Consider the following 44330-nt stretch of genomic DNA (forward strand, 5'->3'; position numbering starts at 1 on the left):
ACAGGGCTAGATGCCTATCCGCTGGGCGAGCTGTTCGCGGTGGTAGGCGGGGTCACCGAGCAGGAGCTGCGAGGTCTTGGCCCGCTTGAAGTAGAGATGGGCGGGATGTTCCCAGGTGAAGCCGATCCCACCGTGCACCTGGATGTTCTCGGCGGCGCAGTGGAAGAACGCGTCCGAGCAGTAGGACTTGGCCACGCTGGCCACGACCGGTAGTTCGTCGTTGCCCTCAGCGGCTGCCCACAGGCCGTAGTACGCAGCGGACTTGGCCGACTCCACGTCCAGCAGCATGTCCGCGCACTTGTGCTTGATCGCTTGGAACGAACCGATGGGCCGGCCGAACTGTACCCGGATCTTGGCGTACTCGACGGCCATCTCCAGCACCTTCTGGGCACCGCCGACCTGCTCGGCGGCCAGGCCGATGGCCGCGGTGTCGAGAACCCGCAGGAGAACGCCCTCGCCCTCGCCGTCGACACCGATCAGCCGGGCGGGGGCGTCGTCGAAGTCGAGCCGGGCCTGCTTGCGGGTGAGGTCCATGGTCGGCAGCGCGGTGCGGGTGAGGCCGGGCGCGTCGCCGGGGATGGCGAAGAGGCTGACTCCGGCTGCGGTCCGAGCCGCGACCACGACGAGGTCGGCGGTGTGACCGTCAAGCACGTAGCTCTTGGATCCGTTCAGCCGCCACTCGTTGCCGTGCCGGGTCGCGGGGAGCGTGATCCCGTCGGTATCCCATCGGCCGGACTCCTCGGTGAACGCGAGCGTCGCTCGGGTGTCGCCGCCAGCGATGCCGGGCAGATAGTCCTTCTGAGCCGCGTCGTCGCCGCTGGCGACAAGCGCCGTCGTCGCGAGGACGACCGTGGAGAAGTAGGGCGCGCACAGCAGCGCGCGGCCAGCTTCCTCCAGGACGATGCCCACCTCGACGAACCCGTAGCCGGCACCACCGTGCTCTTCGGGGATCGCGAGACCCGTCAGGCCGAGTTCGCCGGCCAGTTTCGCCCAGACGTTCGCATCATAACCCTCGGTGGTCTCCATGAGACGCCGAACTTCGGATTCCGGAGAAAGATCCTCCAGGAAGTCGCGCACGGCGCGGCGTAGCTCTTCCTGCTCCTCGCTGAAGGCGAAGTTCACGGCAGCTCCCGGCTACAGGCAATATTCTGAACGAGGGTACAATTAGTAATCTAATTCGGCAAGATGTACTCTGAGTAACAAGATGGCGTGACGTCGAATCGGACGACACGACGTCGTTGAGCATGTCATCCCGTGGCTCAGGCCATTGTCAGTCCACCGCTTACCGACAGTGTCTGCCCGGTGATGTAGCCCGCCGCGGGGGAAGCGAGGAAGACGACGGCCGGGGCGATGTCGGTCGGCTGCCCGATCCGCTTCATCGGGACGGCCCGCGCGAGCGAGTCGTAGAGGCGCTGGCTGACGTCCGCGACCTGGTCGAGCAGTGCGGTGTCGGTCGGACCGGGGCAGACGGCGTTGACGGTGATCCCGGCGGCGGCGGTCTCTCGGGCGAGTGCCTTGGCGAACGCGATGACCCCACCCTTGGTGGCCGAGTAGACCACCTCGCCGGACGATCCGACCCGTCCCGCGTCCGAGGCGATGTTGATGATGCGGCCCGACCCCCGTGCCAGCATGCTGTCAAGGACCGCACGGCTGGCGCGGATCGTGCCGAGCAGGTTGACATCCACCAGGCGCCGCCAGGTTGCCTCGTCGCTGTCGACGAACGGGCCGATCACGTCGACCCCGGCGTTGTTCACGAGGATGTCGACCTCGCCGAGCTCCGCCCGCACCCGCTCGACAGCGGCGAGCACGCTTGCGTTGTCGGTCACGTCGACGGTGACGCCAAGGGCGCGGCCGGCCAGTTTGTCCGCGGTCACCGCGGCGCCGTCGCCGTCGCGGTCGGCCACGGCTACAGCCGCCCCCGCCTGCGCCAGGGCGGCCGCGATGGCGGCTCCGATCCCGCGGGCGGCGCCGGTCACGATCGCAACCTTGCCCTCAAGTGCCTCGGTCATGCGCCGCGCTCCTCTCTACATCGCTGGCGGGTCCCGGTCGGTGCATCCGTGGTCCCGTATTGGCGTCATATCATATAACTATTTTGGATGTCATGATCGGACCTTCGGGTTGCCTCCCGAGACTGCCGGCCGGCCCCGTGACTGGTTGCCCGACACCACAAATCGTGCAAGCATCTAACTTGTTACATGTCCTCTGCCGTCACGCGGAAGTGCCGGGCTCCGCCCACGTCCGTCACGACAGAGCGGTCAGCTCCGCCACACTGCGTCGGGAGAACGATGTCGGGTCTACTTGCCTACGGTGCCTATCTGCCCTACCACCGGCTCCAGCGCAAGGCCGTGGCCGCCGCGCTCGGCGGCCGTGGTGGTTCCGGTGCGCGCACGGTGGCCTCCTTCGATGAGGACACCACATCCCTGGGTGTGGAAGCGGCGCGGATCACCCTGCGGGGTCACGCGGCCGCGTCCGGGCCTCGGCAGGTCTATTTCGCCACGACGGCGCCGGCCTATCTGGACAAGACCAACGCCACGGCCATCCACGCCGCACTCGGGCTGGACGAATCCGTGCTCGCGGTCGACATGGTCGGCTCGGTGCGGTCCGGTGTCGGGGCCCTGCTGGCCGCGAGCGCGGCGACCGAGCCGACGCTGGTCGTGCTCTCCGACATCCGCACCGGCCTGCCCGGTGGCGCGGACGAGCGTGACGGCGGTGACGGCGCGGCGGCACTGCTGGTCGGGCCGGGCACGCCGGCGGCACCCGTGCTCGCGGAGATCCTCGCGAACGCCTCGGCCACCGAGGAGTTCCTCGACCGGTGGCGCGTGCCGGGCGACGACCACTCGCGGGTCTGGGAGGAGCGCTTCGGCGAGTCGGTCTACGTACCGCTCGCCGACCGGGCATTCGCCGACCTGCTCAAGCAGATCGACCTGACGCCGGACCAGATCGACCATCTCATCGTGGCCGGTCTGCACGCGCGGTCGGTGGCCTCCTTCACCCGGCGCGCGGGCGTACGGCCCGACGCCGTCGTCGACGGCCTGGCGAAGACCGTCGGCAACACCGGGACCGCCCATGCCGGCCTGCTGCTCGCCGACACCCTCGACAGGGCCGGGGCGGGTAAGACGATCGTGGTCGTCGTCCTCGCGGACGGCGTGACCGCGGTGGCGCTGCGTACCACCGAAGCCCTGCCCGAGCACCGCGCCGCCGTCTCGGTGGCGGCCCAGATCGCCGGCGGGCGGGACACCCTGCGGTATGCCGACTTCCTCAACTGGCGGGGCCGGCTCGCGACCGAACCGCCCCGGCGGCCCGATCCCGACGCCTACGCTGCTCCGCCGGCCGGCCGCAACGCCGACTGGAAGTTCGGCTTCACCGGCTCCCGTTGCAACAACTGTGCTACCCGGCACCTGCCGCCGGCGCGGGTCTGCCGTTCGTGCGGCGCCGTGGACGACATGGCGCCGGAACGTCTCGCGGACACCTACGGCACGGTGGCGACGTTCACGATCGACCGACTTGCCTTCACCCCGAGCCCGCCGCTGGTCGCCGTGGTCATCGACATCGACGGCGGTGGCCGCTTCAAGTGCGAGCTGACCGATGTCGACCCGGACAGCGTCGCCATCGGCGACCGGGTCGAGATGACCTTCCGCAAGGTGAACACCGCGCGGGGCATCCACAACTACTTCTGGAAGGCCCGCCCCGTGCGGGCCGCGGGCAGCACCGAAGGGCTGGAGGCCTGAGATGGCGTCACGCGGGATCAGGGACAAGGTTGCCATTGTCGGCATGGGCTGCACGTCGTTCGGGGAGCGCTGGGAATCCTCCGTCGACGACCTGCTGATCGAGTCCTCCCAGGCGGCGTACGCTTCGGCCGGGCTGTCCCGGGACGATGTCGACGCCTACTGGCTCGGCACGATGGGTTCGGGTAACTCCGGGTTGACGCTGTCGCGTCCGCTGCGGCTGCCCTACAAGCCGGTCTCCCGGCTGGAGAACTACTGCGCCACCGGTTCGGAGGCGCTGCGTAACGCCTGCTACGCGGTGGCCAGCGGTGCCTACGACATCGCCATGGCGATCGGGGTGGAGAAGCTCAAGGACTCCGGGTTCTCCGGCCTGGCCGGGGCGACGCCGCCGGGCGACGGGACCGGGTCGGAGACCACCGCACCGGCGAACTTCAGTCTGCTCGCGCCCGCCTACGCCAAGAAGTACGGCGTGGACACCGACGAGATGAAGGACGTCCTGACCCGCATCGCGTGGAAGAACCACGTCAACGGCGCGCAGAACCCGCGGGCGCAGTTCCGCAAGGAGGTGGCCAAGGACGTCATCTGCAACGCGCCGCTGGTCGCCGGGCCGCTGGGCATCTTCGACTGTTCCGGTGTCAGCGACGGGTCGGCGGCGGCGATCGTGGTCCGGGCCGAGGACGCCCACCGCTACACCGACAAGCCGATCTACATCAAGGCGCTGTCGTTCATCGCGGGACCGGCCACGGGTAACTCCGACCCCGACTACGACTACACGACCTTTCCCGAGGTCGTCGCATCAGCGAAGGACGCCTACGCCCAGGCCGGTGTGACCGACCCGCGGGCAGAGCTCGCTCTCGCCGAGGTGCACGACTGCTTCACCCCCACCGAGCTCGTCCTGATGGAGGACCTCGGTTTCGCCGACCGTGGGTTCGGCTGGAAGGAAGTCCTCGCCGGGACCTTCGATCGTGACGGTGACCTCCCGGTCAACCCGGACGGCGGTCTGAAGGCGTTCGGGCACCCGATCGGGGCGTCCGGCCTTCGGATGATGTTCGAGTGCTGGCTGCAGCTGCGCGGTGAGGCTCCGGCGGAGCGCACGATCTCCACGATCGCCGCGGGCAAGAAGCTCGGCATGACCCACAACCTGGGCGGCGGGCCGGGCGAGTGCGTGTCGTTCGTGTCGATCGTCGGTTCCGAACCGTCAGCCTGACCGCCATCGGCGGTTAAAGCCCGGAGCACCAGGCCGGCCGGATACCCATCCGGCCGGCTACCCATCCGGCCGGCTATGTGCGGTAGAAGTCCTGTCGGTGTCTCACCATCTCGACCGTGACGAGACGCTTGTCCTCGTCGATGCTGTAGACCACTCGGTAGGTCGCCCGGCGGGCGGACCACAGCCCGGCGAACGGCGCGTGCAGTGGTTTGCCCATCCGGCCTGGCTCTGCGCGCATCGGTCCTGTTACCAGTTTCAGGACGGCCGCCGCCACCGGCTCCGGTAGCTCTTCGGCGACCGCCCGCCGGGCGGAGCGGGACCAGCGGACCTCGTACGGGTCGTTCACCCAGCCTGCCGTTTCCTCTGGTGGAAGGCGTCGAGCACCTCGTCGGTCGGGTAGACCTCGCCGCGGGCGACCTCTTGGCGTGCCTGGAGGATCGCCGCAACCGTGTCGGTGTCTGCGAGGATTTCCAGGGTTTCGTGCAGGCTCTCCCACTCGTCCACGGAGACCACCACGGCGGCGGGACGTCCGTTGCGGGTCACTGTGACCTGGTCGTGCTGCTGCTGTACCCGAGTGACCAGTTCGGACAGCCGGGTCTTGACCTCCGCGAGCGGCAGCGTTTCCATGGTCAGAATTATAGTCATCAAATTGTCGCCACTGCACAGACCAGCGCCGTCCGCGAGGCCAGCGACGGGAGCACGAGAGGATCGGGAGAGGTACAGCCGTGCGGCTGCTCGTTGCAGAACGCGCTCAGGCGATGCAATCTCTTGGTCTGTAGGGGTACTCGGCGCTCGGCGCGCCGTCGCAGATGTCACATCGTTCAGTGGCTCGTGCTGCTCATCGGGCCGCGCTGTTCAGCTGTTACGCGCTGTTCAGCTGTTACGCGGTGGTCAGGTTCGCGGCGCGGGGTGCGCACCAGACCCTCCTGTGCGATCGAGGCCACCAGGTATCCGTCGGCGTCGTAGACGTGGGCCCGGACCAGAGCATGACCGCCGGCTGCCACCGGGCTCTCCCTGTCGTGCAGCAGCCACCCGTCGGCCCGGAACGGCCGGTGGAACCAGACCGCGTGGTCAAGACTGGCCATACCGGCGTCCCTGGTGGTTCTGCCGTGCGGCAGCAACGCTGTGCTAATAAGATCGAGATCGGACGCGTAGGTGAGCGCGCAGACGTGCACGAGCGGATCGTCGGGCAGCGGCTCGGCCGACCGGAACCAGACCCGCTGACGGGCGGGCCTCGGCCCGCGCTCCGCCGCCAGCGCCGGTGGCTCGTCCACGCAGCGTACTTCCGTCCTGAACTGCCCGGCGCGGAACCACTGCATCCAGGGCGCTGATGCGGCGCCCGCGTCGGCGTACCAGTCCTCCAGCGTGCGCACCTGGTCCGGCGGCGGCACCAGCGGCATCGGCTCGGCGTGCGTCGGACCCTGCGCCGGGAGGTGGAACGAGGCGCTCAGCTGGAAAATCGTTTCTCCGAGCTGGACACCGACCACGCGTCGGGTGCTGTAAGAGCCGCCGTCACGGATTCGATCGACCAGGTATATGACCGGCACGGCCGGGTCACCCGGCCGCAGAAAGTAGGCATGGAGCGAGTGGACGGAGCGGGCCGGTTCGACGGTGCGGCCTGCCGCGATGAGTGCCTGGCCGGCGACCTGACCACCGAAGAGGCGGACCGGCAGTTCTCCGTGGCTGCTCCACCCGCGGAAGATGTCCACGTCGAGCCGCTCAAGGTCGAGGACACCGACCAGGGTGGTGGGGCGCTGGTGTCGAGTGCTGATCACATCCTCCTCCGTGTCGTCAAGTATGAAATTAAATGATTTATCTTTAGTGAAGGAGGATGGGCGAGTTCATGGGTCCGGAGTCACATCCGGCCCCGGCGGTGCGCCTGCGAGGTCTCTGCCCGCTGGCGACTCGCACGGTCCGTGCCTGCTCAGGCGGTCTGGGTCGTCCTGTCCGGAAGTCGTCGCGGAGTTGGCGGTCTGGCCCTATAGTGCAACTCATTAAGCGTATTGTTGCCTGTGTTGATCTGGTTGTGGTTGCGGTGTGTCGAATAGGCCGGCCTGACCTGGAGGTGTCGTGACGACGCACGACGCGGGGTTGCTCGCGCGGCTGGAGCAGGTGGAGGCGCGGCTCGCGCTCGGGCAGCTGCCGATCCGGTACGCGCTCGCGGTCGACGGCCGTGACCTCGACGCCTGGATATCGCTGTTCGTGCCGGATGTCAACTGCGGCCGGCACGGCCGCGGCCGGGAGGCGCTGCGTGGATACATCGCGCCCAGCCTGCGGTGGTTCTACCGGTCGGTGCACCAGATCTGCGGTCATCGCGTGGAGTTGCTCGATGCCGACAACGCCCGCGGGCAGGTGTACTGCCGGGCCGAGCACGAGGTCGGCGACCGCTGGATCGTCATGGCCATCTGCTACTTCGACACCTACCAGCGGATCGACGGCGAGTGGCTGTTCGCCCGGCGGGACGAGCGGCACTGGTACGCAGCCGATGTCACCGAGCACCCGCAGGCCGTGGGATTCGACAGTTGGGGCACGTCGCCGACGCCACCGGGCCTGCCGCAGTCCTTCCCGACGTGGGCAGGCTTCTGGGACGGCGTCGACACCACCGGACTGACCGCGTCTGGGACCACTTCGTCCGGGACCACTTCGTCCGGACTGACCGCATCCGGGGCGACCGCCGCCCGGACGACCCGGGCATGACCGCCGCGGCCGGGACGACATGGATGGCCCAGCTCACCGGAGTCTGGTCGGGCCCGGGTGCGGGTCAGACGGCTGTGATCAGTGGTGCCACCCGCTGGACCGGCGCCGACCTGCTGGGGCACGCCGCGGGCGCGGCCGACTGGCTCGACAGCCTTGCCGTGCCCGTGGGAACCCCGTTGCCGGCTCTGGTCTCGACCACGCTGGAAGCTCTTGCGCTGACGATCGCGGGCGCCGCCACCCGGCGTCCCCTCGCGCCGATCAGCACCAGACTCACCCCCCGGGAACTCACCGCCTGTCTGGCCGGCCTCGCCGGCGATCTGCTCCTGGCCGAGCCGGACGCGGCGGACCTCGGCCGGGAACTGGCGACGGCAACGGGCCGCCGGCTTGTCGTTCATCCACCGGCCGCGGCGTCCGACCGGCTGTTGACCGACCGGCTGTCGGCGGACCAGCCGGGTCCGGATGAGACCGCGCTGATCCTGCACACGTCCGGGACCTCCGGGGTGCCCAAGGCGGTGTATGTGGCCGAGGGCAAGCTCGCAGTACGGGGCAGGGTCAACGCCGCGATCGTCGACCTTGCGCCGGGCAGCGTGTACGCATCTGGTTCGCCCTACCATCACATCGCCGGCCTCGGCATGATCGCGGTTGCGTTGGGCGCCGGAGCCACGGTTGTCTGTGCGCCACCGTTCTCGCCGCGTAACTGGCAGGACCTGGCCGACTACGGCACGACACATGCTCTGCTGGTACCGACGATGATCGACCGACTGCTCGCTGAGGGCGCGCTGGCATTGCCGACGCTGCGCGTGCTGCAGTACGGCGCGTCCCCGATCCATCCGGACACGCTCCGCGAGGCGATGGCAGTTCTTCCGGGCGTTGCCTTCGTTCAGATCTTCGGGCAGACGGAGGGTTCTCCGGTCACCTGTCTGAACTTCGACGATCATCGACTTGCGGCCACGACCCGGCCCGAGCTGCTGCGCACGGTCGGCCGCGCGGCGCAGGGTGTGGAGCTGCGGGTGGTCGATCCGGGTCCGGACGGCAGCGGCGAAATCCGGGCCCGCGGCGAGCACCTCTTCCAGCCCGAGGCCGACGGTTGGCTGCACACCGGAGACCTCGGTCATATCGATTCCGACGGCTATGTCACGCTGCTGGGCCGCCGTGGTGACCGCATTGTGCGTGGCGGGGAAAACGTGGATCCACTAGAGGTTGAACAGGTCCTCAGTCTCCATCCCGCGATCCGCGAGGTTGCCGTCGTCGGCCGGGCGGACCGGCGCTGGGGTCAGGTCGTGAAGGCGTTCGTCGTCCCCGCCGACCCGCGGGATCCACCGGACGTCGAGGAGCTGCGCCTGTTCGCGCGGGAGTCCCTGAGCGGGTTCAAGGTGCCCGCCGAGTGGGAGATGATCGAAATTCTGCCGAGAAGCGCCGCCGGCAAGGTGTTGCGTAGAGTGCTGCAATCGTGACCACGGTTGACGTCGACCCGGTCGGGCCGGGATCAGCCGGGTCGGGATCGGCCGGGCTGCGGATCGGGGTTCGGCCACCCTTCGCGCTGCTGCGAGGCGGCACCGAGCGCCTGTACGAGGCCGCTGCGCAGATCCGGGACCTCGGATTCGACCATGCCGTCATCGGTGACCACGTGAGTTTTCGCGGCGGCTACGGTTCCGACGGGCTCATCCAGGCCACGGCGTTGCTGGTCGCCGCGCCCGACATCGAGGTTCACACCGGGGTCTTCCTGCTACCGCTGCGTCACCCCGTCCCGGTTGCGCGTCAGGTTGCCACGCTCGCGGCCATGGCACCCGGGCGGTTCGTCTTCGGCGTGGGCATCGGCGGTGAGGACCGCGCCGAGGTCGAGGCATGCGGTGTCGACCCCGCCACCCGTGGCCGCCGGATGGACGAGGCTCTGGTCGTGCTGCGGGCACTGCTGGCCGGTGATGCGGTGACGGTCGACGGTGAGCATTTCCAGCTCCGCGATGTGCGGGTGTCACCGCCGCCGGCCGTGCCCGTACCGATAGTGATCGGCGGCCGGTCGGCCGCGGCGGTTCGGCGGGCGGGTCGTCACGGTGACGGCTGGCTCGGTGTGTGGGTCTCGCCCGAGCGTTACGCCTCCGTCATCGCCGAGATCGATGACGTCGCGGTCGCGTCCGGTCGGTCCGCGGTGGCCTGGCGGCACGCGCTGCTGGTCTGGTGCGGCTTCGGCGGGTCGGTCCAGGACGCCGGTTTGTCGGTCTCGCGGGCGATGGAGAGCTTCTACGGCGTGCCCTTCGACCGTTTCTCGCGGTACGTGCCCCGGGGGACCCCGCAGGATGTGGCGCAGGCGCTGGTGCCCTATCTTGATGCCGGCTGCCGCGATGTGCACCTGCTGCCGGTCGCCGGTGACGAGGATGAGGCACTTGAGTCGGCGGCGCAGGTACGCAGCCTGCTCCTGCGGCGCGGGTGAGCGACCCCGGTTCTCCCGGTCGGGAGAACCCGGTCGGGAGAACCCGGTCGGGAGAAACAACGGAGACGAACAGCAGTCAACGCTTCATCGGATGGCTGGGATCCTCTGCCATCCGCCTTCAATGACGAGGAGTAATTCGTGGGGCAGTTCACGTTCCCGGTGGAGGCCGGTCAGATCATGCTCTTCGCGCGCTCGGTCGCGGATCCCAACCCCGTCTACCACGACGCGGAGCGGGCCGGGGAGGCTGAGACGGCGGGGATCATCGCTCCGCCGACGTTTGTCCAGTCCTCCGCCCAGTACGACCCTGACTATCCGCTGCGACCGCGTACCGGCGAGGCATGGTTCGGCTCCGGCCGGGAACCCAGCGGAGTCACCGATGCGGTCTCCGGCGGCGGCCGGCTGCACGCCGAGCAGCATTTCGAGTATTTCCGGCAGGTCCGGCCGGGCGACCTGCTCACGGTGACCAACGTGCCGGGAAACACCTGGGAGAAGACGGGTCGGCGGGGCGGCAAGCTGCTGTTCGAAGAACAGGTCACCGAGTACCGGGACGCAGCCGGCGAGCTGGTTGTCCGGGCCCGTGGCGTGAGCGTGCGACCCGAGAAGCCGGTTGAGCAGGGGGCGAACTGATGGCATTGCGCGGCGCTGAGGTGAAAGTCGGCGAGATTCACGAGCAGGTGCTCGTCGAGGACCTCACCCGGACCCAGATTGTGCAGTACGCCGGTGCATCCGGGGACTACAACCCGTTGCATACCGATGTGGTGTACGCGCGCGATGCCGCGGGCTACCCGGGTGTGTTCGCGCACGGGATGCTGGCGATGGGTATGACCGCCCGCGCCGTCACCGACCTGGTGGGCGACGGGCGTCTCACCCGCTACGGCGTCCGGTTCAAGAGCCAGGTCTGGCCGGGTGACCGCCTCACCGCCCGCGTCACCGTGGCCGGCCTGCGTGAGGCCGACGGCGTAAGCCTGGTCGACCTCGACGTGGTCACGGTCAACGCGCGGGGCGAGGAAGTCATCGCCGGCTACGCCACGGCCCGCGTCGACTGACGAACCGGTCGGGCACTGTTGCAGGTGTGCCCGGTGACTAGCGGGCCAAAGGGCGCGCGACGATCGTCAGATCGCGCGCCCGGAGGCCGCACTTCCCGGAGAACTGCGGGGACTCCACGTCGGGTCCCGCAGTCACCCAGCACAGTGTCAGTGGCCGATCACGACGGGCTTGCGGCCGAGCTCGTCCAGTAGCGACTGGCTGTAGACGATCCGTCCGGTGATATCTGACTCGGCCAGGGCCAGCGCGGCCTCGGCCAGCACCGAGGGGTCCTCGATCGGGAAGTCCGCGACGAGGTCATGCGCACCCGCTCCGGGCGTCGCGACGTTGTCGAGCGGGGCGAGCGCGTTGGCTCGTATCCCGTAACGGTAGCCCTCGGCCGCAACCGCGGTCGTGAAACGTTCCAGCGCCGCCTTGCACAGGCCGTACGCGGCGAAGCCACGCTCGTGCACCGGTTCGAACGGTGGGCCCTGCGGGTGCTGTGCGGCCCGGGAGGAGATGTTGATCACCCATCCGGCCCCCCGCTCGCGCATACCCGGGAGCACCAGCTGGGTCAGCTCGAAGGGCGCCCACACCTGAACTTCGATCATGAGGCGAAAACGCTTCTCGGTGAACTCCTCGACCGGCGCGAGAAAGGTGACAGCCGCGTTGTTCACGAGGATGTCGACCGGCCCGAACGCCTCGACGGTCTCGGCGACGATGCGCCGCCTGTCCTCGGCCGAGGACAGGTCCCCGCGCACGGCCACGGCTTCGTGGCCGGCGGCCTGGATAGCCTCGACGGTCTCCCGCAGGCTTCCCGGGTACCGGGGGTCGGGCTCGAGGGTGCGGGCCATGGCCGCGACCCTGGCTCCTTCGCGCGCGAGCCGGAGCGCCACCGCTGCTCCGAGGCCGCGGCTCGCCCCGGTGACAAGCGCCACCCTTCCGTCCAGCGTTCCCACGGATCCTCCTCGACCGGTGGGTGGAATCACCCCACCATATGGTCTAAATAGTCATATATTTAAGTAACGTCTGCCCGGCCTGGCGATCAGTGGCCGGCGCCGTCGACCTCGACGAAGTCGCGCCCGCGGATCATGCGGGTCGGGGTGAAGACCAGGACGTCCTTGCCGTGTTGGTTACGTACTGTCACGCGGCTGGCCACGATGCCGCGTCCGGGCTTGCTGGTCGGGCGGGCCGACAGGGTCTCGACGATCGCGTGCAGTGTGTCGCCGACGTAGGTGGGGCCCTTGACCGTCAGTTCCATCGACAAGAATGCCAGGCCGGTGCCGTGCAGCGCGTTGGTCTGGAGTACCAGGCCCTCGGCGATGCAGTAGACGAAGGCTCCCGGTACCAGCCGGCCCGCGTAGCCGCCGGCGGCGGCGTGGGTGGCATCGACGAACAGCGGCTCGTTGAAGCCGCCCCACTGGATGAACGTCATGAGGTCGGATTCGGTGATGGTCCGGGCCGAGGTGCGAAACGCCGATCCCGGGACCATCTCCTCCCAGGTCATCCCAGGCGCCAGCAGCGGCACCTCGCTGCTCTTCGGCGTGGGGGCGGCGGTGTCGGTCGCTGCGGTTTCGGTCACTGCTGAACTCCTCGTCGGACGGCCGGCGGTGGGTCAGATTTCAGCACGGTGTTGTGCTTCGACGGCGATGAAGTCCGGCTTGCGCTTCTCCCGGATCGCGGCGATGCCCTCCTGGGCGGAGGGGCTCGCGAAGCCGTAGAACTCGTGCGCGAGCGAGGCTTCGAACGCCGGCAGCTGCACCCGGTACCAGTGGTTGAGCGAGGACTTGGTCGCGCGCAGCGCGTCGGACGAGCCGGTGGCCAGCGCGCTCGCCACTTCGAGGCCGCGTGCGTGTACCTGGTCGTCGTCCACCGCGAGCGAGACCAGCCCGATACGCTCGGCTTCCTCACCGGTGAGGCGCTCGCAGGTGAGCAGGTAGTACTTGGCCTTGGCCATCCCGCACAGCAGCGGCCAGCACAGCACGGCGTGGTCGCCGGCCGCGACACCGAGCCGGGTGTGGCCGTCGACGATGGTCGCACGCTTCCCGACCACCGAGATGTCGGCCATCATGCCGACGGCGAGACCCGCGCCGACGGCGGGGCCGTGCATGGCCGAGACCACCGGCTTGGACAGGTCCAGGACGCCGAGCACCATGGCGCGCGCCTCGTGCAGAACCCTGGTGCGGACTCCGGGGTTGTCGGCCATCTCCTGGAGCAGGTCGAAGGTACCGCCGGCGGAGAACGCCTTGCCCTCGCCCTGGATGAGTACGACCCGGGTCTGCGGGTCGCGGTCGATGACCGGCCAGACCTCGGCGAGGTCGCGGTGCATCCGCGGGTTGACCGCGTTGAGGTTGGGTGCGTCAAGCACGATGCGCAGAACGCCGAGCGCGGGTCGCTCGAAACGTAGCGTCGGAAAGTCGTCGTACCGGTCGCTCACACGTGACTCCAGCGTCGTCGCGCCGCGGACCGCGGCAGGGGGATCAGATCCGGTCGCATCTCGAAACAGGCTCTCAGGGGACGGTTGGCTCCGAAGCACGCTACTCGACGAATCGATTAATACGCTTACTGATTGAGTGTCGCATGCGAGGGGCGGCGGTGGCTAGATCGACAGCGTCCGCAGCGTCCGGTTCGTATATCGCATCCGGGTGCAACTCGTGACATCGTCTAGATAAATAGTCGAATATTACTGGAGGTTTGCTGTGAGTGAGGCGTGGATCATCGACGGCGTGCGGTCGCCGCGTGGCCGGGGCAAGGCCACCGGGTCGCTGCACCCGCTGCACCCGCAGGAGGTGCTGGCCCAGATACTCAACGCGCTGCGTGACCGGGTCGGTTTCGACCCGCTCGAGGTCGAGGACGTGGTCGCGGGCAACGGTATGCAGACCGGAGAGCACGGCGCCGACATCGGGCGGCTCGCGCTGCTGGCGGCCGGCTGGCCGGTGCAGACACCCGGGTCGAGTCTCAACCGGTACTGCGGCTCCGGCCAGCAGGCGGTCAGCTGGGCGGCGATGGGCATCCTGTCCGGTCATCAGGACCTGGTTGTCGGCTGCGGCGTGGAGTCGATGTCACGGTGGCCGGTGGCTGAGGGCGTGGTGACGCTCGATGCCGGCAACGCTCATCTGCGGGAGCTCTACCCGATGGTTCCGCAGGGCGTCAGCGCCGACCTCATCGCGACGCTGGAGGGCTTCACCCGCGAGGACGTCGACGCCTTCGCCGCCCAGAGCCAGGAGCGGTGCGCGAAGGCCGTGGCCGAGGGCCGGTTCGACGGTTCGGTCGTGCCGGTCAGCCATCTCGACGGCACGCTCGCCCTCGACCACGACGAGTTCCCCCGCCCCGGTACGACCGTGGCCACGCTCGCGAAGCTGCCGGCGTCGTTCGAGCAGCTGGCGACCCAGGTGCAGGCGGGCTTCGACCGGTCCTTCGACGACATGTGCCGCGAGGTCTACCCCCAGGCCGGCGAGATCCGCCACGTCCACCACGCGGGTAACTCCAGCGGCGTCGTCGACGGTGCGTCCGCGATCCTGCTCGCCTCGCCGGACTACGCCCGGGCCCACGGGATGACCCCGCGTGCGCGCGTCCGGATGACCGCGGTGGCGGGTGCCGATCCTGTGATCATGTTGACCGCGCCCGGCCCGGCCAGCCTGCGTTGCCTGGCCAAGGCGGGCATGACCGTGGCCGACATCGATCTCTGGGAGATCAACGAGGCGTTTGCCGCGGTCCCGCTGAAGACCATCCGCGACCTTGATCTCGACCCGGACCGGGTCAACGTCAACGGTGGGGCGATTGCGCTGGGTCACCCCATCGGAGCGTCCGGCCCGATGCTCATCCAGACCGTGCTGGACGAGCTCGAGCGGCGTGACGCCAACGTCGGCCTGGTGACGATGTGCACCGGCGGCGGCATGGGTACGGCGACGATCATCGAGCGGATCTGACACCTTCCCGGGACGCGTCCCCCGCAGCGGCCGTGGTGTCCGTTGGGATCCCACGGCCGCCCGGCGGCTCTGGAGACCCGGGGACTGCGGCCTGCGGGCGCGCGATCTGACGATCGTCGCGCGCCCTTTGGCCCTTTGGGGCCTTTAGCCCGCCGGCGCGTCCAGGAAAATCGTCTTGTGCTCGAGGTACTCCGCCACGCCCTCCGGGCCGTACTCGCGCCCGTAGCCGGACGACCCGAACCCGCCGAAGGGCAGCGCGAAATCGATCGCGGCACCCTTGTTGATCGCGACAGTGCCGCTGCGGATACGGTCGGCGAGTGCCCGTGCCTGGCCGGGATCCCGCGCGAAGACGGCGCCGGACAGGCCGAAAGGGGTGCCGTTGGCGATGGCGACAGCCTCGTCGAGGTCGGTGTAGGTGAGCACGGTGAGCACCGGACCGAAGATCTCTTCCTGGGCGATGCGCGACATCGGTGACACGCCGGTGACGAGAGTGGGGGCGACAAACCAGCCCCGGGTGGTGTGCGGCGGCGGGCCACCGCCCGTGACCACCCGTCCACCCTCCTTCGCGGCGTCGGCTACGTAGCCGAGCACCCGGTCCCGGTGGCGCCGGCTGACCAGCGGACCTACCTGGGTGGCGGGATCACGGGGGTCACCGACGACCAGGGCCTCGAAGCCGGCCCGCAGTGCGTCGAGGAGTTCGTCGTGCCGCCGCCGGCTGACCAGGATGCGGCTCAGAGCGATACAGGCCTGCCCGTTGACCAGGGTGGCCGCGGCGACGACCGCGGCGACGACCTCGTCGAGCGGGGCGTCATCGCACACGATGCCGGCGGATTTGCCGCCCAGTTCGAGACTGACCCGGGCCAGGTGGCTGGCGGCGGCGGCGGCCACCGCGCGACCGGTCGCCGTGCTGCCGGTGAATGCGATCTTGTCAACGCCCGGATGCCGGGTGAGGTGGTCACCCCCGGCGCCGTCGCTGGCCACCAGGTTCAGCACGCCGTCGGGGATACCGGCGGCACGCGCGGCCTCGGCCACCGGATAGGTGTCCAGGCACGTCTCCGGCGCGGGTTTGCAGACCACCGTGCAGCCGGCGAGCATGGCCGGGGCGAACTTGTTGGCCGCCAGGACGAGCGGGCTGTTCCAGGCGGGAATGGCGGCGACGACCCCGACGGGTTCCCGGGTGACGTCCGCGCAGGCGCCGAACAGACCCGTCCGGCGCTCACTCATGGTCATCTTCTCGGCCAGCCCGGCGTGATAGCGAAGCAGGGCGATCATGCTGGCAGGTTCGGAATGGGCTGCCCGCCGTGGCAGGCCGAGTTCGTCGAGGACGAGTTCGCCCATCTCCTTGCGGCGCGCCGCGAGTTCGTCGGCGAACCTGGTCAGGTGCTCGGCTCGTTCCTTGATCGCCATCCGCGGCCACGGGCCGGTGTCGAAGGCCTCCCGGGCAGCGGCGACAGCCGCGTCGACATCGGCTGGCTCGCCGCACGGCGCGCTGCCGACGATGCCCTCCGTCGCCGGGTTCACGACCGTGAAACGCCGGTCACCGGCTGCCGGGCGGAAGCGTCCACCGATGAAGAACGTGTCCTGCTTGACGGCTTCCATCAGCGGCCCAACTCGATGATTCCGCGGATGTTTCGCCCGTCGGTCATGTCCTGGTATCCCTCGTTGATCTCGTCCAGCGAATAGCGGCGGGTCACCATCTCGTCGAGTTTCAACTGGCCGTTGCGGTAGAGCTCCAGCAGCATCGGGATGTCCTGGTGCGGATTGCAGAAACCGAACAGGCACCCGACGACCTTCTTCGCGAAGGACGTGAGCATCCCGCCGGGCAGTTTGACCGTGATCTCTTCGTAGCGGTCCGCTATTCCGGTGAGGACGAGGGTGCCACCTTTGCGGGTCATCTCGTAGCACTGGTGGATGACTTCCGGGTTGGCCACGCCCACACACTGGATCACGCTGTCAGCCAGGACACCCTGGGTGAGATCGCGAACGTGGTCGAAGGCTTCGGAATGATCCGTGAAACCGGCCTGTGCCCCGAGCTGTTTGGCGAACTCGTTCTTGAAGGGCACCGGATCCACCGTCACGACCGTTGCCGCGCCGGCCAGCAGCGCACCCTGCACCGCGGCCGCTCCGATACCGCCGATGCCGTAGACGACAACGACGTCACCTGGGCGGACGTTCGCCGCGTTGACCGCCGATCCCCAGCCGGTGGGCACACCGCACCCCATGAGGCAGGCGACGTCCAACGGCGTGTCGTCCGGGACCTTCACAAGTGAATTCTGGTGCGCGACGAAGTGTTCGGAGAAGGTCCCGAGGGTGCAGAAGGCACCCAGATCGGTCTGGCCCAGATGGAACCGGTAGCTGCCGTCGGCGAATGCTCCGGTGAGGGTGGTGGCGCCGGCATCACACAGATAGGAGTGACCCGACGTGCACCAGCGGCAGTAGCCACACACGGGGAGAAACGAGGTGACCACCTTGTCGCCCGGCCGCAGCCGGGAGACCCCGGCGCCGACCTCCCGCACCACGCCACCGCCTTCATGGCCGCCCACCATCGGGAAGTGGAATCCAGCGCCTTTTCCGAGGTGGTCGTCGGAATGGCACAGCCCGGCGAAGAGATTCTCCACCAGGACTTCGCCGTCGCCTGGGCCGTCGAGGGAGAGTTCCTCCACGGTCCAGGGTTGGCCTCTACCGTGCAGGACCGCGGCGCGTGTCTTCATGGTCGTACCCTTCCGGTTACCGTGCCGTCAGTCCAGAAATTCTGTCAGTTCAGGGACGGGGTTTCGGTGTCCCGGCCGGAGCGCAGAATCTTCCCCGGGAAGTCCCCGGTGAACGTGCCGTGATGGGCGATCTCGACACCGTTGACCAGGACGCGCTCGACGCCGTCGGCCTCACCGTAGAGGCGGCCCGCGCCGGCGGGCAGGTCGAAGCGCGTCTCGGTGGGCTGGCGGGCGATGCGCGCCTCGTCGAAGATGACGACATCGGCGGCGCCGCCGACCCGGAGACGACCACGATCACGCAGGCCGTACAGGCGGGCCGGGACGTCGGTGATGAGGCGGACGGCTTCCTCAAGGGCCACCACCTGCTGTTCGCGGACCCCATGTTGCAGCAACATCGTCGAATAACCGAAGAACTCCACCATGTCGAGGTGGGCCCCGGCGTCGGACGCTCCGATGACAGCCCGGGGATCGCGCCAGACCTGGGCACGGGCCTGCCAGTCCTCCGGCCGCGCCGCACGGGAGGGGTTACTGAACGTCGTCTTCAGCTCATCCGTGACGACGATGTCCATCAGGACGTCGAACGGGTCCCGGCCCTCCTCGGCGGCGATGTCGCCGACGATCCGCCCGGCATACGGCTTGGTCTGCGGGCTGAACGTCTCGATGATGTACCGGGAGCCCCAGTCGACGAGGTGACTGAAGGCGGACGGCTCCTCGGCGGCGCGGCGCAGCTCACGCCGACGCTCGGGATCGCGCAGGATCGCCAGCCGCTCGTCCAGCGGCAGGAAGAGGAAGTCGTGCAGCCCCGGGACCATGTCGAGGACGAAGCCGGCGCGGAAGGAAAACCGGGCCGGCGGGGTGTCCGGCATCGTCAGCGCGACGACCTTCCCGCCGCGCGCCCGGGCGATGTCGCCGACTTCGAGCCTGGCGAGCGCGTCGGGCAGGGTCTTCGCGCTGACGGTGAGGATGTTCCAGTTCAGCGGCCGGCGGGCCGCCACCGACATCCCGACCATGACGTCGGTGATCTCCTGGCTGAAACCACCTCGCTGCGGGAGGACGGGGAGGAACTCCAGGGATGTGCCGTCGAACTCGCCGGCCACCGCTGCCAGGGCGAACAACTCCTGCGCGGGTGCGGCGCGGGACGGGACCGGACGCCCGTCGGCATCGCTGTGGCTCTCCGACCAGGTGGAGGAGAAGCCGAGACCGCCGGCCGCGATCCCGGCGCGCAGCAGCCGCTTCATCGTGGCGAGCTCGTCGTCGGTCGCGTGCCGTTCAGTGGCCGCAGGCCCCATGGCCACCCGCCGAATGGCCGAATGCCCGACCATGAAACCGGCGTTGACAGCGAGCGTCCCGTCCAGACGGTCGAGGAACTCCGCGGTGGTGCGCCAGTCCCACGGCACGCCGGTCCGCAGCGACTCCAGCGGCATGCCCTCGACCCGGGACAGCATGCGCATCAGGTAGTCACCGGCCGTGTCGTCCAGGGGGGCGACGGTGAACCCGCAGTTACCGCCCAGGACGGTGGTGACTCCGTGCAGCGGAGACGGGGAAAGCGTGGGGTCCCAGAAGCCCTGGACGTCGAGATGGGTGTGGATGTCGACGAAACCGGGGCTCACGATGAGCCCGTCCGCGTCGATCGTCCGGCGCCCGCCGTCGGGCACGGTGCCGATCGCGACGACGCGTCCACCGTCGATCGCGACGTCCGCTTGCTGGCGCGGGGCGCCGGTGCCGTCGACGACCTGACCCCCGCGGATGACGATGTCGTGCACGATTCCTCCTGGACTTCTGGGGCGACCGCTTTACGTGGGGCCGCCGAGCGCGCGAGACGAGCAATGATCGCGCGCTCTTTGGCCGGACCGGTTTACCTGGGGCCGCCGAGCGCGCAAGTACTCACGCGATCTGTTGCCCACCCGAGCGGTGCCTATGCGGTGATGCCGTATCGGTCGAGCCGGAAGCAGCGGATGGCGTTGCCACGGGCGAGCAGGTATGCCTCGTCCGCGCTGAGTCCCGCCTCCGTGACCATCTTCTCGAAGACCGCTTTCGAGTTCGGCCAGGTCGAGTCACCGTGCGGATAGTCGGTCTCGAACATGATCTGTTCCATGCCGATGCGGTGCCGCAGGGTGAGCCCGATGGAATCGTCGAACACGCACCCGAAGATCCGGTCGCGGACGTAGCTGGACGGCGGGCGCGAGAGCCTGCCGTCCAGGTTGCCGTAGACCGGTCGCTGTTCCCAGACGCTGTCGAGCCGTTCCAGGATGAACGGCATCCAACCGATCTGACCTTCACTCAATGCCACCCGCAGGTCGTGGAACCGCTCCAGCACACCGCTGGTGAGCCAGTCTGCGAACGCATGGGACGCACCCTGGTAGGTCAGGGCGAGTGACACCGCTCGCGGGGCGTCGATCGAGGTCATCGGGAACGTGGAGGAGGACCCGATGTGCAGGTTGAGGACGGTGTCGGTGTCCTCACACGCGGCGAACAGCGGATCCCAGTGGTCGGTGTGGATGCTCGGTAGCTTCAACCGGGCCGGGTTCTCCGAGAAGCAGACCGCGTGCGAGCCCTTGGCCGCGCAGCGACGAACCTCCGCCGCGGCGAGTTCGGGGTCCCACAGCGGGATCAGGGTCAACGGGATGAGCCGACCGTACGCCTCGTCGGCGCACCATTCGTCGATCATCCAGTCGTTGTATGCCTGCACGCACGCAAGGCCCAGGTCGCGGTCGCCGCACTCGTGGAACGTCTGCCCGCAGAACCGGGGAAACGTCGGGAAGCTCAGAGCGGCCTCGGTGTGGTTGGCGTCCATGTCGGCCAGTCGGGCCGTCCTGTCGTAACAGCCTGGCCGCATGTCCTCGTAGGTCATGGCCTCCCAGTGCCGCCCGAGATAGTTCTGGTCCTTACCCGCTGCCGCGAAGCCTGGAAGGATTTCCATTTTGACGTCTCCGAACACCCAGACGTCGGCCCACAGCCCGTCTTCGGCCTCCCGCCAGCCGCTGCGGGCGTGCGTCCCGAAGCGTCCCTTGAGCCGCACCAGACGGGGGCCGTCCGCCCGGAATCGCTCGGGCAGGTAGCGCTGCCACAGGTCACCGGGTTCAAGGATGTGGTCGTCGACAGAGATGATCTTTGGTGTGCTCATCGGGCTCCTCCCAGTCACCTCCCGCAATTTAACGCACGTGTGCCAATCTAGACAACGGGTTGTTGCTGGGGTGCGGCCGCGGGTACGCGGCGTAGCAGTCCCTCCTGGATGACGGACGCCACGAGCTGTCCCGAGCGGTCGAAGACGGAGCCGTTCGTCAGCCCCCGGCCGGAGCCCGCCCACGGGCTGCCCTTGTCGAAGAGCAGCCAGTCGTCCGCCCGGAAGGGGCGGTGGAACCACATGCTGTGGTCGAGGCTGGCGCCGACGACGGATCCGGTGCCGAACGCCTGGCCGTGCGGGAGCAGTGCTGACGCCAGGAGGAACAGGTCGGACGCATACGTCACGGCACTCGCGTGCGTCAACGGATCGTCACCGAGTGGATCGCGGCTGCGAATCCAGACCTGCAGGCCGGTGGACGGCCGGCCGCGACGGGCCGACAGCGGCGGTGGCTCACCCACGAAGCGGAGATCCACCGGATGGCTGCCGAGGTAGGTATTATACCAGTCGTCGACCTCAGCCCCTGCGGTGGTGAACCACGACGCCGCCGGGGGGAGTTCGTCCGGGTCGGGAACAGTCGGCGGTCGCAGCGTGTGCTCGTAGCCGTCCTCGCCCACGTGGAACGACACCGAGGCGTGCAGGATGTCGCCGCCAGCCTGGGCGGCGACCACGCGGCGCGAGCTGAACCCGCGACCGTCGCGCAGTTTCTCGACGGTGTACTCGGTCGTTGCGCCGACCGCGCCCGGACGCAGGAACACGATATGCAGGCTGTGCGCCGCCCGGTCGTCGGTGACCGTGCGGCCCGCGGCGACCAGCGCCTGCGCGGCGAAAAGGCCGCCGAAGGTCCGGGTGGACTCGTTCTCGCGGCTACGTCCGCGGAAGACATCCTCCTGGATGGCCTCCAGCTCGAGCAGCGGCCGTAGCGCGGACGTCAGTGCGACTCCGCCGCTGTCAGAAGCGGGGTGCGTCACGATCACACCTCTCATCCTATATATCTTTAAACGTATACTACGTTAAAGTGACGATGTCGAGACGGTCGCGACGGAACGCGCCGATCTTTCGAGGTCACGCTAAAGTAGTTCTATTAGTATGATGATAGACCTCAGCGGGTGATCCCTGGATGATGTGGACGCGGCTTCCCGCCGTACCTCGGGCTCGTCTGGTCGACCTGAGCCCGGAAGGCTTGCGCGTACACCCGATCTAGTTGGAACATATAGACGATGTTGTCTGGGCTGGTGGTGGGTCCCGGACCCGCCGACGGAGTGGGGTGCGATGGAGTTCGGGTATCCGTCGGTGGCGGAGGAGTTTCGGGTCCGTGTTCGCGCGTTCCTGGCGGCGAACCTTCCTGACGGCTGGACGGGGATCGGCAGCCTCGGTTCCGACGAGGCCGAGGTCTTCACCCGTGACTGGCGGGACCGGCTGTTCCGGGCTGGCCTGCTTGGCGTCTCCTGGCCGGCGGAGTACGGCGGCGGCGGGTTAACCAAGATCGAACAGGTGGTCCTCATGGAGGAGCTAGCGCAGGCCGGCGCGCCGTGGGGCATCCGTAACGACACGTTCAGCATCAAGATGGTCGGCAACACGTTGCTGCGGGCCGGCACCGAGGAGCAGAAGCACAGGTTTCTCCCGAAGATCCTGTCGGGCGAGGAGAAGTGGTGCCAGGGCTATTCGGAACCCGGCGCAGGCTCGGACCTGGCTTCTCTGCGTACTCGGGCGGTTCTCGACGGCGACGAATGGGTCATTGACGGTCAGAAGATCTGGACGTCGATGGCTCACGAGGCAGACTGGATCTTCGTGCTGGCCCGTACCGACCCGGACGCGCGACCCCACCGCGGAATCTCGTTTCTGCTGGTCCCCCTGCGTCAGCCCGGTATCGAGGTACGGCCCATCCCGGCGATGAACGGCGACAGCGAGTTCAACGAGGTCTTCTTCGTCGACGCGCGCACAGCCGCGGACAACGTCGTCGGGACGGTCAACGGCGGCTGGCAGGTCGCGATGACCCTGTTGGGGTATGAGCGCGGTGAGGAGGCCGCGACGAACCCGGTGCTGTTTCGCAATGAGCTCGACCGACTGCGGGATCTGGTCCGCGAGCGGGGGCTCGGCGCTGATCCGATCGTGCGGCAGCGGCTCGCCGACTGCTATGCCCGGGTCGAGGTCATGCGCTTCCTCGGCTACCGCGTGCTCACCGGCTACCTACTGGGCGGGCCTCCTGGCCCCGAGTCGTCGATCAGCAAGTTGTACTGGAGTGAATACCATAAGCTGGTCACCGACCTGAGTCTTGATGTCCTCGGCGCAGCTGGCATGGTCATGCAGGGGCGGCGGCCGCCGCGTGCCTATCGCACGGACGACCCGGGTTCGCCGAATTCCACCGCATCCTGGATCGGCACCCTTTACAACTCCGTGGCAGGCACCATCTACGCGGGCTCGTCCCAGGTACAGCGCAACATTCTTGGGGAAACCGTCCTCGGGTTGCCCAAGGAGCCGGCGGTTGCCTCCGGTCGGGCCGGTAGAAGCGCGGCTACGGGCGCACTTCCTGGGTCGTGAAACGGGCGGGTATCCAGCCAGTCGACGTTGTCGAGCCAGTCGACGTTGTCGAGCCAGTCGACGTTGTAGAGCCAGCATGGAGGCGTGTGGTGAAGATTCAGGTCGAGGGAGACGGGATGCCGCCAGAACTGTTGGTGGAGGCCGCGACGGATTATGCCTGCCTGTGTTGCGCGGGCGTCATTGAACTGTGGCGGGACTCGGGCGGCTACTGGAACGCGACTCTGGCCCATGACGAGCGCTGTCGCCCGGAACGGACGGTCACCGCGCCCCGCCGGCCGGAGCTTGTCGTCGCCGGCTGAGTGCGTGGCGGCTGAGTGCGTGCCGGCCGAGTGCGTGCCAGCTGAGCGTGCTCTGGCGAGCCGCTGTCGGTCGGGACAGACGGCCTCCGTTGGTTGTTCGAAACGTGGATAGGTTGATGCACGTGACAGTTACCGCAGCGCCCGAGGTTGTGCTCTGCGACGTCGACAGCGGCGTCGCCACGCTGACCCTGCACCGGCCAGAGCGAAAAAACGCCTGGACGTTGGAGATGGAGCGGGCGTTCTTCGATCTGCTCGACGCCTGTGACGACAATCCCGACGTCCGGGTCGTACTGGTCACAGGGGCCGGCAGCAGCTTCTGCCCCGGTATGGACATGGGCTATCTCGACAGCGTCTCGCAGGGTCCGGCCGCGGAGAAGCCGGCGTGGCGGACCCGTCCAATGACCCATGCCCGGTCGTTGCGCAAGCCGACCATCGCCGTCCTCAACGGTGCATGTGCCGGCATCGGGCTGGTCCAGGCGCTGTCGTGTGACCTGCGGTTCGCGGCGGCCGGCATCAAGATCGCCCCGTCGTTCACCCGACGGGGACTGCCGGCCGAGTTCGGCGTCAGTTGGCTGCTGACCCGCATAATTGGGCCTGCTCGGGCTGCTGACCTGCTCATCTCGAGTCGGGTTGTGTTGGCGCAGGAGGCGTTGGCGCTCGGTCTGGTTGACCGGGTGTTTCCGCCGGATGAGCTCATGCCCGCCGCCCGGGCGTATGCGGCTGACCTGGTGGCCAATTGTGCTCCGGTGGCGATGGCCGCGGTCAAGGCCCAGCTGGCGGCAGACTGGGGACGGACTCTCGCGGACGCTCAGCTCGACGCGGATGCGTTGGTCCGCGACACCGATCGGCGTATCGACTTCCGCGAGGGCGTTGCCGCCTTCGTGGAGCGCCGGCCGCCGGACTTCCGTCCGCTGCCGCCCCGCTGAACGCCAAGCGGAACCGTCAAGCGGACCGATGTTGATTTTTCGAGGTTTGTACGATCATCCGGTACCTTTTCGGCGTACAAACCTCGAAAGATCAACGGTCAAGCTGTCTGCGGACGCTTTCGATCACGTATTCCGGCCGATGGACGACATCCGGCCACGTGAAACGTAGGACCGTCCACCCGCGGCCGATGAGGTCGTTCTGCCGGTAACGGTCCCGGTACAGGGCGGTTGCACCGTTATGGGTGGCCGCACCGTCCGCCTCGACGTCCAGCAGGCGTGATGGCCAGGCGAGATCGAGTCGCGCGACGGGTACGCCGGTGACCTCGTTGCGGACCGGCCATTGCAGCTGTTCCGGTGAAAGGCCGGCGTCGACCAACAACAGCCGGAGCCGGGTCTCCAACGGGGATTCCGAGCGCCGGTCAACCAGGTCCCAGAAGGTGTCGGCTCGCCGGCCACCGTGTCGCCCGGCCACCGCGATCTTGATCGCTGCGAGATTCTCCTCGTCGAGTCGATACTCGTGCAGAAGCGCGTCGAGTAGACACACCGCTTCCTCACGTGAGGACCAGGGGATCAGATCGGCGATGGTTCGCGACGGATGGGTGATCCGGATGCCGGCGACCGTCATCGACTCTGCCGACGTCAGCGGCGACCAGCGCAGCACTACGCCCCGACTGCGCGATGTCCTCGCGGTTGACGGTAACAGCAGGTGAATCGGTTCGTCATGGGTCGGCTGCGGGAGCCCTGGAAACCGGTGGATCCTGGCAGCGGTCACTGCGCAGACGACCGCGTCCGGGCGGATGAGCTGGGCTGCCCGGGCACGGGCGTGCACACGGTCAGGAGCAGCCGGGACGACGAAGCCGCCCCGAACCGGATTCTCCCAGCCACCGACGTGAGCCAAGCGGTAGAGCGTCGCCGGGCTCAGGCCCACGGCGAGGGCCTGAGCCCGGGTCAGCGCACCGTTCTGCGTGGCAGCGAGGGCGAGCGCAGTGGCCAGCACGTCGGCCGGCGTGGCCGGGTCTGCCGCCGTGACCCCGATAGCCGGGGTAGCCGCCGTAGCTCCGGTAGCCCCGGTAGCCGCCGTAGCTCCGGTAGCCGCCGTAGCTCCGGTAGCCGCCGTAGCCGGGGTAGCCGCAGGGGATGTCGGTGGGGTCGGTGGGGTGACTGGTGCGTCGTGAGGACACGCCCCTGGGCGACCGCCGCGTGTGTTGCCTGCAGGCGCCGACCTATTTTCATGCATGATCTTCAGGCTGCCATGTTCCGGCAGTTTTGCTCAGCGTCCGTCCACAGGCACTCGCATTATCCCCAGCCCGGATCGATCTTTCGAGGTTTGTGCGGTCATTCGGTATCTTTTTGGCGTACAAACCTCGAAAGATCGTTGATGAAAGATCGTTGACGTCTGATGGACGGGGTTACACGGGAAGGTGAACCGTGTTCCGTTGGATTTCGCGCCGCTCGTCCGCGCTGAGCCCTCCCCAGACACCGCTGTCCTGGCCGGCGTCAAGAGCCCAGGCCAGGCATTCGTCGGTGACCGTGCAGTGCCGGCATACAGCTTTCGCGGCATCGATCTGGCTCGCGGCCGGCCCGGTTGTCCCGATCGGAAAGAAGAGTTCGGGATCCGTACCCCGGCAGAAGGCCCGGTGGCGCCAGTCCATTGTCGTACCCCCTTTTGGCAAGGCGTCGCGCCCGGATGATGGGTCAGCCCGAATGATGGTGGGCGCAGATGATGCTAGGTGCAGATGATGCTAGGCGCGGAAGCCTGCCCGTTAATCACAACATGCTGTCAATTATCGACAACAGAGCAGGGGTGCTCCGGTGAAGTGCTCCGCCGGGTTCCGGTCTGGCGGAACGGAGTGATGCGGTTACTCGCAAGGGCTGATCCAGTCAGGGTTTGATCGTGGGTGTGGTGTGGTGTGGTGTGGTGTGGTGTGATGTGGTGTGGGTGCGCGTGTGAGGGCTGCTGAATGCCGGGTGGATGGTTGCCTGTCGTACGTGGACGGGTGGCCTACCTGACGACCGTGGTGCCACAATGGCACCATGAGGCGGATGAACCTGCGCGACGTACCCGACGAGATCTACACGGCTCTCGCCGAGGGTGCGGCGGCAAGCCACCAGTCGCTGAACGTCTTTGTGGTGGAACGGCTCACCGAGATGGCTCGCGTAACCAGGTTGGCCGACTACATGGCGTCGTACGAGGCTCCCCAGACCGCGGGCGTCACGGCACCTGGCCGGCTTTCCCATTCGCCGCATGCCGCTCGCTCCACTTCTGGAACGCAGGTGGCAGCTACGCAAGAACGTCACTCCATATGACGCTGTCTCCATTGCGCTCGCCGAAAAACTCGATTTAGAATTACGGACCGCTATCGTGACGAGTGGGTGGCGGCGGAGCTGGTGAGACCATACGAAGGCCTGGCGCGGTCTCGCGTCCACCTTGCTGCATCGTCGACTCTGGCGGCATAGGATCCGCCGACTGCTGACCGGCGCCGGCAGGGTGACTGGATTGCTGGATCAGTCGATGAGCCGGCGGCTCATGTAGCGGACGGCGAGCAGCCACATCAGCCCGGCGAAGGCGACCAGCGCGCCCACGTGGCCGAGGTCGGCGAGCGGAGCGAACCCGAACGCCGCGTCCCGCACCAGCTCGACACAGTGGTAGAGCGGGTTGAGTCGGGCGACGACACGGCCCCAGTAGGGCAGCCCGGCTATCGGAAAGAAGGTTCCGGCGACCAGAAAGAGCGGCGTCATGATGCCGGAGATGATGTAACTGAAACCGTCGATGGACGGCACCAGCGCCGAGGTCCAGATACCGAACAGGCCGAAGCCGAGTCCGGTGAGAAAGCCGACCAGCGGGACCACCAGCATGCCGGGAACCGGATCGAGGCCGAAGGCGAGCGCCACCACCAGCGGAACGCATCCGTAGACGCCGGCGCGCGCGGCAATCCACAGGGCCTCTCCGAGCACGATCTCCGGTACGTCGACGGGTGCGGCCAGCACAGCGCCGTAGATCTTCTGATAGGTCCGCCGGATGAACGTCTGGAACATCCCGGTGAAGGCTGAGGAAAAAAGTACCGCGGTCGCGACTATTCCGGTGCCGAGGAAGTCCACGTACCGGTAGCCGGCCACGACCGACACCAGTGAGCCGAACCCCCATCCAAAGGCCAGCAGGTAGATGGTGGGTTCCACGACGGCGGAGAAGGTGGTCGACAGCCAGGACCGCCGGAACAGCGTGAGGTCGTGGACGATGACTCCGGCCAGTGCCGCCGGTTCAATCCGCCGCAGTCGCGTCGCCTGGGCCCCGTTGGCTTCGTCCGCCCCGTTCATTCGACCCGCTCCCCGGTCAGGGCCACGAACACGTCCTCCAGGGTCGCCGCGCGCCGGACGCCGGCTCCGAGCCGTTCATCCAGTTCGGCGGGCATGTTCTCGGCCCGGAGCACCGAGACCGACGGCCCGGTCCGTCGGGTGGTGAAACCGGCCGCGCCCGCCTGCGCCGCGATCTCGGCGAGGCGCTCGGGCGGGCCGTAGTATTCCGCCGCGGTCCGCCCTGCGTGCGCGTCGAGTAGTCGGGCTGGCGCGTCGCGCGCGATAACCCGGCCATGCGACATGATGGCGACGTCGTCAGCGAGCCGTTCTGCCTCTTCGATGTAGTGGGTTGACATCAGTACGGTCACTCCGCCGGTGCGTAAGCCGGCGATCAGGCTCCACAGTTCCTGGCGGACCTGCGGGTCGAGTCCCACCGTGGGCTCGTCGAGCAGGACGAGCTGGGGACGGTGGACCAGCGCCCGGGCGACCAGTAACCGTCGTCGCATCCCGCCGGAGAGGTTCGCGGTCACCGTGTCGGCGCGATCGACCAGGTCTGCGAGGGCCAGCGCCCGATCGACCGCGCCCCGGCGCTCCCGGGCGGGTACCCGGTACAGCCGGGCGAACACGGCGAGGTTCTGCCGGACGGTGAGCTCGGTGTCGAGGTTGTCCTCCTGTGGCACCACGCCCATCACCGCTCTGGCCTGCTTGGATGCGCCCGGCACGTCGTAGCCGAGGATGGTGATCCGGCCGCTGTCGGCGATCGACTGGGCGGTCAGCATCCGCATCGTGGTGGACTTGCCGGCGCCGTTGGGCCCGAGCAGGCCGAGACAGACCCCGGCGGGAACGTCAAGGTCGAGACCGTCTACCGCGGTCAGGCTTCCGTAGCGCTTCACCACTGCCCGCATGGAGATCGCGGGCGCTGCGCCTTCGGATGGTTTCCCGCCCCCCGGTTCCGCACCGGTCGCGGTCGCGGTCGAGCTCACCGGCTGGAAGAGGGACACCAGCCGACAGTAACCCGTACCCGACCACCTGCCATCTCCTTTTCCGGTCGATCGGATGTCGATCGGATGCCCACGGCGGTCCCGGGCGCGATACTTGCCCCGCGGCCGGCGCGCGACCAGCACGAGGATCCGCCAACCGTACGTGGCTTCAGGTACCTGGACGTATCATGACATAGCTGGACGAGCTGACAGGAGTTCTCCCATGCGCAACCCGAAGGACTTCTTCGCTCCGCTCGCGGTGGGCGCGCCGGCGCCGCTGCGGGAGCTTCCGCAGCGGCTCTCCCGTGTGATCCACTTTTTCGACCCCAGTAACGCGAAGATGGCATCGAAGGTCCCGGACATCCTGCCCCGCCTCGACGTGGTGCTGGGCAACCTCGAAGACGGCGTCCGGGCCGATGCCAAGATCGCGGCCCGGGAGGGCCTGGCGAAACTCGCCGCCGCCACGGAGTTCGGCGACACCCAGCTGTGGACGCGGGTGAACAGCCTGGACTCACCATGGGGCCTCGACGACCTGCTGACCCTCGTCCCGGCGATCGGTCACAAGCTGGATGTCATCATGGTGCCCAAGGTCGAGGGCGCGGAGGACATCCACTACGTCGACCGTCTGCTCGCCCAGCTCGAGGCGAAGGCGGGGCTCACCCGGCCGCTGCTCGTCCACGCGATCCTGGAGACCGCGCGCGGTGTCGCCAACGTCGAGGAGATCGCCGGGGCGAGCCCGCGGATGCAGGGCCTCTCGCTCGGGCCGGCAGACCTCGCCGCGGACCGACGGATGAAGACGACCAGGGTCGGTGGCGGGCATCCGGGATACCTCGTGCGCCAGGACCCGTCGGCGACCGACCCGGACGCGCCGCGCGCCACATACCAGCAGGATCTGTGGCATTACACGCTTGCCCGCATGGTGGACGCCTGCGCGGCCAACGGGATCCTGCCGTACTACGGGCCGTTCGGTGACATCGCCGATGTGGTGGCCTGCGAGGACCAGTTCCGCAACGCGTTCCTGCTCGGCTGTGTCGGCGCCTGGAGCCTGCATCCGGTGCAGATCGACATTGCGAAGCGGGTCTTCAGTCCGGAGCCCGCCGAGGTTGCCTGGGCTCGACATGTGATCGATACGATGGGTGACGGGACCGGAGCAATCATGGTGGACGGCAAGATGCAGGACGACGCCTCGGTCAAGCAGTGCAAGGTTGTTCTGGACCTCGCGCGCACCCTGGCCGCGCGTGACCCGCACCTGGCTGCGGCCTATGGCTTCGCAGACCTGGTTGACCCGGTGAGGCAGGACGCCCGATGAGCACCTCGCCAAGCTCCTCGCCGGGCACACCGGCAGGCATCTCGGCGCCCGCCTACCGGCCGCGTCGCTCCGTCCTGTACATGCCCGCGGCGAACGAGCGGGCGTTGGAGAAGGCGCGCGGCATTCCGGCGGACGCGCTGATTCTCGACCTGGAGGATGCCGTCGCCCCGGACGCCAAGGACGCCGCCCGGGAACGGGCCTGCGCGAAGGTTGCCGAACAGGCCTACGGCGGGCGCGAGGTGACCATCCGCGTCAACGCTCTGGACACGCGCTGGCATGCGGACGATCTGCGTGCCGCGGCGGCGGCCGGCCCGGACGCCGTGGTCGTGCCGAAGATCTCCTGTGCCCAGGACGTGCATGCGGTCGAGAAGAGCCTCCAGGCCGCGGGTGCGCCCGACCGCACCATGATCTGGGCGATGGTCGAGACCCCGGTCGCGATGCTGCACGCCGAGGAGATCGCCCGGGCCTCGCAGCGGCTCGCCGTCCTGGTGATGGGCACCAACGACCTGGCCAACGAGCTGCACGCCGAGCACGTCCCCGGCCGGGCGCCGCTGCTGCCCGGGCTCGGGTTGTGCCTGCTCGCGGCCCGTGCCGCCGGGGTGGCCATCCTGGACGGGGTCTTCAACGACATCCGCGACCTCGACGGGTTCGAGGCGGAGTGCCTGCAGGGGCGACAGCTGGGCTTTGACGGCAAGACGTTGATCCACCCGGGGCAGGTTGAGCCCTGCAACCGGGCGTTCGCGCCCACCGACGTCGCGCTCGAGGAGGCCAGGAACATCGTCGCGGTCTGGGAGGAGGCGTTGGCCTCCGGCCGTGGTGTCGCCACCGTGAACGGCCGGATGATCGAGAACCTGCACGTGGACAACGCCCGGCGCATCATCGCGGTCAGCCGGGCCATCGAGGAACTCGACCGGGAGGCCGCCGCCCGTGCGGCTGCGCATTAGCCATTCCTGGGCTGCGGTCATCGCTACGCGGTTATCGCCGCTGCGATGACCGCGTAGCGTACAAGAGTTCCCACTGTAAGTCGGCATGCGAGGGTGGATATCCGGAGTTGAACGCCAACTGGTACTGATGTGATTACATTACGTCGCACGATGTCGTATGTTGGTGATGTTGTTGACATCGGCGTAACCGGTGGTCGGTATCCACCTGGCAACGTGCCGGACGGAACATGGAAGATACCCGGGTGGCGCACATCGTTCCGGGCTTCACCTTCCGGCCAGTTCGTAACACCGACGGCGACGCGATCCGTCCGATCGGACTTGTTCTGCACGTCCAGCAGGGCAACGGAGGCCTGTTCGGCTGGTTCGACAACCCCGCCTCCCAGGTGTCGTCCACGCTGTGGGCCGGCAAGGCGGGGCAGCGCGAGCAGTACGTTCCCTCGGATGTCCGGGCGTGGGCGCAGGTAGTCGGCAATGCCAACTACGACTCGATCGAGACCGAAGGTTTCGACACCGAGCCGCTGACCGACTCGCAGCTCGAGACCGTCGCGCAGGCATACGCCGATGGTGCGCAGACCTTCGGCTGGGCGCTGACCGTCACCCACACCCCGGGCAGCTCGGGGCTGATCCTGCATTCGGACGGGGGCGCCGCCTGGGGTGGTCATTTCGGCTGCCCTGGGACGCTGCGCGCGGCGGCCGCGGAACGGATCATCGCCAGGGCGACGGAGATCGTGCGAGGGCCGCAACCCGTCGCCGCCATCGTCCCGGTCGTCAGCACCGGTGGTGGGGGCGGGGGTACCGGTGCGGACGCGAGCGGACGATCGCGGGCACGGGTGCAGGCCCTGCAGCGGGCCGTGCATGTGGCCGTGGACGGCATCTGGGGGCAGGTGACCGACGCCGCCATCCAGGCTGTCCGGGCGAACCACCGCACCCGCGCGGAGCAGGCTGCGGTCGGCACGACCGTGGACGGCATCTGGGGCCCGCGCTCCCAGGCTGCGTACATCGCGACGGTGCGGGCGATCCAGGCAGCTCTCGGCGTCGGTGTCGACGGTGTCTGGGGCCCGGTGACCGACAGGGCGTTCGTCGCCGCACGGGGCGCCAGCTTCACCGGTTAGAGCGGGTCCGGTGGATACCGGTCTCGATCCCGGTCTCGATCCTGATCGCCGTCGTCGTGCTGATCCCATTCGGCGACGAGCGCGTCCCAGCTGAGGTACCGCGCCACCGCATAGGCCGGCGACACGACGCCCCGGGGGTCGAGCACGGCCACCGGGTATCCCAACTGCGCGCGGTACCCGCGTTCGGTGACGACGAGCCGCCCACCGAGCCGGGCCGCGCCCACGACAATGGGCCGTGATGTCCAGGTTGGGGCGGCTGCGTCGGCCAGCGCCCGCGCGCAGAGCCACGCGTACAGCCCGCAGACACAGTCCTCGCTGGGCATCCTCGGGTGCGGCGCCATGGGGACCCGCAACATCCGGCTGCTGAAGTCGTCACGCTGTGCCCGCAGGCACAGTGCCCTGGTGACGCCGTCAGGGCGCCACAGCAGCAGGTCGGGCGGGAACGGCGACCATGGCGTCCAAGCCGGCCGGAGCTGGCCGTGGGCGTCGACCGCCCACTGGCGCCACCCGATGACGCTCATGTGCCTGCCGGTACAGGTTCGGGCTCGGCTTCGGGTCCGGCCGGCACGGGAACCGCGAGCGGTTCTTCGTCCGGCCAGCTGATCGGTTCGTCCTCCACGATGCGCACCGGCTCACCCACGTTTGCCATTCGCCTACGGTCCCTCCGCCGGGCGTGTCGGTCAATCGCCGGCCAACCTCCATCCGCGGCTTGTCGGTTTTCTACCGGTTTCACACCGGTTTCACACCGACGGCCAGCCTGTGGGTCTGGCGTCAGTGCAGGCGCAGAATCTGCAGGCCGTGGTCGACCAGCAGGCCTGGAAGGTGACGGACGGTCGCGGTCGCCTTGGCACGCTGATCAGGTGACAGGTCGGTCCAGTCGCGCAGCAGGTTGTGCTGTTTGCGGCTGTCGTCGCGAACCGGGGCGAAGGTCCATCCCGCCCTTCGTCGCTCCGCGCACCAGCGCTCGTGTTCGAACCGGGCGAGCATGTCCGTTTCGGCGGCGGTGAAGGCGAAATCGGTCATCGGGTGGGTCATCGGGATGACGACCGCGTTGACCGCGTTGAGTTTGGCACCGATTCCCTCGGCCTGACTTCGGTTTGCCGCCCGCAGGTCCGCGCGTAGGGTCTCCCACGGCTGCATCGAGTCGGTTCCGCCGATCGTGGCGCCTTTTTCCTGCTCATCGACCAGGTACTGGCCGTGGATGGCGCGGGCCAGGGCCGTCAGCGTGTCATTGTGCAGTTCGCCCGGTTCCGCCGCCTCGCCCATGACTGCGAACACCCGCACCTCTCCCGGCCCGGGATCGAGTAGATGGGGATTGAGCAGGTCGCCGAGAGCGGTTCGTTGCCCGACACAGACCGTCACGGTCTGCCCGGTGCCCGCGGCGCCGCGGACCATGTTCAGCCCTCTGCGCAGCGCGGCATCCTCGTCCTGATCGCAGAGAACCAGGTGTCGTATAGCTGGTATTTCCGGTGTATCCACCGTAGCCGGGATAAGAATTTCCCATGGAATCGTCGCGAGATCGAAGCTCTGCGCGGCCTCATCCTTTGCCCGGGGCGCACAGTGCGCGTCGACCGGCCGGTAGCGTTGTCGAAGTTCAGTGAGCTGGGACGAGGCGTTCGTGTCGATGAGAACGAGCGGGAGTGGCGGACCGCCGGCACGGACCCGCCACAGCCTGGCCAGTTCCACGACGAACGCGCGACCGAACGGGCCCAGGCCGACGACCGCGATCGACGGCACCGGATCGTCGGAACCAAGATGGGGCTCCAGGATGCGGGCGGCGAGCGTGCGCGCGGCGAGTTCTTCCGGCGTGAAGAAATCCAGCCGGAACTCCGATGCCGATGACAACCCCACCCGGCGTGCCTTCAGCGCGAGCGCCAGTTCACCGTCGGCCAGCCGTGCATAGCAGGCGAGTGGCTCGTCCCGGTCGGGTTCCTGCTCGGCGAGCGCGCCCACGGCAGCCACCGTCGCGGCGGTGGCTGCGCTGTCCGGCAGGCAGGCGTACACGGTGGCCGCTCGGGGCACACCCGCGGCACGCAGCACAGCCTGGTCCCAGGCATCGCCGATGACGACGAGCGCCGCGCTCTGGACGATCCCCTCGGCGCGGTCCAGATCGGGGTCTGCGCTGATGACGACCACCTGGACGCCGGCGGCCCGAAGGCGGCGGACGAGCGTCATCGCGAACAGGTCGTCGCCGATGACGACCGCGTGGTCCCGGGCCCGGCGGGCCATCCACCGGTGACGCCGGTCGGTGAGCAGGTTCCACACGGACACGGCCACGCCGTACGCGGTCGCGAGCGGAGCCAGGAAGCGGGCGAACTCCAACGGCAGCGGGAATGGGCCGCCGTTCTGCAGGGGCTCGGCGCCCAACAGGAACAGCTGTGCGTCGAAGTAGACGACATCCGCGGCGGTGTAGCCACACGGCGCTGAGGCCGGTGGCGGGCACTGGTCGGCGGACCTGCTCAGCTGCGCCAGCCCCCACGCACCCAGGATTGCCGCCACCGTGAACAGCACGCAGAACGCCGGCCATAGAACGCGACCGGCCTGCCGTTGTTCTGTCGGCCGTGCTGGCTGCGTTGTCACCACAGCGACACCGTAGCGAAGCCAGCTCGTCCCGACGGCCTGTTTACGTCGGACTGCCGGGTCAGCGATCTGGTCGGTTAGCGATCTGGTCGGTCCGCGATCTGGTCGGCGTAGTCGGTGAGGATGTCACCGAACACCCCGGCGTCGCCCTGGCGGTTCCAGAACGCGGTGGCAGCCTGAACCGCGTCCGCGCCTGCGTGCAGGAAGTCGACGACGTCGCGTCCATCGGTGACCCCGCCGACTCCGATCAGTTCGACCGCTTCGGGCAACAGCCGCCGCAGCTGCCGTATCTGACCCAGCGCCATGGGCTTGAGTGCGGGTCCGCCGAGCCCGGCCAGCTCGACATCGATGACCGGACGGTTCGCCTGGGTCAGAGCGAAGGCGTTGGGAAAGGTGTTGACCGCGCAGACGAAGCGCGGCCCGGATGGCTCGCGGGACAACGCCCCGACAAGGTCTGCGAGTTCGGCCAGGCCGGCCGGATCCGAGAACGGCGAAATCTTGATGCCGAAGGGCGGTGGTCGGTACGTGCCCGGACGCGTGCCGGCGACGGCTTCGAGTGCCTGGCCGACCTGAACGCAGATGGACCTGGTCTGGCCGTGGTCAAAGCAGGCGATGCGTTTCTGCGTGCCACCGTCCCACACGTTCGGGCAGGCCAGGTTGAGTTCGATGACATCGGCGCCGGCCAATGCCACATCATGTGCCGCGCGGGCGTATTCCGGTGCGCTGAATCCCGCGATGCTGACCATGAGTGGCTTGCCGGCTTCGTGCGCCAGCGAGACCATTTTTGGCAGGTGCTCGCGGTAGTATTCAAGCCCCGGGTTCGGCAGACCGAGCGCATTGAGCGAGAAGAAAGCGCCGGTGTGGTAGACGTTACCGCCATTGCCGGTGCGGGCCTGCTCGGTGATGGAGCCGACGACGACCGCCGCCACGGCGGATCGGGCCAGCGTGTCGACGTCGTCGAGGCTCTTGCAGGTACCCGCGGCGTTCATGAGCGGATGTTCAAGCTCGATGCCGCAGAGGCTGGTCATGACGACAGTCTTCCCTTCCTGACGCGCGCCTGCTCGGCTGCCCTCCGCCGGGTGCGGTGCGCGACCGGGATTCGACGCCGGGTACGCGTTTACTTCGCCGGGGAGCGTCGATGAAGACAGTGCGGGCCATGGACCGGCCGGCTACGGATCGAAGGAGAGGATTGACGATGGCGAGCGGCGGAACGGAATTCAGTGACGTTGCCTATGATCTGATCTCCGTGCAGTACCACGCCCTGCGGGGTTGCCACGAATACGAACAATTTGCCCGGGACGCGGAGAACGACGACCAGCGGGAAATCGCCGAGTTTTTCCGCGATATCATGAAGCAGGACGCCGATCGCGCGGCGGCCTGCCATCGTTACCTGTCGAGGCTGTCGGGCAGGTCCCCGGCCGGCTCGGGCGTCCGATAAGGCTTGTTGGCAGTAAGGCTTGTTGGCAGTAAGGCTTGTTGACCGCGGGCCGGCCGTGGCACGATGCGGTTGATCAGAATCGGACGGTTTCGACGTCCTCGCCTCCGTGCAGCGCCCGCCAGAGATCGCCAACCGAGTTGTACCGCTGTCGTTTGGGCAAGGTGAGGAGCGAATTGACCAGCTGGTCCGGGGCGTTGTGGCTGCGCAGGCTGTGCACGAGCTGAGCCGCGCGAGCGGGGAAGTCGTGCCGGTCGAACCATCGGGCGAGCTCGGCTCGGGCATCCGCGGCCGTGTTCGCGCCGGCGGTGCGATCGGCACCTGAGGTGTCCGGCATGAGGGCTACCTGAGGCTGGTCCTCTCCCGGGGGCTCGGCGGAGCGCCAGTCCTCGGTGCGAGTCTCCCGGCGTGCCCGGACGATCCCGTCCACCTCGTGGGCAAGGTTGTCGTCCCTGATCGGACCGTGTTTGGTGCTTCCGCGCTGCATCGGCTTGGTCAACTCCTCTTCGCTGGTCACCGGTCCACGCTGGTCACCGGTCCACGCTGGGGATCGTCCGGGCGCACTTGTCGACTGGGTCTGATCCACCTGCCGCCAACCGCCGGGTCGTCCGGAGACGGATCTATGTCGATGGTCGTGCCGGGGGCCGTTCCGACGCCGCGAGGTGATCGGGGACCGGGGACCGGGGATCGGGGATCGGTGGAGGCAGATCAGATCATGGTAGGGGGCCGGGAATGTCCGGTCCTGGCTCGCGTCCCGGTATGTCGGGCGCAGGGTCGGGATCGGGGATGTCGGGTCCCGGTATGGGCGTGTCGGGCCACGGGCCAGGCTTCGGGACGTCCGGCCCGGGTGTCGGTTCTGGTCTCGGCGTTGTGCCGAGCGGCGGATCGGCCGCGCTCCGTACCAGGCCGTCGCCGTATGCCACGACCATCGTCACGATGCGTCCTCCCTTCACGATGCGTCCTCCTTGTTGAGGCGACCGGAGGTTGGTCACGTGGGTCGTGTTGACTCCTGCCACCTTCCACGGAAAGGACACCTTGAACCACCTGACCCATAGTGGTTGAAATCTTGCGACTCGTAGGCGGTACCCGGGTCGGGGCGCATGGAAAGGTCGCCCTTCGGGGTGTGCCGAGCATGGTCGAGGGGGATGGGAAGGACAGGGCGGCGCCGACGGTCGCGCGGCTGGTGGTGGCTTCCTTCGCGTCCGGAGGAATCCGGGCTGTACCCGCCGGACGGACTTGTACGGTATCGGCCGGTATTACGACCTTTAGCCATATTTAGATCATATTTTACCAACAACATTACGGGCTGGTCGTCGGAGGTCCCGACTCGTGACGTTCGGGACGCTGACCAGGGGTCCAGGCCCGGGAGGTGAGCGTCGATGACGGACGTACTCAGCGTCGTCAGCGCACCGCCGGTAACGGTGGAGCGGACCAGGACGATTCGGGAAGCGGCGCAGGAGATGGACCGCCACGGGGTGGGTGCGCTTCTCGTCACGGACCATGAGCGTCTGGTCGGAATTGTGACTGATCGGGATATCGTGCTGCGCGGTCTCGCCCGTGACATCGCGGTGGAGACCGCTGTCGGGCAGGTGATGACGACCGATGTCCTCACCCTGTCGGTGGGTGTGGAACTGGCGCGTGCGTACGAGGTGTTCCGGGACCATGCTCTGCGCCGGCTGCCGGTCCTCGACGGTGACCAGATCGTCGGCGTCCTGTCCGTCGACGATCTCCTGATACGGGACGCGCGGCGAATCGAGGATCTGATCCGGCCGCTCGCTCAGGAGGTCATCGCCCGCCATCGCCGGACCCCGGTCGCCGGGGTGGGCGCAGGCGCTCACGCCGGTGACGGTGCCACCACCGACGCATCGCGTCGGCTGGTCCGGGCACACCCAGGTGACACTCTGGTCATTCACGGGCGGACTCTGGGTAGGCCGGAAAGGTTTGGAGAGATCATCGAAGTGCGGTCCCCGTCCGGTGATCCGCCGTTCCTGGTCAGTTGGTCCGATTCGGAGCACGTCACCTTCACCTACCCCGGTCCGGATGCCGAGGTGCGTCCGCGTGTCGCCGACGAGGCCGCCGCCACCGGTGGTAAGGCCGCTGGCGGTAGCGGTCGCAGTACCGGTCGCAGTACCGGTGGCAGCACCGGCGGTGGCACCGGCGGTGGCAACGGTGACGGCAGGGGGTGACGGTGCCCGAATTGTTCGTTGACCGGCGGTCGGCCGGCCGGGCTCTGGCCGAGTCCCTGGCCGGCCACACCGACCGGGGCGATGTCGTCGTCCTCGCCCTGCCCCGGGGGGGAGTGCCGGTCGCCTTCGAGGTCGCCCAGCGGCTGCGGGCGTCCATGGACGTCTTCCTCGTCCGCAAGCTCGGTGCGCCCGGTCATGCCGAGCTTGCGATGGGGGCGCTGGCCACCGGTGGGACGCTCGTCCGCAACGACCAGGTGATTCGTGGTCTCGGTATCGGCGAGGAGATGATCGACCGGGTGGTGGACACCGAGCGCCGCGAGCTTGACCGGCGGGAACACGCCTACCGCGACGACCGGGCGCCCCTCGACGTCACCGGTCGTGTCGTCCTGCTCGTCGATGACGGTATGGCTACCGGAGCCACGATGCGTGCTGCCATCGACGCGGTCCGCCGACGCCGGCCGGCCCGAGTGATCGTTGCTGTGCCGGTGGCCTCCGAGCGTGCCTGCCAGCAGATGCGGCTCATTGCCGACGGCGTTGTCTGCCTCAGTACGCCGTCGACCTTCTTCGCCGTCGGCCAGTACTACGCCGACTTCGCCCAGACGACCGACGACGAGGTCCGGGAGCTGCTCGGTCTCGCTCTGGCGTGATGCCTGTGCGATCTGCCGGCGGCGCGAGGATGTTCGTCCGCGCCCGCTGCCAGCCCGCTGGTCGTCTTTGCCAGTGCTGGTTCCGGTCAGTGCTGGTTCCGGTCAGTGCTGGGCGAACTGCGACGCGGTCGATTGAACCGTCGTCGGGCTGAGCGTGATTCCGGAGTTGACGATCTGCTGGCCGTAGATGTCGGTCACCCGGACGGTGAACGGGCCCGCGCCCAGGCCGTTCGGCGCGAGGAAGTAGTTGTACTGTTCGCGTGGCAGTGCCTGCCAGATCCCGTTGACGCTGATCTCGAGCGAGACCACTGGGTTGCGGTGGTTGCGCGGTTGGATGGCCAGCCAGTAGGCGGACGACCCTTCCTTGATCCGGTACTGCAGGTTACCGATGTTCGCCGGGCTGATCAGCTGCCAGGAAATCGGGACCCGCCCGGCCACCGGGTCGGCGATGGTCGCGAACGCCTCCGGGCTGAAGTCGATGTCACCCGGCTTGCACTCGGGGCAGCGGTCGACGATTTTCACCACGACGGTGCCGCGGGGGCCGGTGGCGCGGACGTAGCCGCCGCACATCCGCGCGTTTTCGTAGTCGGCCTCGTTGAGAGCCGCATACGCGTGGCCTGGTTCCAGGCCGGCGCCCTCGTAGAGGCAGTTCCCCGTGCCGTCGCCGAGTGTGTAGAACGTGCCATCGCCGGTGTAGGTGACGCCGGGCCTGATCCGGCCGGGAGTCACCGGTGTCGACCCCTGCCCCGGTGGCTGCGTTGCCGGCCGGGTGGCCGCCGCGCTGCCTCCCGGTTTCACGGTCGGGGTCGCGGAGTGGGTCGCCGTCGCCGGTGGCACCTGGGTCGCCGTGGTCGCCGATGTCGGCGCGGATGACGAGGCGGGCTGAGTGCTCGGCGGCGTGGGCCGCGGATCACTTGGTGCCCCGGGGGCCTGCGCAGACGTCGCGGTGATGGGTACCGGCTGGCTCGTGAGCTCGGTCGGCTGGCAACTGGTGATGATGCTGAGCACAGCCGCAGTACCGGTGAGCACGGCAACGGCGGAATACCAGTGCAACCGCGCCGGCAGCGATTGTGTTGCCCGGCGGTGGCGTGGCATGGATGTGCCGGCAGGTGGTGACTGGGTCAAGACCCCTCCGTGGCCATGGACGGGAAGTACGACTCCCCGTCGCTGCGATCCCCACCCAGCGCCACGAACCTTAGCTGGGTGGATTCCACCCAGTCCACACCGTTTGCGTCACTTTTACATTAGGAGTTCATCTGTAGCTTTTCTGTTGATTTTCCGTTGGCGAGCGATCTCTGATTGGCCTATGCAGGCGGCGAGGTTGCCGAGGTTGCCGAAGCCGCTGGAGTTGTCTGTGTCTGGGCCGGAGCGGGTGTCGGCGCGGGGGATGCCGTCGGCGCTGCGCCAGCGGCCCCGGCCGAGGTGGCGGCGGACGCCGGGGTCGGCGCTGGGGCAGCCGTCGGGGTAGTGCTCGCCGGTGCCGGTGCCGGTGCCGGCGTGGGTGTTGAAGATGGCGTCGGAGCAGGCGTCGCTGTCGGAACGGGCGTCGCTGTTGGAGCGGGCGTGGCAGTTGGCGCCGGCGACGGCGTGTTCTGTGTCTGCTGATTGTTCAGGCGTTGCGCAATGCTTGTCAGTCGGGCCCGCGCTTCGTCGTTGACCTGGGCAGGGGTGGCGCTCCCGAGCCGGTCGAGGAACGGCGTGAGCGCTCCGGGGCCGGTGACGCTGGCGGGGATCAGGGCGCCCAACGCGTCGGCGGTGGCCGGTTCGACCTGGCCCAGCTGGGCGTAGTCGGCGAGGCGGGCGTGCAGTCGCGCCGGTGTGGTGGTCCAGCCGGCGAAGTCCGCAGGGCTCAGACCGCCGACATCGAAGGTGGTGGGCGGCGCGGCCGCGCAGCCGGCGGCGTCTGACTCCGGAGTGAGCGTGACGGTGAGGGCGCCGTCCGCACCGGCTTCGCCGATGGTTGTTCCGTCGAAGCGGGCGAGTTGTCGTGGTGTGACCGCGCCGGGGGCGTCGGCGGTGACAACCGTATGGACACTCGTGATCATCCATCCGTGGCTGTCGGACAGCGTCGCGTTGACGGCGGCGGTGACCGGAGCTGCGACCGGGGTGGCGGTCGTCGCGGTGAGGACTCCGGCGATGTCGAGGGCTTCGTAGCCGGGAACGCCGTCGTCGAGGTTGGTCGGTGTCGCGGTCAGCGTGGCGCTCTCGACGGTGATGACAGGGCAGGCGGTCGACGGCGTCGGCATCGGTGTTCCGGGCGCTTGTGGCTGTGAGGTGACTGTGATGGTCGGTACGGGTATGGGCCCGCTGCCCGGCGCCGGCGTGCCGGCCGTGGCTGATGTGGGCAGCGCGATCACTCCGCTGTCGCTGTAACCGGTCGTCCAGGCCAGCACCGCCCGGACGTAGTCGTCCGACGGGTTGTACGCGAAGACCGCCGCCCGCAGCTGCGTCGGGTCGGTCAGGTTGCGGTTGTACGCGCACAGATAGCCCGCGGTGGCGAGGGCCGCGTCATCGATGTTGTTCGGGTTGCGCTGGCCGTCGTCGTTTCCGTCACGGCCCGATCCCTGCCAGGTCGAGGGGATGAACTGCATGGGTCCGACGGCACGGTCGAAGAACGTGTCACCGTCCCAGTTACCGCCGTCGGTGTCCAGGATCAGGGCGCGTCCGTCGTTGCCGTCGAGGGGCAGTCCGACGATCGACGGCGTGATCGTGCCGTCGGCGCTGATGGAACGGCCGGCGCCGTGGCCAGATTCGACCTTGCCGATCCCGGCCAGCAGCGGCCAGGCCAGCTGGCAGCCGGGCCGCTCGCGCGCGGTCCGCTGCGCCGCCTTCTGATACGCCGCGAGGACCCGGTCCGGTATCCCCTTGTCACCGGTACCGAGTGTCACGACCACGCCGGCTCCGGTGGCCGCCGCCACCGCCAGGCTCTGCGTGCTCGGCGTGGAGCCATCGCCACCAGAGGTGCCGGAACCGCCCGAGGTGACAAGCCTCGGCATCGGGAAGCTCCCGCCGTCGGCCGGCGGTCGCGCCGGCCCGGGAGGTGGGCCTGCGTTGGAATTCGCCTGCGATGTGGCCGCGGAACCGTTGATGAGAAGGAGGGTCGCGACCGCGACCACCGGCATCGTGAGTACCCGCGCCCGATGCATTGTTGACTGATCTTGACTTTGCCGGTCGAGTACGGTAACAGCGACGGCATGCCGCCGATTCAGCCAGACCCTTATCGGGCCCCGGCGGTGCTTGCTCACGGCGGGTCTTCACCTCATCGAATGGCTGGGTTCTCCGAGCGGCTCACGCCGGCGCCCGCGGATGGCACGGGTAGGAGCGATGCGAATCCAGCTGCACTCTGCCACACTGGGTGGCCGTCAACCGCGGCAACGGTGTCTTATCTCGGCGTTGGTGCCAACTTTTGGGCTGGCGACTTTCGCCGGTCAGGCTCCGTTTCAGTCTCGGCAACTTGTTGTGTATTGATTGATTGACAGTAGACTTTTCTTAAGGTGAATCGGCGACGGTTGACCGCCGGTGGCGGTCCGGGTGGTGCCGTGCCGGCCGTAGTCGTGGGTGCGTTTCTCGCAGGCGTCGAACTCGATCGGCAGCAGCGGCTGGGTCCGGTCCGGCGCCTGGATTTGCGTCTGCTCGTCCACGCTGAGCGCGACAGCTCCACCCGACAGCTCCACCGGGCGCATCAAGGTACAGGCCGACGATGTCGGTGACCTTCTCTGCGAAGGCAGGATCCTCGCTGACTTTGAACGTGCCCTGCCGGTGCGGCTTCAGCCCGTTGTCCCGCCACAGCTTCGCCACATAGTGGAAGGACACCCTGATACCCGTGGTGCGGGTGATGAACTTGGCCATCTCCCGGCTCGACCAATGCGACAGGCCCGTCTCCGCAGGCGGGCTGGTACGGGTCAAGGCAAGGATCCGACTTCGAACCTTTGCCGGCATCTACTCCCGCGGTGCAGCACGAGACCGGTCAAAAAACCCGTCGATCCCCTCGGCCTCGTAGCGAGACAGTCACAGATCCACCGCCGGCCGCGAGACACCGGCCAGCGCCGCAACATCCTTCTTCTGTCGACCCTCGGCACGCCACAACACGATCCGTGCCCGTGTCGCCACGTTCGCCGGCACATCCCGATCGTTTACCAGGGCACGCAACTCCACCTGTTCGTCCGTCGTCAACTCCATACTGCCATTTTACTTGACACGTTAAGTAAATTATCCAGAATCACGAGACATTAGGTTTTGCGGGCGAGCAGTTGAATCTCCTGGAACTGCCGTCGGTCTGTTGGCTCAGGCTCACGAACCATCCGGGCTACGTCGGCCAACCCGGACTCGCGCAGCATTGCGGCGAGGTGATCAGGCCACCACCGATAGGCCAGCGCGACTGTGTGATCGAAGACCTGCGTCGGGTGAGACCGATCATCGCTTGCCGAAAAGCCGACCAGAAGGTGGCCGCCAGGTGCCAGCACACGGTGGAACTCCGCCAAGATGACGGGGAGTTCCTGCGGCGGAGTGTGGATGATGGACCAACGTGAGAGTACGCCGTCCAGCACGCCGTCAGCGATGTTCAACGCGGCCATCGAGCCCACGTCGAACCGCAGGCCCGGATAAGCCTGTCGAGCCAACTCGATCATCGCCGGAGAGGCATCAACACCAAACGCCGCCAGCCCCAACTCGTCCAGATAAGCGGTGATATGGCCAGGCCCACATCCCAAGTCCGCGACCTGACCGTCCCCACTCCCACTTACGACCTCGGCGAAGGCACCTAAGATCGCGCGGTCCAAAGGCCTGCCCCGCAGCTCGTCGCGGAACAGCTGCGCATAGGTGGGGGCAGCAGCGTCGTAGGCCTCGCGGGTGACACTGCGGGCATCGTGTTCGACCATGCTCGCGACAGTAGTTTCTGGCGCTGCGGCGAGCCGAGAGAATCACGATCTTCCCTCCCGCCCGTTCGCCCGGTAATCTCTAGTTCAGAGAAGCCTGCCTGACGTGCGGCATGCTGCGGCCAGATCCCCAGCAACGACCGCGGCTGGTCGAAATCATCGCCAAGCTCAGGGACCGCATTCAAGAAGCCAAGATCAATGGCTGGCTCGGGGGAGGTCGAAGGGCTCACCGTCAGCCTCAACGCCGCTGTCGGGAAACTCGTCGGCTTGGACCGGACGACTCAACGCCGGCCCTCGAGCACGGTTGATCTCGGCATCCCCGTAATCTGGATCTCTGGTAACCATTGATCGGATTCCAGCGG

At 68.1% G+C, this 44330-nt stretch carries 45 protein-coding genes; 18 read left to right on the forward strand and 27 right to left on the reverse strand.

The window, feature by feature from the left end; translation table 11 throughout:
- Positions 1–6 precede the first annotated feature (6 nt).
- Both U9979_RS02375 and U9979_RS02380 read right to left on the reverse strand, forming a co-directional pair.
- Positions 7–1122: an acyl-CoA dehydrogenase family protein gene (locus U9979_RS02375; RefSeq protein ID WP_322778074.1), complete on the reverse strand. Its 1116-nt coding sequence runs from the start codon at positions 1120–1122 to the stop codon at positions 7–9.
- Positions 1123–1259: 137 nt separating this feature from the next.
- Positions 1260–2009, reverse strand: a complete 750-nt coding sequence (locus tag U9979_RS02380) for a glucose 1-dehydrogenase (RefSeq protein ID WP_322756343.1) — start codon at positions 2007–2009, stop codon at positions 1260–1262.
- Between the two features lie 276 nt (positions 2010–2285).
- On the opposite strand from U9979_RS02380, the gene U9979_RS02385 reads away from it, so the two are divergent.
- Both U9979_RS02385 and U9979_RS02390 read left to right on the forward strand, forming a co-directional pair.
- Positions 2286–3728 (forward strand): OB-fold domain-containing protein, encoded by a 1443-nt coding sequence (locus U9979_RS02385; protein WP_322749443.1) that lies wholly within the window; start codon positions 2286–2288, stop codon positions 3726–3728.
- Between the two features lies 1 nt (position 3729).
- Entirely contained in the window at positions 3730–4932 is a 1203-nt protein-coding gene (locus tag U9979_RS02390; RefSeq protein ID WP_322749444.1) for an acetyl-CoA acetyltransferase, read from the forward strand.
- Between the two features lie 73 nt (positions 4933–5005).
- Here the strand turns inward: U9979_RS02390 and U9979_RS02395 are convergent, their stop codons facing one another.
- The 3 genes from U9979_RS02395 to U9979_RS02405 all read right to left on the reverse strand — a co-directional run bounded on the left by U9979_RS02395 (position 5006) and on the right by U9979_RS02405 (position 6707).
- Positions 5006–5278, reverse strand: a complete 273-nt coding sequence (locus U9979_RS02395; protein ID WP_322749445.1) for a type II toxin-antitoxin system RelE/ParE family toxin — start codon at positions 5276–5278, stop codon at positions 5006–5008.
- Positions 5275–5577 carry a type II toxin-antitoxin system Phd/YefM family antitoxin gene (locus tag U9979_RS02400; RefSeq protein WP_322778075.1) on the reverse strand — a complete coding sequence of 101 codons (303 nt, stop codon included), beginning with the start codon at positions 5575–5577 and terminating at the stop codon, positions 5275–5277. The genes U9979_RS02395 and U9979_RS02400 overlap by 4 nt, the downstream gene beginning before the upstream one ends.
- 176 nt (positions 5578–5753) lie before the next feature.
- On the reverse strand, positions 5754–6707 hold the full coding sequence (locus U9979_RS02405) for an acyl-CoA thioesterase II (protein ID WP_322778076.1): 954 nt from the start codon (positions 6705–6707) through the stop codon (positions 5754–5756).
- A gap of 316 nt (positions 6708–7023) precedes the next feature.
- Here U9979_RS02405 and U9979_RS02410 point away from each other — a divergent pair, with 316 nt between their 5' ends.
- From U9979_RS02410 to U9979_RS02430, 5 genes are all read left to right on the forward strand, one after another.
- The gene (locus U9979_RS02410) at positions 7024–7629 is read left to right on the forward strand and encodes a nuclear transport factor 2 family protein (RefSeq protein ID WP_416210158.1); all 606 of its coding nucleotides are present in this window, start codon (positions 7024–7026) and stop codon (positions 7627–7629) included.
- On the forward strand, positions 7626–9083 hold the full coding sequence (locus U9979_RS02415; protein WP_322778077.1) for a fatty acid--CoA ligase family protein: 1458 nt from the start codon (positions 7626–7628) through the stop codon (positions 9081–9083). Before U9979_RS02410 ends, U9979_RS02415 begins: the two co-directional genes overlap by 4 nt.
- Complete coding sequence (locus U9979_RS02420) at positions 9080–10057, forward strand: LLM class flavin-dependent oxidoreductase (RefSeq protein ID WP_322778078.1); 978 nt, start codon at positions 9080–9082, stop codon at positions 10055–10057. The genes U9979_RS02415 and U9979_RS02420 overlap by 4 nt, the downstream gene beginning before the upstream one ends.
- A gap of 138 nt (positions 10058–10195) precedes the next feature.
- Complete coding sequence (locus tag U9979_RS02425; protein WP_322749451.1) at positions 10196–10684, forward strand: FAS1-like dehydratase domain-containing protein; 489 nt, start codon at positions 10196–10198, stop codon at positions 10682–10684.
- Positions 10684–11103 (forward strand): MaoC family dehydratase, encoded by a 420-nt coding sequence (locus tag U9979_RS02430; protein WP_322778079.1) that lies wholly within the window; start codon positions 10684–10686, stop codon positions 11101–11103. The genes U9979_RS02425 and U9979_RS02430 overlap by 1 nt, the downstream gene beginning before the upstream one ends.
- A 147-nt stretch (positions 11104–11250) precedes the next feature.
- Here U9979_RS02430 and U9979_RS02435 read toward each other — a convergent pair whose 3' ends face one another.
- The 3 genes from U9979_RS02435 to U9979_RS02445 form a co-directional block, all read right to left on the reverse strand.
- Positions 11251–12039: an SDR family NAD(P)-dependent oxidoreductase gene (locus U9979_RS02435; RefSeq protein ID WP_322749453.1), complete on the reverse strand. Its 789-nt coding sequence runs from the start codon at positions 12037–12039 to the stop codon at positions 11251–11253.
- A gap of 86 nt (positions 12040–12125) precedes the next feature.
- Complete coding sequence (locus tag U9979_RS02440) at positions 12126–12587, reverse strand: MaoC family dehydratase (RefSeq protein WP_416210587.1); 462 nt, start codon at positions 12585–12587, stop codon at positions 12126–12128.
- A gap of 108 nt (positions 12588–12695) precedes the next feature.
- The gene (locus tag U9979_RS02445; protein WP_322749455.1) at positions 12696–13517 is read right to left on the reverse strand and encodes an enoyl-CoA hydratase/isomerase family protein; all 822 of its coding nucleotides are present in this window, start codon (positions 13515–13517) and stop codon (positions 12696–12698) included.
- A 262-nt stretch (positions 13518–13779) separates the two neighbouring features.
- Between U9979_RS02445 and U9979_RS02450 the strand changes: the two genes are divergently transcribed.
- The gene (locus tag U9979_RS02450; protein WP_322755322.1) at positions 13780–15009 is read left to right on the forward strand and encodes an acetyl-CoA C-acetyltransferase; all 1230 of its coding nucleotides are present in this window, start codon (positions 13780–13782) and stop codon (positions 15007–15009) included.
- A gap of 144 nt (positions 15010–15153) precedes the next feature.
- Here U9979_RS02450 and U9979_RS02455 read toward each other — a convergent pair whose 3' ends face one another.
- The 5 genes from U9979_RS02455 to U9979_RS02475 form a co-directional block, all read right to left on the reverse strand.
- Positions 15154–16608: an aldehyde dehydrogenase family protein gene (locus U9979_RS02455; RefSeq protein WP_322778081.1), complete on the reverse strand. Its 1455-nt coding sequence runs from the start codon at positions 16606–16608 to the stop codon at positions 15154–15156.
- The gene (locus tag U9979_RS02460) at positions 16608–17720 is read right to left on the reverse strand and encodes a Zn-dependent alcohol dehydrogenase (RefSeq protein ID WP_322749458.1); all 1113 of its coding nucleotides are present in this window, start codon (positions 17718–17720) and stop codon (positions 16608–16610) included. The genes U9979_RS02455 and U9979_RS02460 overlap by 1 nt, the downstream gene beginning before the upstream one ends.
- 44 nt (positions 17721–17764) lie before the next feature.
- Entirely contained in the window at positions 17765–19483 is a 1719-nt protein-coding gene (locus tag U9979_RS02465; RefSeq protein WP_322755325.1) for an N-acyl-D-amino-acid deacylase family protein, read from the reverse strand.
- Between the two features lie 152 nt (positions 19484–19635).
- Entirely contained in the window at positions 19636–20844 is a 1209-nt protein-coding gene (locus U9979_RS02470) for an amidohydrolase family protein (RefSeq protein WP_322748446.1), read from the reverse strand.
- 47 nt (positions 20845–20891) lie between these two features.
- The gene (locus tag U9979_RS02475) at positions 20892–21818 is read right to left on the reverse strand and encodes an acyl-CoA thioesterase II (RefSeq protein WP_322778082.1); all 927 of its coding nucleotides are present in this window, start codon (positions 21816–21818) and stop codon (positions 20892–20894) included.
- A gap of 295 nt (positions 21819–22113) precedes the next feature.
- On the opposite strand from U9979_RS02475, the gene U9979_RS02480 reads away from it, so the two are divergent.
- The 3 genes from U9979_RS02480 to U9979_RS02490 all read left to right on the forward strand — a co-directional run bounded on the left by U9979_RS02480 (position 22114) and on the right by U9979_RS02490 (position 24607).
- Positions 22114–23382 carry an acyl-CoA dehydrogenase family protein gene (locus U9979_RS02480; RefSeq protein WP_322768185.1) on the forward strand — a complete coding sequence of 423 codons (1269 nt, stop codon included), beginning with the start codon at positions 22114–22116 and terminating at the stop codon, positions 23380–23382.
- An 89-nt stretch (positions 23383–23471) separates the two neighbouring features.
- Complete coding sequence (locus U9979_RS02485; RefSeq protein WP_322748449.1) at positions 23472–23681, forward strand: hypothetical protein; 210 nt, start codon at positions 23472–23474, stop codon at positions 23679–23681.
- Between the two features lie 116 nt (positions 23682–23797).
- Positions 23798–24607, forward strand: coding sequence for an enoyl-CoA hydratase-related protein (locus U9979_RS02490; RefSeq protein ID WP_416219261.1), 810 nt, complete (start codon positions 23798–23800; stop codon positions 24605–24607).
- A gap of 91 nt (positions 24608–24698) precedes the next feature.
- On the opposite strand, the gene U9979_RS02495 is transcribed toward U9979_RS02490, so the two are convergent.
- Both U9979_RS02495 and U9979_RS02500 read right to left on the reverse strand, forming a co-directional pair.
- Entirely contained in the window at positions 24699–25604 is a 906-nt protein-coding gene (locus U9979_RS02495; RefSeq protein WP_322778084.1) for a DUF559 domain-containing protein, read from the reverse strand.
- A 412-nt stretch (positions 25605–26016) separates the two neighbouring features.
- On the reverse strand, positions 26017–26259 hold the full coding sequence (locus tag U9979_RS02500) for a WhiB family transcriptional regulator (RefSeq protein ID WP_322748452.1): 243 nt from the start codon (positions 26257–26259) through the stop codon (positions 26017–26019).
- Between the two features lie 382 nt (positions 26260–26641).
- Between U9979_RS02500 and U9979_RS02505 the strand changes: the two genes are divergently transcribed.
- Entirely contained in the window at positions 26642–26914 is a 273-nt protein-coding gene (locus U9979_RS02505) for a hypothetical protein (RefSeq protein WP_322778085.1), read from the forward strand.
- Positions 26915–27112: 198 nt separating this feature from the next.
- Here the strand turns inward: U9979_RS02505 and U9979_RS02510 are convergent, their stop codons facing one another.
- Both U9979_RS02510 and U9979_RS02515 read right to left on the reverse strand, forming a co-directional pair.
- Positions 27113–27922: an ABC transporter permease gene (locus tag U9979_RS02510; protein ID WP_322748454.1), complete on the reverse strand. Its 810-nt coding sequence runs from the start codon at positions 27920–27922 to the stop codon at positions 27113–27115.
- The gene (locus U9979_RS02515; protein ID WP_416219271.1) at positions 27919–28806 is read right to left on the reverse strand and encodes an ABC transporter ATP-binding protein; all 888 of its coding nucleotides are present in this window, start codon (positions 28804–28806) and stop codon (positions 27919–27921) included. The genes U9979_RS02510 and U9979_RS02515 overlap by 4 nt, the downstream gene beginning before the upstream one ends.
- A 298-nt stretch (positions 28807–29104) precedes the next feature.
- On the opposite strand from U9979_RS02515, the gene U9979_RS02520 reads away from it, so the two are divergent.
- From U9979_RS02520 to U9979_RS02530, 3 genes are all read left to right on the forward strand, one after another.
- The gene (locus U9979_RS02520; protein WP_322778087.1) at positions 29105–30190 is read left to right on the forward strand and encodes a CoA ester lyase; all 1086 of its coding nucleotides are present in this window, start codon (positions 29105–29107) and stop codon (positions 30188–30190) included.
- Positions 30187–31134, forward strand: a complete 948-nt coding sequence (locus U9979_RS02525) for a CoA ester lyase (protein WP_322778088.1) — start codon at positions 30187–30189, stop codon at positions 31132–31134. The genes U9979_RS02520 and U9979_RS02525 overlap by 4 nt, the downstream gene beginning before the upstream one ends.
- 242 nt (positions 31135–31376) lie before the next feature.
- Positions 31377–32246, forward strand: a complete 870-nt coding sequence (locus U9979_RS02530) for an N-acetylmuramoyl-L-alanine amidase (RefSeq protein WP_322778089.1) — start codon at positions 31377–31379, stop codon at positions 32244–32246.
- Here U9979_RS02530 and U9979_RS02535 read toward each other — a convergent pair.
- From U9979_RS02535 to U9979_RS02545, 3 genes are all read right to left on the reverse strand, one after another.
- Complete coding sequence (locus U9979_RS02535) at positions 32243–32767, reverse strand: hypothetical protein (RefSeq protein WP_322778090.1); 525 nt, start codon at positions 32765–32767, stop codon at positions 32243–32245. The genes U9979_RS02530 and U9979_RS02535 overlap by 4 nt on opposite strands.
- Before the next feature lie 250 nt (positions 32768–33017).
- Positions 33018–34826, reverse strand: a complete 1809-nt coding sequence (locus tag U9979_RS02540) for an NAD-binding protein (protein WP_322778091.1) — start codon at positions 34824–34826, stop codon at positions 33018–33020.
- A 77-nt stretch (positions 34827–34903) separates the two neighbouring features.
- Positions 34904–35854: a dihydroorotate dehydrogenase gene (locus tag U9979_RS02545; protein WP_322778092.1), complete on the reverse strand. Its 951-nt coding sequence runs from the start codon at positions 35852–35854 to the stop codon at positions 34904–34906.
- A gap of 167 nt (positions 35855–36021) precedes the next feature.
- Between U9979_RS02545 and U9979_RS02550 the strand changes: the two genes are divergently transcribed.
- The gene (locus U9979_RS02550) at positions 36022–36264 is read left to right on the forward strand and encodes an acyl carrier protein (protein ID WP_416210506.1); all 243 of its coding nucleotides are present in this window, start codon (positions 36022–36024) and stop codon (positions 36262–36264) included.
- Between the two features lie 73 nt (positions 36265–36337).
- On the opposite strand, the gene U9979_RS02555 is transcribed toward U9979_RS02550, so the two are convergent.
- Entirely contained in the window at positions 36338–36778 is a 441-nt protein-coding gene (locus U9979_RS02555; protein WP_322748463.1) for a DUF2795 domain-containing protein, read from the reverse strand.
- A gap of 196 nt (positions 36779–36974) precedes the next feature.
- Positions 36975–37214: a hypothetical protein gene (locus U9979_RS02560; RefSeq protein ID WP_322778093.1), complete on the reverse strand. Its 240-nt coding sequence runs from the start codon at positions 37212–37214 to the stop codon at positions 36975–36977.
- A 426-nt stretch (positions 37215–37640) separates the two neighbouring features.
- On the opposite strand from U9979_RS02560, the gene U9979_RS02565 reads away from it, so the two are divergent.
- The gene (locus U9979_RS02565; RefSeq protein ID WP_322778094.1) at positions 37641–38447 is read left to right on the forward strand and encodes a DUF1918 domain-containing protein; all 807 of its coding nucleotides are present in this window, start codon (positions 37641–37643) and stop codon (positions 38445–38447) included.
- Positions 38448–38449: 2 nt separating this feature from the next.
- Positions 38450–39094, forward strand: coding sequence for a phosphoribosyltransferase (locus U9979_RS02570; RefSeq protein WP_322767620.1), 645 nt, complete (start codon positions 38450–38452; stop codon positions 39092–39094).
- A 102-nt stretch (positions 39095–39196) separates the two neighbouring features.
- Here the strand turns inward: U9979_RS02570 and U9979_RS02575 are convergent, their stop codons facing one another.
- The 5 genes from U9979_RS02575 to U9979_RS02595 form a co-directional block, all read right to left on the reverse strand.
- Positions 39197–40219, reverse strand: a complete 1023-nt coding sequence (locus tag U9979_RS02575) for an expansin EXLX1 family cellulose-binding protein (protein ID WP_322778095.1) — start codon at positions 40217–40219, stop codon at positions 39197–39199.
- A gap of 179 nt (positions 40220–40398) precedes the next feature.
- Complete coding sequence (locus U9979_RS02580) at positions 40399–42240, reverse strand: hypothetical protein (RefSeq protein WP_322778096.1); 1842 nt, start codon at positions 42238–42240, stop codon at positions 40399–40401.
- Between the two features lie 294 nt (positions 42241–42534).
- Positions 42535–42768, reverse strand: coding sequence for a hypothetical protein (locus U9979_RS02585; protein ID WP_322778097.1), 234 nt, complete (start codon positions 42766–42768; stop codon positions 42535–42537).
- Between the two features lie 334 nt (positions 42769–43102).
- Positions 43103–43273: a hypothetical protein gene (locus U9979_RS02590; protein ID WP_322778098.1), complete on the reverse strand. Its 171-nt coding sequence runs from the start codon at positions 43271–43273 to the stop codon at positions 43103–43105.
- Between the two features lie 50 nt (positions 43274–43323).
- Positions 43324–43971, reverse strand: coding sequence for a methyltransferase domain-containing protein (locus tag U9979_RS02595; protein ID WP_416219268.1), 648 nt, complete (start codon positions 43969–43971; stop codon positions 43324–43326).
- Between the last annotated feature and the right edge of the window lie 359 nt (positions 43972–44330).

This window comes from Protofrankia sp. Cas4 (assembly GCF_963555915.1).
GTDB lineage: Bacteria > Actinomycetota > Actinomycetes > Frankiales > Frankiaceae > Protofrankia.

Coding starts and splice junctions, on each gene's coding strand:
- U9979_RS02400 (WP_322778075.1), bottom strand. CDS start 5,577: ATGACTATAATTCTGACCATGGAAACGCTGCCGCTCGCGGAGGTCAAG.
- U9979_RS02500 (WP_322748452.1), bottom strand. CDS start 26,259: ATGGACTGGCGCCACCGGGCCTTCTGCCGGGGTACGGATCCCGAACTC.
- U9979_RS02385 (WP_322749443.1), top strand. CDS start 2,286: ATGTCGGGTCTACTTGCCTACGGTGCCTATCTGCCCTACCACCGGCTC.
- U9979_RS02510 (WP_322748454.1), bottom strand. CDS start 27,922: ATGAACGGGGCGGACGAAGCCAACGGGGCCCAGGCGACGCGACTGCGG.
- U9979_RS02390 (WP_322749444.1), top strand. CDS start 3,730: ATGGCGTCACGCGGGATCAGGGACAAGGTTGCCATTGTCGGCATGGGC.
- U9979_RS02545 (WP_322778092.1), bottom strand. CDS start 35,854: ATGACCAGCCTCTGCGGCATCGAGCTTGAACATCCGCTCATGAACGCC.
- U9979_RS02535 (WP_322778090.1), bottom strand. CDS start 32,767: ATGAGCGTCATCGGGTGGCGCCAGTGGGCGGTCGACGCCCACGGCCAG.
- U9979_RS02480 (WP_322768185.1), top strand. CDS start 22,114: ATGGAGTTCGGGTATCCGTCGGTGGCGGAGGAGTTTCGGGTCCGTGTT.
- U9979_RS02550 (WP_416210506.1), top strand. CDS start 36,022: ATGGCGAGCGGCGGAACGGAATTCAGTGACGTTGCCTATGATCTGATC.
- U9979_RS02380 (WP_322756343.1), bottom strand. CDS start 2,009: ATGACCGAGGCACTTGAGGGCAAGGTTGCGATCGTGACCGGCGCCGCC.
- U9979_RS02415 (WP_322778077.1), top strand. CDS start 7,626: ATGACCGCCGCGGCCGGGACGACATGGATGGCCCAGCTCACCGGAGTC.
- U9979_RS02525 (WP_322778088.1), top strand. CDS start 30,187: ATGAGCACCTCGCCAAGCTCCTCGCCGGGCACACCGGCAGGCATCTCG.
- U9979_RS02590 (WP_322778098.1), bottom strand. CDS start 43,273: ATGGAGTTGACGACGGACGAACAGGTGGAGTTGCGTGCCCTGGTAAAC.
- U9979_RS02595 (WP_416219268.1), bottom strand. CDS start 43,971: ATGGTCGAACACGATGCCCGCAGTGTCACCCGCGAGGCCTACGACGCT.
- U9979_RS02470 (WP_322748446.1), bottom strand. CDS start 20,844: ATGAGCACACCAAAGATCATCTCTGTCGACGACCACATCCTTGAACCC.
- U9979_RS02430 (WP_322778079.1), top strand. CDS start 10,684: ATGGCATTGCGCGGCGCTGAGGTGAAAGTCGGCGAGATTCACGAGCAG.
- U9979_RS02580 (WP_322778096.1), bottom strand. CDS start 42,240: ATGCATCGGGCGCGGGTACTCACGATGCCGGTGGTCGCGGTCGCGACC.
- U9979_RS02520 (WP_322778087.1), top strand. CDS start 29,105: ATGCGCAACCCGAAGGACTTCTTCGCTCCGCTCGCGGTGGGCGCGCCG.
- U9979_RS02565 (WP_322778094.1), top strand. CDS start 37,641: ATGACGGACGTACTCAGCGTCGTCAGCGCACCGCCGGTAACGGTGGAG.
- U9979_RS02460 (WP_322749458.1), bottom strand. CDS start 17,720: ATGAAGACACGCGCCGCGGTCCTGCACGGTAGAGGCCAACCCTGGACC.
- U9979_RS02440 (WP_416210587.1), bottom strand. CDS start 12,587: ATGACCTGGGAGGAGATGGTCCCGGGATCGGCGTTTCGCACCTCGGCC.
- U9979_RS02515 (WP_416219271.1), bottom strand. CDS start 28,806: ATGCGGGCAGTGGTGAAGCGCTACGGAAGCCTGACCGCGGTAGACGGT.
- U9979_RS02490 (WP_416219261.1), top strand. CDS start 23,798: ATGCACGTGACAGTTACCGCAGCGCCCGAGGTTGTGCTCTGCGACGTC.
- U9979_RS02455 (WP_322778081.1), bottom strand. CDS start 16,608: ATGGAAGCCGTCAAGCAGGACACGTTCTTCATCGGTGGACGCTTCCGC.
- U9979_RS02505 (WP_322778085.1), top strand. CDS start 26,642: ATGAGGCGGATGAACCTGCGCGACGTACCCGACGAGATCTACACGGCT.